The 47,005-nt window shown below is 44.4% G+C and carries 39 protein-coding genes, 1 rRNA gene and 1 pseudogene (1 of these 41 running past the window's edge); 18 read left to right on the forward strand and 23 right to left on the reverse strand.

Annotated elements, in window-relative coordinates:
* The 4 genes from MU515_RS15835 to MU515_RS15850 form a co-directional block, all read left to right on the forward strand.
* Nucleotides 1–353 carry the 3' portion of an ABC transporter substrate-binding protein gene (locus MU515_RS15835; protein ID WP_432816157.1) on the forward strand. 1,198 nt of this gene lie to the left of the window's left edge, so the window shows 353 of its 1,551 coding nt (coding positions 1,199–1,551); its start codon lies off the left edge, out of view; the stop codon is at nucleotides 351–353.
* Nucleotides 354–553: 200 nt separating this feature from the next.
* Entirely contained in the window at nucleotides 554–1,531 is a 978-nt protein-coding gene (locus MU515_RS15840) for an ABC transporter permease (RefSeq protein WP_260261368.1), read from the forward strand.
* A 2-nt stretch (nucleotides 1,532–1,533) separates the two neighbouring features.
* Nucleotides 1,534–2,484, forward strand: a complete 951-nt coding sequence (locus tag MU515_RS15845) for an ABC transporter permease (RefSeq protein WP_260261369.1) — start codon at nucleotides 1,534–1,536, stop codon at nucleotides 2,482–2,484.
* A 251-nt stretch (nucleotides 2,485–2,735) separates the two neighbouring features.
* Entirely contained in the window at nucleotides 2,736–3,659 is a 924-nt protein-coding gene (locus MU515_RS15850; RefSeq protein WP_260261370.1) for an SPOR domain-containing protein, read from the forward strand.
* A 111-nt stretch (nucleotides 3,660–3,770) separates the two neighbouring features.
* Here the strand turns inward: MU515_RS15850 and MU515_RS15855 are convergent, their stop codons facing one another.
* From MU515_RS15855 to MU515_RS15925, 15 genes are all read right to left on the reverse strand, one after another.
* Nucleotides 3,771–6,248 carry a hypothetical protein gene (locus MU515_RS15855; RefSeq protein WP_260261371.1) on the reverse strand — a complete coding sequence of 826 codons (2,478 nt, stop codon included), beginning with the start codon at nucleotides 6,246–6,248 and terminating at the stop codon, nucleotides 3,771–3,773.
* Between the two features lie 166 nt (nucleotides 6,249–6,414).
* The gene (locus MU515_RS15860; RefSeq protein WP_260261372.1) at nucleotides 6,415–7,974 is read right to left on the reverse strand and encodes a hypothetical protein; all 1,560 of its coding nucleotides are present in this window, start codon (nucleotides 7,972–7,974) and stop codon (nucleotides 6,415–6,417) included.
* Between the two features lie 7 nt (nucleotides 7,975–7,981).
* Nucleotides 7,982–8,551, reverse strand: coding sequence for an ECF-type sigma factor (locus MU515_RS15865; protein WP_260261373.1), 570 nt, complete (start codon nucleotides 8,549–8,551; stop codon nucleotides 7,982–7,984).
* A 1-nt stretch (nucleotide 8,552) separates the two neighbouring features.
* Complete coding sequence (locus MU515_RS15870; protein WP_260261374.1) at nucleotides 8,553–10,007, reverse strand: chromosome partitioning protein ParA; 1,455 nt, start codon at nucleotides 10,005–10,007, stop codon at nucleotides 8,553–8,555.
* Nucleotides 10,004–11,308, reverse strand: coding sequence for a serine/threonine protein kinase (locus MU515_RS15875; protein ID WP_260261400.1), 1,305 nt, complete (start codon nucleotides 11,306–11,308; stop codon nucleotides 10,004–10,006). The genes MU515_RS15870 and MU515_RS15875 overlap by 4 nt, the downstream gene beginning before the upstream one ends.
* Before the next feature lie 197 nt (nucleotides 11,309–11,505).
* Nucleotides 11,506–12,156, reverse strand: a complete 651-nt coding sequence (locus MU515_RS15880; RefSeq protein WP_260261375.1) for a hypothetical protein — start codon at nucleotides 12,154–12,156, stop codon at nucleotides 11,506–11,508.
* 319 nt (nucleotides 12,157–12,475) lie between these two features.
* Nucleotides 12,476–14,422 carry a methyl-accepting chemotaxis protein gene (locus tag MU515_RS15885; RefSeq protein ID WP_260261376.1) on the reverse strand — a complete coding sequence of 649 codons (1,947 nt, stop codon included), beginning with the start codon at nucleotides 14,420–14,422 and terminating at the stop codon, nucleotides 12,476–12,478.
* Between the two features lie 827 nt (nucleotides 14,423–15,249).
* Nucleotides 15,250–15,405 (reverse strand): hypothetical protein, encoded by a 156-nt coding sequence (locus MU515_RS15890; RefSeq protein ID WP_180954045.1) that lies wholly within the window; start codon nucleotides 15,403–15,405, stop codon nucleotides 15,250–15,252.
* Between the two features lie 203 nt (nucleotides 15,406–15,608).
* Complete coding sequence (locus MU515_RS15895) at nucleotides 15,609–15,818, reverse strand: cold-shock protein (RefSeq protein ID WP_005379008.1); 210 nt, start codon at nucleotides 15,816–15,818, stop codon at nucleotides 15,609–15,611.
* Between the two features lie 465 nt (nucleotides 15,819–16,283).
* Nucleotides 16,284–16,742 (reverse strand): hypothetical protein, encoded by a 459-nt coding sequence (locus MU515_RS15900; protein ID WP_041155711.1) that lies wholly within the window; start codon nucleotides 16,740–16,742, stop codon nucleotides 16,284–16,286.
* On the reverse strand, nucleotides 16,739–18,787 hold the full coding sequence (locus MU515_RS15905) for a hypothetical protein (RefSeq protein WP_159352656.1): 2,049 nt from the start codon (nucleotides 18,785–18,787) through the stop codon (nucleotides 16,739–16,741). Before MU515_RS15905 ends, MU515_RS15900 begins: the two co-directional genes overlap by 4 nt.
* Nucleotides 18,787–20,529: a hypothetical protein gene (locus tag MU515_RS15910; RefSeq protein WP_041155712.1), complete on the reverse strand. Its 1,743-nt coding sequence runs from the start codon at nucleotides 20,527–20,529 to the stop codon at nucleotides 18,787–18,789. Before MU515_RS15910 ends, MU515_RS15905 begins: the two co-directional genes overlap by 1 nt.
* A complete protein-coding gene (locus MU515_RS15915) occupies nucleotides 20,522–21,853 on the reverse strand; it encodes a tyrosine-type recombinase/integrase (RefSeq protein WP_159352658.1) in 1,332 nt (443 codons plus the stop codon). The genes MU515_RS15910 and MU515_RS15915 overlap by 8 nt, the downstream gene beginning before the upstream one ends.
* A 95-nt stretch (nucleotides 21,854–21,948) precedes the next feature.
* Nucleotides 21,949–23,307: a glutathione-disulfide reductase gene (gene gorA, locus MU515_RS15920; RefSeq protein WP_260261377.1), complete on the reverse strand. Its 1,359-nt coding sequence runs from the start codon at nucleotides 23,305–23,307 to the stop codon at nucleotides 21,949–21,951.
* Between the two features lie 205 nt (nucleotides 23,308–23,512).
* Nucleotides 23,513–24,352: a 23S rRNA (adenine(2030)-N(6))-methyltransferase RlmJ gene (locus tag MU515_RS15925; RefSeq protein WP_260261378.1), complete on the reverse strand. Its 840-nt coding sequence runs from the start codon at nucleotides 24,350–24,352 to the stop codon at nucleotides 23,513–23,515.
* A gap of 228 nt (nucleotides 24,353–24,580) precedes the next feature.
* Here MU515_RS15925 and prlC point away from each other — a divergent pair, with 228 nt between their 5' ends.
* Entirely contained in the window at nucleotides 24,581–26,623 is a 2,043-nt protein-coding gene (prlC, locus tag MU515_RS15930; RefSeq protein ID WP_260261379.1) for an oligopeptidase A, read from the forward strand.
* An 87-nt stretch (nucleotides 26,624–26,710) separates the two neighbouring features.
* Here the strand turns inward: prlC and MU515_RS15935 are convergent, their stop codons facing one another.
* The 4 genes from MU515_RS15935 to MU515_RS15950 form a co-directional block, all read right to left on the reverse strand.
* Nucleotides 26,711–27,169, reverse strand: coding sequence for a DoxX family protein (locus MU515_RS15935; protein ID WP_260261380.1), 459 nt, complete (start codon nucleotides 27,167–27,169; stop codon nucleotides 26,711–26,713).
* Nucleotides 27,170–27,179: 10 nt separating this feature from the next.
* Nucleotides 27,180–27,977, reverse strand: coding sequence for an HvfC/BufC N-terminal domain-containing protein (locus MU515_RS15940; protein ID WP_260261381.1), 798 nt, complete (start codon nucleotides 27,975–27,977; stop codon nucleotides 27,180–27,182).
* A complete protein-coding gene (bufB, locus tag MU515_RS15945) occupies nucleotides 27,974–28,816 on the reverse strand; it encodes an MNIO family bufferin maturase (protein ID WP_260261401.1) in 843 nt (280 codons plus the stop codon). Before bufB ends, MU515_RS15940 begins: the two co-directional genes overlap by 4 nt.
* Nucleotides 28,817–28,927: 111 nt before the next feature.
* On the reverse strand, nucleotides 28,928–29,188 hold the full coding sequence (locus tag MU515_RS15950; protein ID WP_260261382.1) for a BufA1 family periplasmic bufferin-type metallophore: 261 nt from the start codon (nucleotides 29,186–29,188) through the stop codon (nucleotides 28,928–28,930).
* 257 nt (nucleotides 29,189–29,445) lie between these two features.
* Here MU515_RS15950 and uvrD point away from each other — a divergent pair, with 257 nt between their 5' ends.
* Together uvrD and MU515_RS15960 are read left to right on the forward strand one after the other, a co-directional pair.
* Complete coding sequence (gene uvrD / locus MU515_RS15955; RefSeq protein WP_260261383.1) at nucleotides 29,446–31,620, forward strand: DNA helicase II; 2,175 nt, start codon at nucleotides 29,446–29,448, stop codon at nucleotides 31,618–31,620.
* A gap of 108 nt (nucleotides 31,621–31,728) precedes the next feature.
* Complete coding sequence (locus MU515_RS15960; RefSeq protein ID WP_260261384.1) at nucleotides 31,729–32,184, forward strand: GAF domain-containing protein; 456 nt, start codon at nucleotides 31,729–31,731, stop codon at nucleotides 32,182–32,184.
* Nucleotides 32,185–32,807: 623 nt separating this feature from the next.
* Here the strand turns inward: MU515_RS15960 and MU515_RS15965 are convergent.
* The gene (locus MU515_RS15965) at nucleotides 32,808–33,476 is read right to left on the reverse strand and encodes a LysE family translocator (protein WP_260261385.1); all 669 of its coding nucleotides are present in this window, start codon (nucleotides 33,474–33,476) and stop codon (nucleotides 32,808–32,810) included.
* 3 nt (nucleotides 33,477–33,479) lie between these two features.
* Complete coding sequence (gene rarD / locus MU515_RS15970; protein ID WP_260261386.1) at nucleotides 33,480–34,391, reverse strand: EamA family transporter RarD; 912 nt, start codon at nucleotides 34,389–34,391, stop codon at nucleotides 33,480–33,482.
* Nucleotides 34,392–34,547: 156 nt separating this feature from the next.
* Between rarD and recQ the strand changes: the two genes are divergently transcribed.
* The 3 genes from recQ to MU515_RS15985 all read left to right on the forward strand — a co-directional run bounded on the left by recQ (nucleotide 34,548) and on the right by MU515_RS15985 (nucleotide 37,587).
* Complete coding sequence (gene recQ, locus MU515_RS15975) at nucleotides 34,548–36,386, forward strand: ATP-dependent DNA helicase RecQ (protein ID WP_260261387.1); 1,839 nt, start codon at nucleotides 34,548–34,550, stop codon at nucleotides 36,384–36,386.
* A gap of 27 nt (nucleotides 36,387–36,413) precedes the next feature.
* A complete protein-coding gene (locus MU515_RS15980) occupies nucleotides 36,414–36,722 on the forward strand; it encodes a DUF3630 family protein (protein ID WP_260261388.1) in 309 nt (102 codons plus the stop codon).
* 193 nt (nucleotides 36,723–36,915) lie between these two features.
* Nucleotides 36,916–37,587 (forward strand): 7-cyano-7-deazaguanine/7-aminomethyl-7-deazaguanine transporter, encoded by a 672-nt coding sequence (locus tag MU515_RS15985; protein ID WP_260261389.1) that lies wholly within the window; start codon nucleotides 36,916–36,918, stop codon nucleotides 37,585–37,587.
* An 83-nt stretch (nucleotides 37,588–37,670) separates the two neighbouring features.
* Here the strand turns inward: MU515_RS15985 and gppA are convergent, their stop codons facing one another.
* Both gppA and rhlB read right to left on the reverse strand, forming a co-directional pair.
* Nucleotides 37,671–39,161: a guanosine-5'-triphosphate,3'-diphosphate diphosphatase gene (gppA, locus tag MU515_RS15990; RefSeq protein ID WP_260261390.1), complete on the reverse strand. Its 1,491-nt coding sequence runs from the start codon at nucleotides 39,159–39,161 to the stop codon at nucleotides 37,671–37,673.
* Nucleotides 39,162–39,168: 7 nt separating this feature from the next.
* Nucleotides 39,169–40,470, reverse strand: a complete 1,302-nt coding sequence (rhlB, locus tag MU515_RS15995; RefSeq protein WP_260261391.1) for an ATP-dependent RNA helicase RhlB — start codon at nucleotides 40,468–40,470, stop codon at nucleotides 39,169–39,171.
* Nucleotides 40,471–40,581: 111 nt separating this feature from the next.
* Between rhlB and trxA the strand changes: the two genes are divergently transcribed.
* The 8 genes and pseudogenes from trxA to MU515_RS16030 all read left to right on the forward strand — a co-directional run.
* A complete protein-coding gene (gene trxA, locus MU515_RS16000; protein ID WP_260261392.1) occupies nucleotides 40,582–40,908 on the forward strand; it encodes a thioredoxin TrxA in 327 nt (108 codons plus the stop codon).
* A gap of 203 nt (nucleotides 40,909–41,111) precedes the next feature.
* Nucleotides 41,112–42,371, forward strand: coding sequence for a transcription termination factor Rho (gene rho, locus MU515_RS16005; protein WP_005475035.1), 1,260 nt, complete (start codon nucleotides 41,112–41,114; stop codon nucleotides 42,369–42,371).
* A gap of 100 nt (nucleotides 42,372–42,471) precedes the next feature.
* The gene (locus tag MU515_RS16010) at nucleotides 42,472–43,467 is read left to right on the forward strand and encodes a hypothetical protein (protein WP_260261393.1); all 996 of its coding nucleotides are present in this window, start codon (nucleotides 42,472–42,474) and stop codon (nucleotides 43,465–43,467) included.
* A gap of 99 nt (nucleotides 43,468–43,566) precedes the next feature.
* Nucleotides 43,567–44,950 (forward strand): annotated as a pseudogene (gene ubiD, locus MU515_RS16015) (4-hydroxy-3-polyprenylbenzoate decarboxylase); the annotation flags it as partial.
* A gap of 59 nt (nucleotides 44,951–45,009) precedes the next feature.
* A complete protein-coding gene (locus tag MU515_RS20085) occupies nucleotides 45,010–45,423 on the forward strand; it encodes a UbiD family decarboxylase (protein WP_432816158.1) in 414 nt (137 codons plus the stop codon).
* On the forward strand, nucleotides 45,423–45,689 hold the full coding sequence (locus MU515_RS16020) for a 2Fe-2S iron-sulfur cluster-binding protein (protein WP_285892471.1): 267 nt from the start codon (nucleotides 45,423–45,425) through the stop codon (nucleotides 45,687–45,689). The genes MU515_RS20085 and MU515_RS16020 overlap by 1 nt, the downstream gene beginning before the upstream one ends.
* A 14-nt stretch (nucleotides 45,690–45,703) precedes the next feature.
* Nucleotides 45,704–46,417 (forward strand): NAD(P)H-flavin reductase, encoded by a 714-nt coding sequence (gene fre / locus MU515_RS16025; RefSeq protein WP_260261395.1) that lies wholly within the window; start codon nucleotides 45,704–45,706, stop codon nucleotides 46,415–46,417.
* Nucleotides 46,418–46,924: 507 nt separating this feature from the next.
* Nucleotides 46,925–47,005 (forward strand): 16S ribosomal RNA (locus MU515_RS16030); the annotation flags it as partial.

Here is a 47,005-nt window from a genome sequence, read left to right on the forward strand (position 1 = left end):
AATGTGCAGCAGACATGCTGATGATTGGTTGGCACTCAGATACAGAAGATTCAGCGAACTTCTCTGAATTCCTAACCATGACGCGTGACGAAGCAACAGGTAAAGGCCAATACAACTGTGGTTACTACTCAAACTCAGAAGTGGATAAGTTAGTTGAAGCATCAAACGTAGAAACGGACCCAGCTAAGCGTGCTGAAATGCTGAAAACGGTTGAAGCGACACTATACAACGACGCGGCATTTGTTCCTCTACACTGGCAAAACCTTGCTTGGGGTGCAAAAGCGAACGTTGAGATTGAGCCTATCGTGAACGCGATGAACTTCCCTTACTTTGGTGACCTAGTGGTTAAGTAAGAGAAGGGTTAACTACGAAGTGACTGCTTACTTTTTAAAGTAGGTAGTGACTTTGTTAAGTGATTAACTGTTTAGGTACTTAGCCTTGTTTCAGTCGGGTTAAGTACCTCTCTCAAGACTGATTTAGTGATTTGCCAATCAACTCGGTGTTCGCCAAGGATGTCGGCAAATGACTCTCTAAGGAAAGAAAGGGGCAAGGAATGTTTTCGTTTCTGGTCAAGCGCCTGTTTCAGGCACTGATAGTGATGTTTGTGATCAGTTTAGTGGCGTTTGCCATTCAGGATAATCTGGGTGACCCGCTACGTGAGCTTGTCGGTCAGTCGGTTTCAGAGTCAGAGCGCCAAGCGCTGCGTGATGAGCTCGGCTTAAATGATCCCTTCATTACAAAATACACTCGCTTTGTAGGCGCTGCTATACAGGGTGATCTTGGTACTTCTTACTTCTTCAAACGTCCTGCGGTTGAAGTGATTCTCGATAAATTGGTCGCGACTCTAGAGCTGGTCTTTGGCGCGTCAGTTATCATCGTCGTATTGTCGATTCCACTTGGCGTATATTCCGCAATCCATCCTAAAAGTTTCTTTACTAAAGTGGTGATGGCGCTAAGTAGTGTGGGTATTTCTATTCCGGTGTTCTTAACCGCGATCATGTTGATGTATGTCTTCTCCATCGAGCTAGGTTGGCTACCATCCTACGGGCGGGGAGAAACCGCCAATGTGCTGGGTTGGGAGTCGGGCTTCTTTACATTAGATGGCTTAGCGCACCTGATTTTGCCTTGTGTGGCGCTGGCCTCGATTATGTTGCCATTGTTTATTCGTTTGGTTCGCTCTGAGATGCTGGAAGTGCTCAGTTCGGAATACATTAAGTTCGGTAAGGCGAAAGGCCTAGCGCTGAACAAAATCTATTATCAGCATGCCTTGAAAAATACCATGCTGCCTGTTTTGACCGTTGGTGGTGTGCAGATCGGTACTATGGTGGCTTACACCATTTTGACTGAGACGGTGTTCCAATGGCCGGGTACTGGTTTCCTTTTCCTAGAAGCGATCAACCGAGTCGATACCCCATTGATTACGGCTTACGTGATTTTTGTTGGGCTTATCTTCGTGGTGACGAACACCATTGTCGACTTGTTGTATGGGCTAATTAACCCAACCGTGAATCTAACCGGTAAAGGAGCATAGTGATGGCGAACAATGTAGCAACTCAAAGCGCCGCTCCTTCTCGTTGGGAGCGATTTACACAATCGGATTTCTTGTACTACTTCAAGCGCGATAAAGTCGCGATGGCGAGCTTTACTGTGTTCATGATGTTCTTAGTCATGGCATTGGCTGCCCCTATTTTTGCGCCGACCGATCCCTACGATTTAAGCTCGATTGATATCTTAGATTCAGAGCTACCGCCTGCGTGGATGGAAGGCAGTGATGAGCGTTTTCTATTAGGTACTGATGAACAAGGGCGCGATATTCTTTCGACCATTTTGTATGGTTCACGCTTGTCTCTTACCATTGGCTTTTTAGCCGTTGGTCTACAGCTGGTTCTAGGTATTGTGATTGGTTTATCAGCCGGTTACTTCGGTGGTCGTATTGATAGCTTCTTGATGCGTTTTGCTGATGTGCAGCTGTCGTTCTCAACCATGATGGTGGCAATTATCGTATCCGCTATATTCAAAGCCAGTTTTGGTAGTGATTTTTATAGCCAATATGCGGTAGTGATGCTGGTGGTGATTATCGGTGTAGCTGAATGGCCTCAATATGCGCGAACCATTCGAGCCTCAGTACTCGCTGAGAAGAAGAAAGAGTATGTGGAAGCGGCTCGCGTGATGGGCTTTAAAGCGCCGCGCATTATGTTCCGCCATATTCTGCCTAACTGTTTATCACCGATTTTGGTTATCTCAACCGTACAGGTGGCAAATGCCATCATGTCAGAAGCGGCACTTTCCTTCCTAGGATTGGGCTTGCCCGTTGATCAGCCATCGCTAGGGGCGCTAATCAGTACTGGATTTAACTACATCTTCTCTGGCGCATGGTGGATTACCGCCTTCCCAGGTATTGTGTTGGTAACTTTAGTGTTGGTAATCAATCTATTAGGTGACTGGTTGCGAGATGTATTTAACCCGAAAATCTATAAAGGGTGATCCAATCTAGGGTTTATATCGAAAATTGACTTAAACTGAGAGCCGTAAGAAATTACGGCTCTTTTTTTGCATCGACATTTTGTATACGGCACGACGTCAATAATTACGCAATCGCGAATGAGTGGAGTTGCAATATGAAGTTTCAAAGGAACTCTGGTAGAGCCTTGTTATCTAATATAAATATATTTCGCAATGTGGCCCGTGATCAGGCAATGAATAAAATAGGTTTATTGGACAATATGGAAACAAACATGGCAATGATGCCATTCAAGCCTCTCGCTAAAGTTTTTTCAGCCTCTTTACTTTGTTTGGCTGCTTTCGCTGCGCCCGTTCATGCACAAGATTTTTTATGTGATGCGACTCAGGCATCAACTCAAGATTTACCGTTGTTAGATAAGTCCTGCCCAATTGGTAAAGGCTTATGGGGTAAGCAACAGCCAAAGGCGCAACAATCTAACTTCTGGATTCAATGTGGGGTATTTGCCAAGCCATTGACAGTGAAAGAAGCCAAAGTGATTTACCCGAAGATCTCAACCGACGTGTGGGCGAAAATTGAAGGCCGCAATGCGCGTTGTCTGATTGGTCCATACTCAGATTTTTCAGAGGCTAAGCAAGACCTAGCCAAGGTAAAAACCATCGCTCGCTACAAAGAAGCGTTTATACGTGAAGTTGCGAAAGGTGCGCCAACTAAACCTCGTCAAGCGGTAGCAAAAGCGCCAGTGGTTACTAAGCCGAAAGTCGCTGAGTCAAAGCAAGCGGCGACGGTTATTGTGCCACCAAAAGTGGTTAAGCCGGTCGCTCCTGTACCTGTTACTGCGCCAACTAAATCCACTCAAGCGGCAAGCGAAATTTCTGTGCGCCGTGAAGCTATCATTGGTGATGTGCAGTTCAAAGTGCCATACATCATGTTTAGCGATGATCAGTTCTATATGGAGTATGGCTTACCTTGGAATCGTTTCGATTATGATGGTGCTGCGCAAGTATGTCGCCAGCTAGGTATGGGCTTACCAACGGAAGAGCAATGGCAGCTATTGCTTGAAGCTAACATAATGAAGGCTAACCAATGGCCAATGCATTTACCTTACTGGGGTGATAAGCGCCGCGGCCTATTTACCAACGGTAAAGTGACTCAAATTAAAGGCTCATCACTTCTGAATATCATGTGTACTAAGTAGTGAATCAGAGCCTGAAACGAAAAGCAGACCAATGTGGTCTGCTTTTTTGTTCTGCTATAAAAAAGCCCCGCCAAAGCGGGGCTGGTTGTAATGAGGTTATCTCGCAGATGATTAGTCTTCGTTTGCAGTACCTGTCCACTCGATGTTGAACTTCACTGATTCGATATACTCACCTTGGTCTTTAGAGCTGTTTTCTGCTGTTTTAACGTAGCCAATTACGCTGTAAACATTACCGACAGTCAATTTTTGTGGGATATCGAAGTCGATATTTGAGTACCAAACACCGTTCTCTTCTGAGTTACTACACTCAAAGTTGTGACCACCAAAAGGAGTACTTCTTACAACACCAATATCGTCTCCAGTAATTGCAAAGCTGTGGAAAAATTCACTCAGGTATTCACATTTAATATCTTGGTTCGGGTCATCGAATGAGATATCGGCATCAGAAGTATTGATATCTTCACCATCAAAGTCACGCTCGTTTGATAAGGCAATAGACACTTGGCCTAGGTTCCACATGTTTACTTCTTCACCAGGGAAGTGGTAAGTAAATCCTCGACCGTAACCATCGTCATCAGACTTAACGTTTAGGCGAGCTTCTGCATCTGCTTTATCAGTAAAGTAAACATAACGCTCAGAGAAGATTTGATTGCTGTCATCTTCAACGCTGTCGTAGCTAGTTACGATTGTTAGTGCGCCCTTAGCGATATCATCTGAATCATCAGCGATTGTGATGGTATGTGTCTCAGACAGTTCTTGGCTTTCACCTTTAGGTGTCCATTTGAATGTAATCTCAGCATCGCCGTTGTCGTTAATAACGTAAGTTGATTGATCGACTTGAGTTGTCGGCTCTGAACACTGAGTGCGATTGTCTTGTGAACGTTCATTGAAGTAAACGATACCATCCTCTAGTTTTATTGAGTCACACCAAACGCGAGAGTAATCTTTGCCATCTGTGTCATCGCCATCATCGCTACCGTGCTCTAGTAGGTACCATGTTTTACCTTCTAGTGGGTTTGGCTCCGGTTCTGGTTCTTCTGCAATTGCTGGAACGTCCAGAGTCACAACCTGTTCTAAGCCTGTTTCTTTATCTCTAGCTGTAAACCAGATCTTGTAATCTAGACCGGTGTCTTCGCTTGATAATTTAGGTGTGCCAAACAGTTCGATAGTCTCGTTGCCAGGGTTCTGATGAAGTTCTAGTGCATTCGAGTGTAAGTTTGTCTTAACGTAGATATCAAGTTCGTTATCACTGTTGAATAGGCCTGAGTAGCTGACTGTGTAGATAGGGTTATTTGTATCAACTGCTTGGCCTTCAACTAATTCCCATTGCTCAATTGTGTCTTCGATTTGCTCTAGTACGTCAGTAACTTCTGGAGCCGTAGCTTGACCTTTATCTACTTCTAATTCGAAACGTGCAGAAACGACAAGCTTAGAATTCACATCGGAGCTTTCTCTTAGCTCAATTGTGATATCGAACTCTCCAGCTTTTTCGATCTTTTTAGATGGGCTAACGCCTAAGTAGAGCTTGCTTTTGTCGCCATCAGGGTTTCCTAGGCCAACATCAATATTTGAACCTGTTAGCGCAGAGGTAGATGCGTTAGAAATAAAGAAGTTGTCAGGGTTAATAACAATGCCTTGACCAGCATTTTCAAATAGCTTACTGATATCGAGTGCATTGATTAAGTAGTCGCTAGAACCGTTATCACCTAGCTCTAGGTCCAGATCATCAAATGATTTCTCTACGGTTTCATATACTTTGTGGTTTACTACTGTTTTGTAAGTTGGTACTTCTGGTGTGCCGCCTTGATCAGCAGGTACGCCATCGACAGGTACAACTAGGCTAGGATCATTAATGTCTAGGCTGTCATCAGCAGCGATGCTATCTGCTAGTTCTTTTGCGTCTTTGGCTACATCTGTTGCTTTATTTTCGTAGTCAACATTGGTATCAGCTTTGGTGGCGGTTAGAATTTGAGCCGTTTTGTGCAGTACAGCAGCGTCATTATCACCATTATCCGCATCTGCGACGAAATCTGAGTAAGGGTCAAGTTCTGTGACACCTAAGCTAGTTTCAACGCTAGTAATTGCTTCTGCTTCAGTTGCACCTTTACCCATTTCGATAGCAACTAGATCTGTAATTGGGGAGATTACATCAGAAGATTTAGGCGCTCGAAATACTACTTCGTGTTCCATGGCTTGACCGGGTAAGTCCATGTCAACAGTATAAATACCCGCATATTTTTGAGCATCGATCTCGATCAGCTTGTCTTGAGCAGAAAGCCCCGAGGATGGAACGAAGCCAGGAACTACGGTTTGAACAGCGATGGATTGACCGTCTTCAATAGTAACGTTGCTCAGAGGTACTTGACCCTTTGCATCAGTTAAGCCGATTAGTACGTCGCCACTATTGTGATCCCAAACGCCATTGTTGTTTTTATCGATGAATACCACTGCATTTTTAAAGTAACCATCAAATGCTGTGATCATTGAGCCGCTTGGAGATGTGCCATTATCATCTGAGCCACCATCGCTACCACCACAACCGGTTAGAGCAATAGCAACAGACGCTGCAAGTAAACTGATTTTTTTCATTCTGAATAGTCCCTTTGTATCTAACTAACTTATTTTTCAACCGGTTAGTTCTTTAGTTTATTTGGTTAAAAAAACGACCAATTTTTAGCGAACAAAGCAATAGAATTCAAGGGACGAAAAACAATTAAAAAACCGCAAAAAAAGTTCTATTTTTTTGCGGTTGTTGTTAAGGTTTTTTTTCAGAGTAAGTTAGGTTGATTTTTAACTCTTCGATTCGATCGGCAAATTGCGGCTTTGGTTTAAGAATGTAGCTATATACTTCACCGGGAACAAACTCATCGAAGGGGGAATATGTTAAGTCAAAAGCTAGTGAAGTTTGACCTGTGCTAGGGTTACTGACGTATTCTAGGCAGTCGATATTGAAGCTAGGATCACTAGGCGTTGTCGTAGAAATGATTTCAATGCCATATTTCCCTTGGCCGCCTAACACACCATTTTGATATAAATGGGCAATTTGGTGGCAGCGTAAGCTTTGGTTGCTAGTTTGAATATTTAAATCTGAATCTGTTGTCTCGCCATTCGGGCCTGCAATATCAGGCTTATGGTCGAAGATGTAATTTCCGACCTGGGTTAATAGATATTCATCGCTGTTTATAGGGATAAGGTAGTCTAGCCAATCATATTGATATGGGTATTGTCCCGTAATCCCATTAATCCTTCTTTCCATGCTCGCGCGATGCTTTTGTATGGTATAGCTTTCATAATGTTGCCCATCATGCACAGTGACAAAGTAATTTGTTACTCCTTGATGCTGAGCTGAATCGTAGCTTTTTTTTATTATCCAAGTTTGTTGGGCGTCAAACGCAGATCTTTGACTGGTAACTTTAAGGTTATCCCCTTGTACCTCATAGTGGCCAATGAGTTCTAATTCTTCTACTTCTGGGCATCGCGTTTTGTTGGTAGCGGCTGCAAAGTATACTTCATGGTTCGTAAACTTGAACGCCTCACAATAGACCACTTCATAATAAGTTGGGTGTCCTGCGAAGTTTTGAGTGGTTTCTAAACGATAGAGAATGTCCCCTTCAAGTGGGCTTATTGCCGCTATTGGTAACTCTGATGATGGCAAAAGAAATTGGGCGGTTACCCATTGATTGTCTTGAGCTTGGTTGTCGGTTGCGGAAATGCTTAATTGTTGCTGACGTGCAGATATGCTAGGAATCCCAGTAACAGAGAGTAAAGAGCCTGAGCCTGATAATTTTAAGTCTCCGTTGCTTATTATCGCTCTGGTTGATAGCAGATCGTTTTCTTTATCTTCAAACAAGTCGGCAATATTAATGGAGTACGAGATGGGACTACCTGCAGTCAGTGTCCACTTATCAATTTCGTTTTGGATTCGGTATTGGGCATCTGTGTTTATTGTCGGTTTTTGATTGCTTTGGATATCGATGGATAAGCTGGATGCGCTATTTATAGTTACAGTTTGGCTTTGCCAATCAGTTTGAACTAATGAATACAGTGTTGGGTCGTCTTGTCCGCGTAACAATTCTGTTGATGGTTGTTCGGAGTTATTCGCTTCTTTTTCGGCCTCAGAATTAGAAGCGTCATAGCTAGAGTTAGCCATGTTTTTTACGTGATTGGTGTTTCCCAAGCTCTTATTAGCCGTTGCTACTGGGCTCTCTGCAACATTGGTCAATGAATCAGAGCCAGTGTGGCTTTCAGCAGGAAATAAGCACCAACCTGCGACTGCTATGGCCGCAGTTGTTGCAATGAGGTAGTGCTTTTTCATTAGTTCGTTATGCCATCCGAGCTTGAAGCCAACTGCGAGAAAATTTGAGGTCTTTTTCCACTAAGCTAGAGCTGCACTCTAGCAGCTGTCCAATTTCATTGTTTTTTAAACCCATGAGATATTTAAGTTTGATAGCGTTGGATTGACGAGGGTAACGAACGCTAAAGTTATCTAGAGCTTGGTCGACTACAAACAGTTCTTCAAATGCTTGATGATGCTGATTTTGTAATTCTCCATCTTCTTCATTTTGTCTTTTTTTTGCGAGTTGAAATCGTGCGTTGTCTACTAATATTTGGCGCATAACTTTTGCAGCCATCAAGTAAAATTCTCGTTGTGAGCGAACTTCTTTTAGATCGAATTGTGCCAGTTTTAAGTAGGCGTCATGGATAAGTGCCGTTGTGCTATTGACGCTATCTAATAGCACTTTGTTTTCATCGCCATGTTTGCGTGCGCAGCGTTCTCTCTCTTGTTGAGCTATTTTCCGAAGTTGCAAGTAAGCAAATTGGTAGAGTTTATTTTCGGCTTGTTTGTCGCCAGCTTGCCACTGCTGAATGATGTTTGTTAATGATGACGCCATTTTAAATTTGTACTCCGCTTACTTTTACGAATTCAGATATGGTATGGGTATCGAGTTTATCTGAGCCATCTTGATTTTTAGATACAGTTTGCTGATAGCGATAAAGAATGCCTTGATCCCAGTGTTTTCCCGCGGGGAGGTATTCCCATGTAGTAAGCTTTGGAGCTGCACTGTTTGTGGGATACCAACGAACGGCGATATTGAGTTGCTCGATAGCGGCTTTACTTGAATTTTTAGTTACCCACCACATGTCCGAATAATTATGAGTAACCACCTGTTTGTAGTCAGAAATTTGTTGGGGGCACTCGGAGTTATCCGGTATAGCTGATTTTACTTCCCCTTGATGAATCAGCAAGCATGTTTCTTCCGCTTTAGTTTCTTTATAAGTCGTTTGTTTCCAGACACCTTCATAAGGAACTTGAGTATGATGTGTCAGAGGGTAAGTGAACCAGATTTGTTCAGATTTGTTTTGATGGTGAATATGCTCTGTTTTACCAAGTCCTTGGCTTTTCTCCATCAATAATTGAGTGGTTGGGTCAAAATTGATAGCCAATGAACGATATTTCCAATCACCATCGTCGTTAAAATCGTCAATGGCAAAGCCATTTAGGTCATTTCGTTTGCAGCCTTCGGCTGCACAGCCAACGATGCCATAATAATCATCTATTTCTTTGAGCGGCCAATGAAGAGTTTCTGTATTTGATGAAGGTTTTAAATTACAGCCATTGAAATGGTCACCAACACTTGGGTATTCGATAACCTCTTTACTAGTGACTTCGTAAAGAAGCTTGCCAATAGGAGGGTTGTATTTAGGGTGTTTGCGTAGCCTCAAATCATAAGCACATACTCGGCCCGCATAATCACGTTTCTTGATGATGATATTACTCATTTGTTTGTTTAACGGGGCAAAAATTATTTCATCAGACGCAAAGTGTTCTTCAATGTATTTTTGGCTTTGGTTTAAATGGTTTACAGCTTGTTTCGCAGATACCAAGTTAACATGGAGGCTTTTTGCATCTTCAAGACTCAGAGTGTTGAGGTCGATGTGCTGTAATTTACGTTGAAACTCAGGGCTGGAGAGTAGATCACTTACTAACAATATCTCTTGTTGATCTTGTGGTGTGCTATCTAATGACAACAGTAATCGCGTCATATTGATGCTGCGGCTAGGTTTGGTTGTTGCAAGCGTAGGGGTAATGATTTTTTGGCTAGATAACTGGCTTAGTAGATAACTGTTTTCATTAGAACCCAGGTAAAAGCTAATGACATCGCCTTGTTTGAAGTTAAAGGCTCCTTTGTTTGTAGTACCAGTTAAGTTTGAACTGGTTTTGTAGAATAAGCCTGTTACAGGAGCATCAATAAAGTAGCCAGTTTGTATTTCATCCCCAGCCAAAGCGGGTGTATTCGTAGCTATGGCCGAAAGTGCAAGTAGTGAGGTATAGGCTGTTTTTTTCATTTATTCTTATGACTAGCGTTTGGTTCGTGTTTTGCTGCTTTGCTTTCTATTGGCGTAATCATAGCTAACAGCATCTTCTGTTTTATATGTTTTGGAATATTAGGGTTCGACAAAATTCTTCTGCGAGTTAAATCTAACACCGCACTTAAAGGCATCTCTTGAGCTGCGGGGTTTTTTGAGTGAAACATCATGCTAGTTACTTCAAACATCATATTTTCAGCAATCAGCTTTTCTTGTCTCAGTTGTTGGTTTTTCGCAATCAAGACTGATGTGAAAGCCAGTCCAGACACCATCAGCAGTAATGCCAAGCTACAAGATATGGGGTGTCGTTGAAATAAACGCATTGCTCGGTAGAGCAGGTTGTTTGTTTTTAGAGAAATAGGTTTGCACGTTAGAACATTGTGTAAATCTTGTTTTATCTGTGAGACCGAATGATATCGTTCGCTTGATTGTAGGCGGCAAGCCTTATTAACAATCGCGTTGATATCTGATTTCACTTCATCATGGTTAAATAACCACTCAATTAACTTACCAAGTGAGTATATATCACTACGGGAAGACAAGTTTTCTCCGGCTTGTTGCTCTGGGCTTGCGTATTCTTTGCTGAAAGCCAGCAGGTGCCCGGGGTGCTGAGTTAGATTGAAGTCAATCAGCTTAGTGTGATGCGAGTCGTCAACCAATATGTTCTCTGGTTTGAGGTCTCCATGAATAAGCCCTTGGCCATGAGTGTGCTCTAAAGCGCTACAAATTTGGATAAGAAGCAGTAATTTTTCTTGGTGAGACAGTGGGTTTTGTTGGCGGAAAACCTCAAGATTATCACCATTAACTTGCTCCATAACGATGTAAACATGATCCTGATAAACGCCACCATCAAATACTTTTGCAATATGTGGGTGATTTAGCTTGGCTAGCATTTGTGCTTCAGTGAACAGAGAGCGTTTATCAAATATTCTGGCTAAGTCGCCATGCAAAAACTTTATTGCCAACTGTTGTTCAAAGCTTTTATCTGCACGGCTTGCTGCGTACACCACACCCATTCCACCGCGCCCTAGTTCATGGGTGATTAGGTATTTATCGACTTGTTGATTGGAGTAATCGTGCGAGTTTGATACAGAGTGTGTGAGGTGAAAGCCAATCAGCTCTGTTAAACCTGACTCAGATTCAGCCGCAACTAAAGGCATAACCTCGTTATAAAGCGTAAGGTTATCTTGTTGTAGTTGCTGCAAATAGGTTTGTTTTTGGGGAGTGTCTAAGTCTAAAAGTAAGTAATAGACATCGGTTTTACTATCGCCAAAGTTCACTGTACGTCGTTGAATAATTATATTTCGCACAGTGTATAGCAAATATTAATTGTTAGAATCATTAATATGTTTTTTTGTGCTACAGGTAGAAATGTGATCTTACTGCACAAAATAAAAGCCGCATAAAGCGGCTTTTCATGATTGATTTTAGAGGTTTATGCTGCTTCATTTTAGTTGCAGCCCCCTTGAAGGTAGAGTTACTTGTCGTTCTCTTTATTCTCTTCTGAACCCTGCTTTTCAGCGCGCTCTTGCTTAATTTCGTTCGCTTTCTCTTGAATTTGAGCCGCTTTTTCTGTGCTCGCTTGTTTCACTTGTGCTGTTTTCTCTTTTGCTACCTCAGAGGCTTTGTTGGAGTAGTCTTGTAAAACGACGTCTAGTGCTTCAAAGCGAGGGTGAAGTTTGTAGCTCTTAAACATAAGAATATTTAAGAAGATAAAACCAATCAGTAGTACAGGGAAACCGATATCGATTACGTTGAATACTTCCGGAGGAATGCCAATAAAATCACGGCTAGAGCTGCCGCCGAAACCGCTCATCATGTCTGCGAACTGAGAAAGCTCACGGTATGCTTGGTATAAGTTGTAGTAAAGGTAAGCCAAGCAAAGTCCACCCAGACCTTTAGCAACTATTTTTGGTAGACCCATCGCGCACGATACCGCGCCCGCTAACATCACCAATACGATGAAAAAGCCATAAAAATCAGCACCTGTTACTGATGAGGTTGAGCCCCACATCTTAATTGTTACTGCTGGCAAGAAAGAGCCAATAACAATCAATGCGTAAGTTAAAGTGCCAAATTTATTCATTATTGGTGGTGCAGATTTGATTTGATTTTTTACCGTATCCATGTACATAACCTTTATTTATAAAATGAGTTATTCAACTCAATGATTTGAAATGGATTTTATATTTAAGTTGGGAAAAGTAAACGGACGTAAACAGGAAAAAAATGCGCAATTTATCGCAAAGTGATGAAAACCACACAATGTAGGGCATTGAATATTATCAATAGCTACCCTTTTACGGGCTGTTGTCTTGTATGTTGGGGATATTGATGGTAGTGAGGTATGGACGAGATCGCTTTGAGTGAGCGTTCGCTTCGTAAAGTCATTTGATGGGTGTTTAAAAACAGGTGGACGTTTAAACGCACCACCTGTTTTGTTTGGTTTATGCAACCCCTTTGAAGTTATCGACCTCTTTACTTAGACCTTGCATCGCATCAACAATCTTATTGCTTGCTGATTTGCTCTCTGAAAGCAGGTTTTCACTCTGATGGCCTTGGGCAACAATATTATCGATGTCACCACTGATTGCGTTCAGGCTAGTACTGCATGTGCTGGTCTCTTCTGCAATTTTAGTGTTCATGTCGAATAACTTACTTAGATTGGCATGTAGCTCGCCCAAAGAGTCAGCGGCTTGCTGTTGCTCGGCTAAGCTGCTCTCACTGCTGTCATAAATCGCTTTCATCTGCTCGGTAACATTGGCGGCAGCTGCCATTAAGCTATTGATGATCTCTTGTATCTCCGTTGTCGAGGTATGGGTTCGTTGCGACAAGCTACGTACCTCATCGGCCACCACCGCGAATCCTCGGCCGTGTTCACCTGCGCGCGCCGCTTCAATCGCCGCATTGAGCGCCAGCAAGTTAGTCTGTTCTGAGATAGCGCTGATCACTTCCAACACTTTTAGGATGCGGTCGGTATGGATATTGAGTTCATGCAAATCATGCTGGCTCTTCTCCATATTGGCTTGCAGCTCTTGTGTGCTGCTTACACTGCTGTTCATTACCGACTGTGTGCTGATAAGAGATTGCTGACCACTTTGCGATACGGTTTTTATTTCAGAGCAGAAGTTGGCTAAACCATCTAACGCGACGTTAATTTGCTGGGTGGTGGCCGCGATATTATCGAGCGAACTTTGCTGCTGTTCAGCGGCATAATTGACTTGGTCTGAATTTGCTTTGAGCGTATCGGCGGAATGAGCCGAATGATTGGTAGCGACCTTCACTTGGCACAATGCTTGACGTAATGTGTCGAGCAATTGGTTGAATTGCTTTGCGACATCACCAATCTCGGCTTCGTCATCCACTTCAATGCGCTGACTGAGGTCCAGTTGTGAAGTGACCTTTTCGATCCCTTGGGCGAGCTGTTGTAATGGTTGTACTAAAGCGCGCACTAGCAAGAACATAATCGCCATTGCAACGCCGCCGACAATCAGAGCGACAAACAATGTTTTCCAAGCCATGGTTAACATCGGGGCCATCAATTGAGAGGTCGGGATTTCCAGTACCGCAAAGCGCTGAACAGTTTCAACCCAATGGGTAGCTACAAAATAACTTTTACCATCAATGGTGCGAGTTTCTATTTGATAACTTTGGCTTTTATCCAGTAGGCCTGCCAGTGCTTGCTCACTGTTGTCAGCATTGATAATACTTTGTTCTGGGCGAACATCGACGTGGCCAAATTCATCGACCAATAGAGCATTGCCATGTTGACCGACATTATGGGTTTGCACCAATGTCACCATGCCATTGACGTTAACCCCAAGGCCAGCCACGACAAGCGGCTCAGTTGAGTCACTTTTTAGCGCGTTACTGCGATAGTTGATGAACAAGAAGTTTTCGCCGTTAACTTCATCTAGTGTCAGCTCGTACTTCTTACCGGTATTGAGAAAGTCACCGTAGAAATTACCATTCACATAATCGGCTAATAGCTGGCGGTTAAAGCCACCAAACGCTTCACTGTAGTACTCTTGCCCGTAGTCGCTTTGTGCGGTTAGAAATAGGATGTCTGCATCGGACAGAGCTTTGATTTCATTAAAGCTGGTTTGAATGCTGCTGGTGTCAGCCACAAGTTCTGGTTTATTAAGCCACTCAGCTACTCGTAGTGATTCAGTAAGTACCATCGCGTAGTTAATGGATGGCAGTAACGAGTTGCTGATCTTCGCGCCTAAACTGTCGAGCTGCTTAGGAATGGTTTCTTCAACTAAAGTGCGTTTTTGCAAATCGTAATCATGAAAGCCGAGATAAAGTGCAACACTTGAAATACTCAATAACGTCAACAACGAAAAAGTGACGTAAATTCTGGTCCGAATAGATAAATGAGTCCATTTGCTCATCGAGGTTCTCCCTAAATAGATCAACCCCACCGCATCAGCCCTGCTGACTTATTATGTGGAGTTTAATGCATATCTATTTTAAGGCTCTGAGCTTGAACAGAATATTACAAACACGGTTAGATGAAGCGTTCGGGGAGTGTGGTCACACGAAAGTACTATTTTTGCAGCGTGTTACATGCAAGGCGTTTGTTTGATTAAAATATTGATTTGTTGTTGATAATTGTGAGGATAGAGCTATTGCTTTATTAACAAAAAACACGCTAGAACTAACGAAAGTTTTAGCGTGTTTTTTTGGTCGCTAGCTCAGCGCTATTGATGATCGATTGCAAAATTATTTCAATCAACAGCAGGCGATTTGAGTAGCCTATTTCGCATGTATTTATTAACGCATGGTATGAATCTACCGCGACAGGTCGATTCTGAAATAAATCTGGAAAGGTATGTGTGATAAGGCTTCTCAGCCTTTTCCAGAAAAACAGTAGTTTTTGACTATTTTTCCTAAAATTCGAGTTTTTAGAATACCAATTTCCAGATAATTTGTCACTTCCCAAAAAGCGAGGCTCAAGGTGGGTGGGCTGATGGATCGCGCCATCAAACTCATTTATGCCCCTAAGTTTGTTAGAGGCTTAGCTATAGGCGTCTATATTCATATTACTCTGATGGCAATAACGCTAATCTCTAGTTAAACAATTTGTCTAAAGCATAAAACGAGAAAGGGTTGCCAGATGGCAACCCTTTACAAACAGGATAATCATTTTAATTAGTTTTTTTAGTGTTTGATTCGAACTTTTTCAACTTAAACCAGATCTTCTTTCGACCATTATTTCTCAAAGTATTTCCTCCAAAACAACACCACTTTCACCATTGGCAATTCTTTGGAGAAGGCTATTAACTTGTGTTTTTTCATTGATTGAAGTTTCTGTATTTTGAATAGCATTGTTTTTATTGATTCTATTCTCATTGTTAACTATTTGATTAGACATATTATGCCCCTTAGAAATTTAAAATTAAGGTGCACTGAACATAGGTATTATTTTTAGGATAGAGAATTAAGGGAGATTACAGAGAGAAACTTGCTAGGGATGACGCTGGAAAACTTTCTTTATATTTTATCTTGAAACAACTCTTTGTCAGAGCAACGACCTTGCCACAAACATGACAAGGTCGTTAAAATTCAACTGTAAGACTAAATAGTCGTTACATTTTCAGCTTGAAGACCTTTTGGCCCTTTACCTACAGTAAAAGAAACCTTATCACCTTCAACAAGCTTCTTAAAACCATCGCCTAAAATACTTCGGAAATGAACAAATAAATCATCGCCATTTTGTTGAGAAATAAAACCGAAACCTTTAGTTTCGTTAAACCACTTTACGGTACCAATTACTTGATTAGACATATTATGCCCCTTATAAAATTAAAATTAAGGTGCACTGAACATAGGTATTATTTAAGGATAGCGAATTAAGGGTGATTACAGAGAGAAACTTGTTAGGAATGACGCTGGAAGACTTTCTTTATACTTTATCTTGAAACAACTCTTTGTCAGAGCAATGACCACTATACAGACTTATTTAATTAAAGATACCTTTATTTTCAATTTAGTTAATCCATGCGAGTTTAAAGTTGTTGTAACAATCTATCTAAGAATCCGTGGACGGAAGAGGAATGTCAAAATCCTGCTATCTAAAGAACTGCTGTAAGGTGAGCCTAATTGCGTTTTGCAATACTAAAAGTTATCTGAAAGTAAAAGCACTACTGAAACTCTAAACTCATTTATGTCCAAAAGTGAGCTAGGGAAGAAGTGGCAGTCGTGTGGAGTGTTTGGTAGCCCACATCAATATATCAGTGGGCTACTGGTGGATTACTTGATTGGCACGATCTGGCTTCTTTTCAGCCTAGAAAGCTCCTCCCGAAGCTCTGCATTTTCATGCTCCAACTCATCCACACGAGTTAATGCCTGAACCAGCTTATCATTCAAGTGATGCTGCGCAGCCGCAAATAAGGCTAACTTCTCTCGCTCCGTTTCATACTTAGCCTTGTAGTTATCCTTGATACGCTGTTGCTCTTTGAGCTTAGTGCGCACGGTCTGGATCTCTGGCCGGATTATTTCACCATTGCCTGCCGCGATTTCAGCTTTAGTCTGTCTAACCTTATCAACAAACTCGGGGTAGTAATAGCCACTGCCGTTGCCAAGGTTCGCTTCCTCCTCAACAGCGCGAACACTGAGCTTGCGATGGGCAGGGATACGCTTAGGTTTACCCTGTTTAATGCGTTCTAGAGCCGCTTCAAGCGCTAGCAATGTGTTTTCGCTCTTACTCATGAGTTCGCTACCTTTAAGTCAGGTTCGAAAGGGGTAAATGGCAGTTCAAAATCAGCCATGACTATCTCTGCGGCTCTTACTTGGGTGATGTAGTGGCTACGCTCACTCACCGAAATATCTTCGTCGGATTCCATGTAAGCAACCAAACTGTTGTGCTTTTTCTGCCACCACAGCGCTTGTTCCTCGTCAATGATGCTGCTGCCTGAGCCGCAATCGACACAGAATTGAGGCATGACAACACCATCCATATCGCAATTGTATCCATTTTTACAATAGCTGTGCAATGAGCCGTGCAGTGTTAACTTGCCGTCCTTAACCGCCCTATAGATGATCTCCCAAGAGCTATAGATACTCGGTATTTCGCCGCGCATTTTCATGATTGCTTTACCGTGAGTTCCCGCGAGTTTTTCGTCCGAATGCCACTGTTTAAAAATCTTGTTCGCCGTTGATTCTGCATTGATTTCAGTGAGCAGGTTTTTTACCTTTTCGTCTACCATTAAGTCCCGATAGCTCGCCAGCTTTCCGCCATTGGTGTACCACTCGGTCATGGCTAAATATAGGTGCTTAAATTGCTGTTTCAGTGCGACTAATGTACTAAAGCGGTTCTTAATGCAGTAAAACGCCAGTGTGCGCCTGAACTGGTGTGGAGTTAAGGGCCAAGGCTGACCAACCGTGACAGATTCTTTAATTCGCTCTAACGAGCGCGGGTTAGACTCAAGGCATTCCTGATAATCTTCTTCACTCACCACCATGCCGAATTGCCGACAAAAACGCTGTAAGCGGGAGGACCAGTCAGTAATTAATACTGGACTTTTAGAGCGATAGGTATGATTAAGCCAAATGGAGTCAGTATATTTGTCATTGGGGTAAACGACCTCTGAGCGCCAGCGCTCTGTGAGTGTTGACATCAGTTCGATAGCTGTTTTTGAAGACGCTGCTGTCACCCAGGTTTCGCGTTTTTCTCCCAGCTTAAAGGTGTGAGATTGCAGCATGTGGTAGTCGCGACCTTCAAAGGTGTCCTTGTAGTAGCTGTCAGGAGTGAGCTTGTCTAATTCGGAGTCCCGCATTCCGCTGAACCCGCCACATACGATGTAGCTACTGGTAATCAGTTGCCCAAGGTAACGTTTGAAATCAGTTCCGTTGCTCAACTTAACATTCGGCAGTTTTTCGGCTAATGGTGCAATGATATCGAGAACGGAGTTGGGCTTATTTTCTTGAAGGGCCGACGCAAATTTGTGGTTATCAATCCCTCCATCAGTTTTTAAAAACGTGAACATGGCTCCTTGCGCAATCTTTTCATCGAGGACACGCCTACCTTCTAGATAGTTGTCTTGCATGGCATTTTCGGTTTGGGCAATTAGCGCCCGAAATGGATGGGCTTCTTCGATAAGTTCAATCGCTTTACCGTAAATCTCATCACATAAGCGCTCAGGGATAACCAGAGTTTGCTGCTTGTGTAGGTCGCAAAGTTTTTTTGCCTCAACAGATGCCTTAATCGGCGCGGTAAAGCCTAGCGCTAATTGATGCCACGGTGCGAACTCGATAGCTTTGTTGATAGCAATAAAACATTGCTCGATAGTGCTTTGTGCGTACCCGTTGTTGATAAGATATGCCTCAAAAGATTTCCAGTGACTGGGTTTAGAGAGCGCTTGTAATGAACTGAGGCAGTTTTGTATTAGGAAGCGATAGGCGAGTTTTATGCTTGCTTGTCGAGTTTTAGTGCTAGAAAAGGAAGTTGCTTTTCGTTGTTTCGGGTTCTTGTTAAACAGCCAACCAAAAGTGAGCAGTTTTAGCTCCCGTTGCAGTGCCGGTGACCGTTCGAACTCTGCAAATGGTAAATTATTTTTGCTTTTTTTTCGGGAGAACGGCAGGCAGTTCCAGTCGCTATCGCCGAAGCTTGCCGTGACCGCACCTTCTTTATCCCTGCAGACGATAACCGCATCCAGTTCATCAAAGCGTTGTTCATGATACAGCCTGATCAAATCAGTATCTTGAATTTTGTGCGCTGTTGGAAAGCTGGCTTCATAAAGGTGGTCGGTTTGCATTATTTTGCCCCCTTAGCAACGCGAGGAATGAGGTTGAGAATGGAATCGGCTTCGCCCCACGCTGGGTGCAAGCCATCGTCATTCAGACGCGCTTCGGCTTGCTTAAGTACCTTGGCATGGAGGTTGGGTAGTATTTTCTGGTCGATGAAGGAAATAATCGCCTTGAAGTTGTTGCGATAATGACTGGCATCTAAATGCAGGTATAGCGACTCTTCGATGCAGGCTTTAAACGAGAGCAGGCACCAGATATCTGCCACCGACTGAACAATGACTTGCTCTGGACAGCCAAAACACGCTAACAGGTCGGCGCACGCTAATCGCTCCCCCTCTTTGGCTAATCCGTGGCGTCGGGCTTGTCTGGTATATTTCTCCGACTTTTCACCAAACGGGTTGTTACAGCTTGACCCGCTTGATGTTCGACTGAGGTTAGGCAGTTTGATGCTGTTTTCTTGTTCAATCACTAGCACATCAATTGCCAGATTCTGCCTCGCTTGCGAGGTGTTAACCTTACTTTTGGCCTGCTCCTCTCTTATCGCCATGGTATCTTGCATCATGCCATTATTGGTTGTTTTATTGCCTTCACTGTAATGCTTCTTGCGGGTGTTGGGCGTGTTGTTCAGCATGATGTCGTTCGCCATGTCGCCCTGATGAAATGCGGTTAACTGGGCACCGGTTTCGCGGAAGCGGCTTATCATCGGACGCAATCGACGACCCGTTTGGTCAGTAAATGAAAAGTGCGCTTCCATCCAGTCTGCAAAGCTACGGAGTGTTATAGCCTTTATTGGCTGTACCTTATTGGCAGTGACCGTTTGCAGCAAGAGGGGCTGTTCACCAGTATCAATTAGCATGGATGCTTCACGCAACTTATCGAAAAAGTCTAAGGCGTATTTTGGAATATCTAACTCATGGCCACACATTTCCACCTGAATCGTTTTAAACGCACGGCGTTTAAAGGCAGGCATGGTGTACCATACCTCGTCCAGTGTGGTTGAAGCATTGTCTGGTTGGCGCAGTTGCAACAAGTTTCCGGTATTGCTATGGGTGTAATAGGCCAGCAGGAACGCTCCTGCGCACATCATCTTGCTAATTCCACCATACAAGGGGTATTGCTTACCCTGCCAGTGAAAGGTCATGGTGGACACGTTTTTGTAGGCATCAAAATGCTTTTCTGGGAATGCAATAAATTGCTTTTGCGTCTGCTTAAAGACTTGTCGTAAAAAGGGAAGCAGTTGGTTTAAATCGCTGCGGGTGTAGGCTTCGTAAGGTTCTGTATCGCTGGAATCCCTGACCACCACGTTATCGAAGTAGTGATGCGACAGGTCAAGATATTTGATAAACAGGATACTCATTTCTCCGCGTATCCGCGCGTAGGTCGAGTCTTTCATCAAACCTAACATCACTCGGTCATTTTGGTGAGACATATAGCCTTCAATAGAGCATTTGGTGAATGCGTTGACGCTCTGTTTATCGCACCACCTGAGATACAAGGATGCGGTAGAAAAGACGTTGTACAGGGTGAAATGACTGCCACCTTCTTCAATCTCTTTATCGAAGCTTTGTTTTAACTGAAGAATAACGCCCTCTCGTTCAGCATCTTCAAATTGCCCGCCCTGTTGCAATAACTGCGTTGAGGGAAAGTGCTTGACCAGAAAACGGTTAAAGTCCGCTTTTTGAATACTATTTATGTCTAATTGGATACACAGCTCTGGCTGCCAACCGCTTAGATATTCCACCTTACTCATTGCTACCTCCCTGTTCGTTATGCAATACGCTGTGCATGATGCTATCGAGGATGCCAAACTTGACCTTGAAAGCCTTTTTCCGTCTTAGAAAGCGCAAATACTTCCAGGTGGTCGATTCATTTTTATGTCCCATCCAAGCCATCAGCAGTTCCATGCATTCAAGGTCAAGGAGTCCAGCTTCAAGCAGGTCACTGAGGCGGTAAGTGCCATAGGTCGAGCGAAAATCGTGGAAACGGTGCATAAAAGTGGGGTGCGACTTTTTGATTACGCTGCGCAACTCTGACCATCTGGCTTCAATGGACTTTGCGCTGACCGGATTACCTTGCTCACTGACAAAAACGGGTTCGTGACTCTCACAACGCTCTAGTGCATCAACTGCCTCCTGCTTCAGCCCCAATGCCACTTCAAATAAGTTATCCAGTTTATGATTTAGCTTTGTCACACGCTGTAGGCGCCGCTCAGAGGTGCGGTATTCATTTAACTGGGCTAGTAGCTCAGCTGATATTTCAATGGTTCTTTGCTTGGCATATTTGGTTTGAACACCATACAACTGCGGTGAAATCGTCAGTTCATAGCGGTGCTCACTTTCAGCAAGGGGGATCGCAGTCTTTAATGCATCCAGCGTGAGTGTGGCTACTTCATTGATCCGCATTCCGGTATCAATAGAAAGCAGCACCTGAAGGCGTAGTTCAATGGATGCTTGAGGCAGATACGAGGTCAATATGTCCAGCGAATCGTTACTCAGGGGAGTAAGCGGCCTGATGTTCTTGCTGCTGCTGTCCCTCGGCACTTTAATTCGTAGATCACTGGTCTGCACGGTAAACGTTGGCGATATGTGTGCCAGCATCCCAGTGCTTTGAACGGATACAAACTCCATCTTAAAAGGAGCCTCTTTCTCGTTCTTGATTTTCAAGCAACCATCATGCATTAACCACTTGTAGTAGTTAACAATTTGATTCATTCGGACGCTTGCTGTGCTGTGAGCTAATTCACCATTCTTGATTTGTTTTAACAGGTGAGAACGAAAAAGATAAGTTGGTTTTAGTCTTTTGACGGGAGGGAATTTATCCCATGCTAATTGTTTGTCTTCAAGGAATTGGTAGTAAGCATGTAACGCTTGAGCGCAGGGGGATAGGTCTTTAGCTGCTTTGATGGTTTTTTGGTAGAAGAGGTAACTATTTGCTTCGTGGTTGAACGAACCATCTTGATTAAACAGTGTAGGCAGTGAGCCAATATTCCCCTCAACAGGAGAACATTGACAGTTGTTATCACTGACCGATAACTCTGTCTGTTTGTAGACATTGTTTGATTGTATGAGATACATAAATTTACCTAGAAAACCACTGACCATACATACAGTATGGTCAGTCCGTAATTATTTTCCAGATTTATTTATGTGTGTAAGATGTTTTTCCTACACTAACCTGTCATGGTAACGAATTCTTCGCTGCCCGTTGGGTGAATGGCAACGACAGAGTCGAAATCTGCTTTAGTTGCGCCCATCTTCATTGCGACGCCGAAACCTTGGATCATTTCATCAACGGTAAAGCCGATGCCATGTAGGCCAACCACGGTTTCTTCTTCACCGGCACAAACAAGTTTCATCTTACATGGTTGACGGTGCTTGGTTACCGCTGTGTACATCGCCGTAAAGCCAGAGGTGTACACTTTCACGTTCTCTTTGCCGTACTTCTCTTCTGCTTCTTGAGTCGTTAGACCAATAGTACCAATTGGTGGGTGGCTAAATACTACGGTTGGAACTAGATCGTAGTCCATCTTCGCATTGGTTTTGCCATTAAATAGACGCTCAGAAAGCTGACGACCTGCTTTAACCGCGACAGGTGTTAGTTCGATACCGCCTTCCATGATGTCACCAACACAGTAGATGCCTTTCACATTAGTTTGTTGGTATTCATCGACTTTGATGTAGCCGCGATCGTTAGTTGCAACGCCTGTTGAAGCAAGGTTGATTGCATCGGTTGCTGGGTGACGACCGATCGCCCAAATTAGGGTATCAACGTTTTGGCTTTCACCGTTTTCTAGGTGAAGAGTCAGGCTACCATCGGCTTCTTTTACGACTTCTTTTGGTACAGAGTGAGTATGTAGTGTTGGGCCTTCAGCATTCATTACTTCGACTAGCGTTTCAATGATCATTGGGTCAAAGCTACGTAGTGGTGACTCTTTACGGCAGAATAGGTGCGTTTCTGTACCTAGTGCGTGAAGTACACCTGCGATCTCAACTGCGATATAACCTGCACCAATAACCGCGACGCGTTTTGGCTGTTCATTAAGATCAAAGAAGCCATTTGAATCGATGCCGTATTCAGCGCCTGGAATGTTTGGAATCGTCGGGCGGCCACCAACAGCAATTAGGATGTGATCGGCAGTGTAATGCTCGCCATTAACTTCAACGGTTTTTTCGTCAACGAATTTAGCAAAACCTTTGATTACGTTTACTTTGTTGTTGCCAAGTACGCGGTCATAAGATTGGTGGATACGGCCAATGTACGCTTGACGGCTTTCAACCAGTTTCGCCCAATCAAAACCTTTTACATCTACATCGAAGCCGTAGTCTTCTGCGTAAAGGTTCATCGCTTCTGCTACTTGGGCGCCATGCCACATTACTTTCTTAGGTACACAACCTACGTTTACACAGGTGCCGCCAAGGTCTTGAGCTTCAATGAGCGCTACTTTTGCGCCGTACATTGCCGCGCGGTTTGCTGATGCGATGCCGCCTGAGCCGCCACCGATACAGATGTAATCAAAATGAGTCGCCATTACTTTCTCCAATTATTGTTAGGGGAGGTGAAGAGCTTTGTTACTCTTTCCTCAAGCTCCCTGCTTAATTTGTTTGGTTAATATCCTATATGGAGGATGGAGAGGTTGAACACAATCCATCCTTACTAAATTTCTGGGTTAGCTCTCGCTTTATGATTGATCTATTCAGCTAACCCTAAAGGTCTGTTTTGGTCAGATCCGATTTTTACTCTGGAACAATCCACTCTACTTTGAAGTGACCGGTTGCTGGTGCAATCGCTTCTTTCAAGAACGGTAGAATTTCATTCATTTGGCTTTCTAGCTTCCACGGCGGGTTAATGACAATCATGCCTGATGCGGTCATACCACGCTCATTGGTATCAGCCGATACGCCAAGTTCAATTTGTAGAATCTTACGAATGCCAAGGCCCTCTAAGCCTTCAATCATATCTTCGATATCACAGCGGTTAACCACTGGGTACCAAATCGCGTAAATACCGGTTGCCCAACGCTTATGGCTTTGCCAAATCGCTTGTACAACATCACGGTACTCTTTAGCCAGCTCATACGGCGGGTCAATCAACACTAGGCCACGACGCTCTTGCGGCGGTAGGCTCGCTTTGAGTCGCTTAAAGCCGTCTTCTTGGTAGATGCTGACTTGGCGATCGCGGTGGAACTCTTGCTCCAGTAACGGATGGTCACTTGGGTGTAGCTCTGTCAGTACCATACGGTCTTGTTGACGGATTTGCGCACGCGCTACACGCGGTGAGCCTGGGTAGTAACGCAATTTTTCGCCATTGTTTAAAGTTTTGATCGCTTCAATGTAGCTGCTAATTTCTTCTGGCAAATCAGCGTGGTTCCAAATTCGCTCAATACCTTGTTTGTATTCGCCAGTTTTCTCAGACCATTCGTGAGTTAAATCGTAACGACCCACACCAGAGTGGGTATCGTGATAAACAAAAGGCTTATCTTTTTGCTTGAGTGAATCAAGGATAAGGCTTTGAACAATATGCTTTAATACATCGGCATGGTTGCCGGCGTGAAAACTGTGGCGGTAACTAAGCAAGGGAACTCTCTCGAAATGGCTTTATTAGCCATAATCAAATCAAAAACAGATAAGGGTGATTATATACCCAAACGGCTTTCGGTTGATGCCAATTTGTTATGGATAATTCATGTTTGATTACAAGCCTACTATTGAAAATCGCTTGGCTTACCTATATTTAGTAAAGACGTGACAAATAAATAAAAGACGAACTCGTCAGTTTGCTGACCTCAAAAAAAGGAATGCTTTATGTCTAATCCACTTCTTACCTTTACGGACTTACCACCGTTTTCGCAAATTAAACCAGAGCACATTAAGCCTGCAGTCGAGCAAGCGATTAACGAATGCCGTGACAAAATTGAGCAAGTGCTAGAAGGCAACACTCAACCAAGTTGGGATAATCTAGTCGCGCCAATTGAAGAGGTGGATGATCGCTTAAGCCGCATTTGGTCACCTATCGGCCATATGAACTCGGTAGTGAACAGTGATGAGTTGCGTGAAGCTTATGAAAGCTGTTTGCCTCTGCTTTCTGAGTACGGCACTTGGGTTGGTCAGCACAAAGGCTTATTTGATGCATACAAAGCAATTAAAGCCAGTGACGAGTTTGCACAGCTAAACCAAGCGCAGCAGAAAACCATCACAGATGCGCTGCGTGATTTTGAATTGTCAGGCATCGGCTTACCAGCTGAAGATCAGCGTCGTTATGGCGAAATCAGCAAGCGTATGTCAGAGCTAAGCTCGCAATTTTCAAACAATGTATTAGACGCCACTATGGGTTGGACGAAGCAAGTTACTGACGAAGCGCAGCTTGCGGGTATGCCTGAATCAGCACTAGCGGCGGCGAAAGCGGCTGCAGAAGCGAAAGAGCTTGATGGCTACCTACTCACGTTAGATATCCCATCTTACCTACCAGTAATGACTTACTGTGATAACCAAGAGCTGCGTAAAGAACTGTATGAAGCGTACGTTACGCGCGCGTCCGATCGTGGCCCAAATGCGGGCAAATGGGATAACTCAGAAATCATCGCAGAGAAGCTAAAACTGCGTCATGAAATCGCTCGTATGCTTGGTTTTAATACTTACAGCGAAAAGTCGCTTGCAACTAAGATGGCAGAAAACCCATCTCAAGTGCTTGGTTTCTTAAATGACTTAGCGACTAAAGCAAAACCACAAGGTGAGCGAGAAGTTGAAGAGCTACGCCAGTTTGCTAGCAAAGAGTTTGGTGTAGACGAACTCAACCTTTGGGACATCGCTTACTACAGCGAAAAGCAGAAACAGCATCTGTTCCAAATCTCGGATGAAGAGCTACGTCCTTACTTCCCTGAATCAAAAGCGGTCAGTGGCCTATTTGAAGTGCTAAACCGTGTCTTTGGTATGCGAGTTGAAGAGCGTCAAGGTATCGATACATGGCATGAGTCAGTACGTTTTTTCGATATTTTCGATGGTGATAACACACTACGCGGCAGCTTCTACTTAGATCTATACGCTCGTGAGCACAAACGTGGCGGCGCATGGATGGATGATTGTCGTGGTCGTCGAGTTACATTGTCTGGCGATCTGCAAACACCAGTGGCATACCTAACTTGTAACTTCAACAAGCCTGTGGGTGATAAGCCAGCACTGTTTACGCATGATGAAGTTGTGACACTATTCCACGAGTTTGGCCATGGTATCCACCACATGTTGACTCAAGTAGACGCAGGTGCGGTTGCGGGTATCAGTGGTGTGCCTTGGGATGCAGTTGAATTACCAAGTCAGTTCCTAGAAAACTGGTGTTGGGAAGAGCAAGCTCTGGCGTTTATTTCTGGTCACTATGAGACGGGTGAAGCGTTACCAAAAGAGATGCTAGATAAGATGCTAGCAGCGAAGAACTTCCAATCTGCGATGTTTATTCTGCGTCAGCTAGAGTTCGGTTTGTTTGATTTCACTCTACACACGGAATACGACCCAGAAGTTGGCCCTCGTGTGTTAGAGACACTAGCGGAAGTAAAATCAAAAGTGGCCGTGCTGCCAAGCCTTGAGTGGAACCGTTTCTCTCACAGCTTTAGCCATATCTTTGCAGGTGGTTACAGCGCAGGTTATTACAGCTACCTATGGGCAGAAGTGCTTTCGGCTGATGCTTACTCTCGCTTTGAAGAAGAAGGCATCTTCAACAAAGAGACTGGCCTAAGTTTCCTTAATAACATCCTTGAGATGGGTGGCAGTGAAGAGCCGATGGAGCTATTTAAGCGCTTCCGTGGTCGAGAGCCACAAATTGATGCGTTGCTGCGTCATGCCGGCATTAGTGCTTAATTGATTGAAAATGAATAAATAAAGCCTTCCAGTGGAAGGCTTTATTTTTATGTTTCTTTTGAATATGAATCTGTTTATAGCAACGACTTAAGACAGCTTAGAACGAATCAACTTATCGATTGAGATAGGCCCAGCGCCCCAAACAACCACAATCAAGATCATTAATCCCCATAGCTGGTGGTCGTAGAAACCTTGCTCCCAAAGCACAGGGTAAGAGACCACGGCAATAATATTGAATACAAATAAGATCGCGGCCATCGGGCGAGTTAGTAACCCAAGCGCTAAGAACACTGGCAGAATCAGCTCTGCAGTTGTGCCCATGTAAGCAGCAAGTTCCCAGGGTAATAGCGGCACTTGGTATTCCAGTTCAAACAGATAAAGTGTGCTATCCCATGAAGCAATCTTCACTAGCCCTGAGTTAAAGAACACCCAGGCGACCCATAAGCGGCAAAATAGCAGTAATAAAGGGACGAATCCGCATTGCAGTTTTCCCACTAAGGCGTCATAGCTTTGAACCAGTGGATGTGATGTGTGAGATTCAGACATAGCGCTCTCCTTAGTGGTGATGTTCATTCATGGTGAGTCCCGCGACAATACCCAGCTCAATCACTTGATTGAGTTCAGAGAGTAAGTCAGGTGGGATTTCCCCAAGTGTTTTCTGTTGTTGTAATTGTTCGATGAGTTGAAAAGCCTCTTTTGAAAGTTCGAGGCTCCATGGACTGCCATCGATATGGCATGCCACTAATCCTTGTTCAGGCTGATGGATGTCGAGGCCATCAAATTCACCACTAGATATCGCCGCTTGTAGTGAATAGACCGCGAAGTGACTGCTAAATAGCTGCACATCGGGGCGTAAATGGAAGCGTATTTCCCCATGATGAGAGGAATCAATGTTGGCTAAGTGTGCTAACGGAATCAGTCCATCAGCGCTGTGTACTGAAAATCGTTGTTGGCTGACATCGCACGCCCATTCAAACTTGGCCACTTCAACGCAATAGGGCGCCGCTTCAATCACCGCCTCAAACTGCTGTAAAGTTTGTTCAAAATGTTCACCGTAATAAGTGACATTGCCTTCAGTGAGAGGATGGCTTAACACATGTTGACGCGCGACTTGGTTAAAGCACTCTTCACCAACCAAGGCATGTAGCATTGGGTAGGTGGCTTCTAACACTTCACTCAAGCTAATGATGAAGTTGTTGCGATAAATCTGCATGCGCTCATCCGCGCTAAATTGGTCACTGATAATGTGGCAATCTTCTCCCTTCGCTTGATAGTGCAACGCCTTGGCAAATTGATTTTGTAGTTGGCGCAGGGAGATAGAACCATCAGCGTTATTCACATCAGAACGACTCATAGCGCCACCTTTAAGCCTGATTGGGTCTGCTCTAAATCAAACAAGCGTTGACTGGCTTTACTGGCTTCTGCGAGCAGTACATCCGGTTGTGGGATGTCTAAATCCCATTCGATTAAAGTGTGTCTTACGCCATTTTCTGATACCCATTTCTCATAAAGTTGCCAAACGTCGTCACTGACTGGGCGGCTGTGGGTATCAATCCAGATTTCACCTTTATCGAGATGTTTGATAGTAAAACCTGCCAAATGAATTTCATCGACAGCAGCGGCAGGTACACCCGCTAAAAAGGTTTCGCTACTGAATCCATGATTGAAAGCGGATACATGCACGTTATTAAAATCGAGCAGTAAGCGGCATTCAGTGCGTTGATGTACTTCGGCTAAAAAATCCCACTCAGAAATGGTTGAGTGTTGGTATTTCACGTAGCTGGATGGGTTCTCAATCAGCAGTGGTCGCTTGAGCGCGTCTTGTACCTGAACCACGTTACGACAAAATACATCCAATGCTTCTTCGGTATAGGGCAATGGTAGTAAGTCATTAAAGTGATGGCCGCCATTTTCACTCCAACTGAGATGATCCGAGACCAAAATAGGTTCTACTTCATCAACCAACTGCTTGAGCTGTTGAATATGGGCTGGATTGATAGGGTCAACACTACCCAGTGATAAACCAATCCCGTGACAGCTGAGCTGATAGTCTTCGCGAATCTTATGCAGTTGTTGTCGAGAGGGTGCGTTGGGTTGGAAGTAGTTTTCGCTGTGAATTTCTAACCAAGTTAATTGCGCAGGCTCAGTCAAAAAGAAGTCCATATGCGGGGAGCGTAAACCTACTCCAACCATTGAGTGTTGGGCAGCTGACGTCACGATAAAATCCTTGTTGTAGTTTTAGAAATTAAGGTGTGCTAGTTGAGCGTTAGCACACCTCTCTTTATCGATTGGTTGTGGTGTAGATTAAGAAGAGCTCGTGCTACCACCAGTAAGCTTGCCACATAGTCCTTTAGGAACGACTACGAAAGCATCTGATTGGTTATCTTCTTTTGAAGTACCGGCACAAGAGCTGGTTTTAGTCGCACAGTCATTTTTGCCGGCTTTTGCTACGCCATAGCATTTTTCTTTTTCCGCAGCGACAGCTGGAGCTGCTGTGAGCATGGTGCCACCTAGAGCAACAAGACCTGTAATAGCAGCAGTAACGGCAAGATTAGACTTTTTCATAGTAATTTCCTCTGGCTGATTTCCTTTGTTTTAAATTCGCAAGCTAATCATCAACTTGCTTACATAAAAGGATAGGAAAGCCGCAGAAAAACTTTCAGGAAATTTCTGAAATGTACAAAAATGATAATAAATTGTTATCTAATTGATTGATCTTTAAGCGCTAAAAAAGTTAGAAATTTTTCTATTTTTTCTTCTGATTTCGGTTGGTTGTTTAGGTTATAATCACCTTTTATGTATAAATAACCAGTAGCTTAGTCATGATGGATCCTTCCTTACTTCTTGACGGTTTGAACGATAAACAGCGTGAAGCCGTAGCAGCACCACTTGAAAACTTACTTGTACTCGCCGGTGCGGGTAGTGGTAAAACCCGAGTGTTGGTTCATCGTATTGCATGGCTAATGTCGGTTGAGCAAGCATCACCGTTCTCAATCATGTCAGTGACCTTTACCAATAAGGCCGCAGCTGAGATGCGTGGGCGTATTGAAGAGTTAATGATGGGCAGTGCGTCAGGGATGTGGAATGGTACTTTCCACGGCATTTGCCATCGTATTCTGCGCGCACATTATCTCGACGCTAAGCTACCGGAAGATTTTCAAATCATCGATTCAGATGACCAACAGCGCTTGTTGAAGCGCCTGATTAAAGCGCAAAACCTAGATGAAAAGCAGTGGCCTGCACGTCAGGTTTGCTGGTGGATTAACGGTAAAAAGGATGAAGGCTTACGCCCGAATCATATCGATGCGTACCACGATCCAGTGACTAAGACTTACCTACAGCTATACAGTGCCTATCAAGAAGCATGTGACCGTGCGGGCTTGGTCGACTTTGCGGAAATCTTACTGCGTGCTCATGAATTACTGCGTGACAAAGCAGCCATTCGAGAGCACTACCAAGCGCGTTTTAAGCATATTTTGGTCGACGAATTCCAAGATACCAACAACATCCAATATGCATGGTTGCGTATGATGGCTGGCCCACAATCCAATGTGATGATCGTCGGTGATGATGACCAATCGATCTATGGCTGGCGTGGCGCGAAAATCGAGAACATTGAGAAATTCACTCAAGAGTTCCCGAGCGTAAACACCATTCGTTTGGAGCAAAATTACCGCTCGACCAAAACCATCCTTGAAGCGTCTAACACATTAATCGCTAATAACACTGAGCGTATGGGTAAAGAGCTTTGGACAGATGGCGCAGAAGGTGAGCCGATTTCAATTTACTCCGCTTATAACGAGTTAGATGAAGCGCGCTTTGCGGTTGGTAAAATTAAAGAGTGGCAAGAAAAAGGCGGCGCATTGAATGACGCGGCCATGCTTTATCGTAACAACGCCCAATCCCGTGTATTAGAAGAAGCGTTATTACAAGCGGGTTTACCCTACCGAATATACGGCGGTATGCGATTCTTCGAACGCCAAGAAATCCGTGATGCGCTTGGTTATCTGCGTTTGATGAACAACCGAGATAACGATGCTGCATTTGAACGAGTGGTGAATACCCCTACGCGTGGCCTTGGTGACAAAACATTAGAAACGGTACGTTTTGCTGCTCGTGATCGTGGTTGCACCCTATGGGAAGCCAGTGTGTCATTGATTGATGAAAAAGTACTGACTGGCCGAGCGGCTGGCGCATTAAGTCGCTTTATCGAACTAATTAATGCGCTGGAAGACGACACCTGTGAAATGTCTTTGCATGAGCAAACTGACCATACGATTAAGTATTCTGGTCTGTTTGCTATGTATGAACAAGAGAAAGGCGAAAAGTCTAAGGCTCGTATTGAGAACTTGGAAGAACTGGTTACCGCGACGCGCCAATTTGAAAAGCCAGAAGAAGCTGAAGAGCTGACTGAGCTGACTGCATTCTTAACCCACGCGGCATTAGAAGCGGGTGAAGGCCAAGCGGATGAGTTTGAAGATGCGGTGCAACTTATGACGCTGCATAGTGCGAAAGGTTTGGAGTTCCCACTGGTATTCATGGTAGGCGTTGAAGAAGGCATGTTCCCAAGCCAGATGTCTGCGGAAGAAGCTGGACGCTTAGAAGAAGAGCGTCGCCTTTGCTACGTGGGCATGACTCGTGCGATGGAAAAGCTCTACATCACGTATGCGGAAATGCGCCGTTTGTATGGTCAAGATAAGTATCACAAGCCATCGCGCTTTATTCGTGAATTGCCAGAAGGCTGCTTGGATGAAGTGCGCATGAAAGCGCAAGTGAGCCGCCCTGCAAGCAGTGGTCGCTTTAGCCAAACGGTCGTGAAAGAGAGCTTCAATGAAACTGGCTTTAGTTTAGGTGCGCGTGTTACACACCCTAAATTTGGCGAAGGTACCATTATTAACTTTGAAGGCAGTGGCCCGCAAAGCCGTGTGCAAGTGGCGTTTAATGGTGAAGGTATCAAGTGGCTTGTCACAGCTTACGCTAAGTTAGAGAAGATTTAATGACACTTTTTCGTGCGGTGCTCACGCTCTGAATAAAATGCACTTGTATGCATAGTGTTTGATTACCAAGATTGGGGATGTGAATTGTTTGAACAAGGAGCATCCCCAATGCCATTTAAGCAGTTAGAGCAATACCAATCATCCCTTATCGCTGAGCTTGAAGAGATCGCTCAGCAGTACCATCTTCACTCTTTATTGATTATGCAGTCGACGCCAGACAGCATGATTGTATTCGCCGCTAACCAACAACCGATTTACTCTGCGGGTGATTCAGGGCCTAAAAGTGTTCAGCAAGGTTGCCATGAGTTGTATTGCGAACGTGTAGTCAATACCGAGAAAGCTTTGTTAGTTGCAGATGCGGCAGTCGATGATGAGTGGCGCGGCAACGAAGATTTAGTGAAATTTGGCTTGGGCGTCTATTACGGATTACCGATTGTTCACCGTGGTAAACCGATAGGCACAGTATGTGCGCTTAATGACAAGCCGTTTGATTTTGCTAACGGTGAGCCGAGTGCGATTGAAAGAATTGATGAGCTTAGACAGACCATAGAACAGTACTTGTAAGCCAATAAAGAAAAACCCCGAGGGCTTGCGCCCATCGGGGTTATAGTCTTACTCGCAGCAATCCGGCTACTAAAAGTGCTCCATGCATCAAATCCATGATAGTGTGCTGTAGTCCTTCAGCGTATTCCTTTCGTCGCCGTCCTAGCGGTGTCCTTGACCTTATCCTGGTCTGCTAACAATCCTCGTTAGCTCTCATCACTTGTTCCCTGAGCGGTGTCCATTGCATCTTCCTGATGCTAAGTCCTTGCCTCGTCCAGAGGTGTCCATTTCCCATCCTTAGTAGCAACCATCCTAGTCACTATTGCGTCCGTTCAATGTCCAATTTGCTATCCGTGCCGATCATTCATCCTGAATAACCGTATCTTCATCCTGAAGATTACCTAATCCGTGGTAATTTCCTGTTCCGTGTCAGTATCCTTCCGACAAGGTTTATATTACGGTTTTCTCGGCGCAGAACAATGAAGGTAAACGATTTCTTTTAGCTAAAAAGTGACTAAAAATCCACCTGGTCATTTAAAATCAATGACTTAAATTGTTTGCCTTGCTTTAGTCTGATCAAGAATGCGATATATCCTTAGCCTCTTGTAAGAGATCTCTCACAAGAGGTTGGGGCGATCAGCGATCTATGCAGCCAATAGCATTAAATAGATTGCGGATATAGATTGCCAGAGAATGATGCTGCCGATAGAGATAAACATCACTCCACATAGCCCATCTATATAAATGGCGGCTTGTTGCAACTTTCGTTGTAAGCGTTGGCTAGACAATAGCCACGCCAATAAGGCGAACCAAACAAAAGAGAGAAACCACAAAATAAACAGTGCCGCGCCTTTACCTGCAAGGGACATGGTCGAAGGTACAAGGCTCGACATCAAGCTAACGAAAAACACCAACGCCTTTGGATTAAGAATGTTGGTAGCGAATCCGCGTGAGAAAGCTTGCCTTTTATTGGTCAGTAATAAATTGGCTTTTTTACCATCGACCGAGCCGCCTTTGCGGCTACGCCAAACGCCGATTAGTGCCATCGCGCCTAAATAAAACAGATAGCTACCGCCAAGTAATTGCAGTGCAGAGTACAGCTCTGGTTGCTGATGAACCAAATAGCTGACTCCAGTCAGGCTGAGTATCGAGTGCAGCAAAATCCCACAAGATAAGCCCAGTGCGATGTAAAGGCCAGTTTGTCTGCCGTAGCGAGTGGCATTTTGTACCACTAGAGCAAAATCAGGCCCCGGGCTCATGAGAGCAACCCAATGCACGGTCGCTAAAGTCAGTAATATGGTTAGTTCATTCATGGCTTATGACTGCGTTTTTAACTTCTTATTTTTACGATTGTTGTTGAGGCCATCGATGCTGAATACCATCAAAGCGCCCCAGATAAAGGCGAAGGTAATCGCTTTATCAACCGTGAAGGCTTCGCCGTAAACCAGCACCGCGAGTAAGAACATCAAACTTGGGCCAATGTATTGGAAGAAGCCTAAAGTAGACAGTTTCAAGCGAGTAGCGGCTCCAGTAAAGCAAAGCAGTGGCAAAGTGGTAATTACGCCAGCGGCAATCAACAACAGATTTAAAGTCATTGGATTTTGGCTCATGTTCGCCGTTGGCGAATCCGCAATCCACAATAAGTAAATGGCAGCTGCTGGTAACAAGGTAAGTGTTTCTACAAATAAGCCGGTTTGTGCATCGACACTGACCTTTTTACGCATCAGGCCATAGATACCAAAGGTAGATGCAAGCGCTATAGCAACAATAGGCACAGAGCCAAACGCAATTAACTGCACCAATACCCCGCCTGCGGCCAACGTTACCGCTAGCCACTGCATTTTTCTTAATCTTTCCCCTAAGAAAATCATCCCGAGTAAGACGTTAACTAAAGGGTTGATGTAGTAACCTAAACTGGCATCTAACATATGATCAGAGTTAACCGCCCAGATAAAGGTTAACCAGTTGGAACCAACCAATACCGAGGTAGTAAGCAGAAAGGCTAGCTTGCGTTTATCGAGCAGCACATCACGCACGTTTCGCCAATGGCGACCGACATGAATTAAAAGCGCTAACAGAAAGAATGACCAGACAACCCTATGGCTTAGGATTTCGAGAGCTGGAACGGCACCAAGCGATTTGAAATATATAGGGGCAATGCCCCACATGGTGTATGCACCAATTGCAAACAGCACACCTTGGCGCGATCTTTGTTGTTCATCAGACATACAAGACCACTGTGTTTATAATTTTATTCGGATTGGTCAGTATACGAGCGGGCTGAGAATTCACCTAGTAATTTGCAGTTTTATTCACCACCATTCCCCTCTACAATGTGCCTCTCTAAGGTGAACCACCGCTAGCATTGAGTAATTGAGCCCTACATGACATCGACACTTTTAGCCCAGACCGAATCGCAGCCAACAAACACGCCACAAAGTGTGTTGGAGCAGGTTTTCGGCTACCAAACATTCCGTAGTGGGCAACAAGAAGTGATTGATGCAGCGATTGAAGGCCAAGATAGCTTAGTCATCATGCCAACCGGTGGGGGCAAATCGCTTTGTTATCAGATCCCTGCTCTGGTTTTAGATGGCTTAACCTTGGTGATCTCACCGTTGATTTCTTTGATGAAAGACCAAGTCGATCAGCTAAAAGCCAATGGTGTAGCGGCGGAATGCATTAACTCAACCATGTCGCGTGAAGAGCTTATCTCGGTTTATAACCGTATGAACTCAGGTGTGCTTAAGTTGGTGTATGTCTCGCCAGAACGAGTATTGATGCGAGATTTCATCGAGCGTCTGCATAGTTTGCCATTAAGTATGATCGCAGTAGATGAAGCGCACTGTATTTCTCAGTGGGGACACGATTTCCGTCCAGAATATGCGGCGTTAGGCCAACTGAAACAGCAATTCTCTCATGTGCCTTTTATGGCGCTGACGGCCACCGCCGATGATGCAACGCGTAAAGACATTACCAGTCGTCTGCAATTGGTCGAACCGCATATCTATTTAGGCAGTTTTGACCGTCCGAATATTCGCTATACCTTGCTAGAAAAGCATAAGCCAGTGTCGCAAATCATCCGTTACCTTGATACGCAGAAAGGTAACTGCGGCATTATCTACTGTGGTAGCCGTAAGAAAGTCGAAATGCTGACGGAAAAACTGTGCAACAACCACATTCGAGCGGCTGGCTATCACGCGGGTATGGATGCCGATGAACGAGCCTATGTGCAAGAAGCTTTTCAACGTGATGATCTGCAAATCGTCGTAGCGACTGTGGCGTTTGGTATGGGGATTAACAAACCTAACGTGCGGTTTGTGGTGCACTTTGATATCCCGCGTAACATCGAATCATACTACCAAGAAACGGGCAGAGCAGGGCGAGATGGCTTACCAGCCGAAGCCGTAATGCTTTATGACCCAGCCGATATTAGTTGGCTACGTCGTATGTTGGATGAAAAAGACGATGGCCCACAAAAGCAAGTGGAAAGCCATAAGCTCAATGCGATGAGTGCATTTGCTGAGGCACAAACTTGTCGTCGCCAGGTATTACTGAATTACTTTGGTGAATACCGTGAAGAGAAGTGTGGCAACTGCGATATTTGTTTAGATCCGCCCAAGCACTTTGATGCCACCGAAGAAGCGCAAAAAGCCCTTTCATGTGTGTATCGAGTTAACCAAGGTTTTGGTATTGGTTATGTAGTGGAAGTGATGCGTGGCATGCAAAACATTCGCGTGCGAGAGAATGGCCACGATAAACTCTCTACTTATGGTATTGGCCGCGATCATAGCCACGATTACTGGGTGAGCATCTTCCGTCAATTGATTCACAAGGGCATGTTATTCCAAAACATCACGCGTAACTCAACGCTTCAGCTTACTGAAGAAGCAAGGCCATTGCTGCGTGGCGAAATGTCACTAGAGCTTGCTGTGCCACGTTTAGACACCGCAGCTCGCGCTGCGAAATCAGATAAGCTATCGAGTAAAAACTACGATAAGAAGCTGTTTGCTAAGCTACGTAAATTGCGTAAATCCATCGCCGATGAAGATGGTTTACCGCCTTATGTTGTGTTCAGTGATGCTACCTTGATTGATATGGCGGAAATTCTACCAACCTCTTATGGTGAGATGCTCGCCGTGAGTGGTGTTGGCCAACGTAAGCTAGAGAAATACGCGGATCCATTCTTAGATTTGATTCAAGAGCACATTACCCATCACGGCTAAAGTACCCAGCATACAAAGGTGAAGTAAATGGAATTTGGTTTAATTGAGTATCAAGCCGAGCAAGGTCGACTTATCATTCGCACCCCGCAATGTGATTTTGATGACTTCCCGCAATTAGGCCTACGTTTGGTACAAGCTTTACCGGCTAAGATTATTGAGAAGCAGTGTGATGCCGATATTCACTCGTGGTTGATTGACTTTGAAGAGTGTCAGTTGTTTCTCAAAGCGGAGCACTACAGCGAAAGTGTTTGGTTTGAATCGCTTGCCGGAATGGATAGCCAACAAGAATTAGATTATCTCGCCAGCGTGTTCGAAAAAGGCTTCGATTTGCCATAAAGACCTTTCAAGTTTTCCTTTTATAGAACTACTTGCGGCGGTAATTGGTTAATGTATAATCGCCCACTTCTTTTATAGAGCGTAAATTCTATTTTTTAACATTGTTGGTAAGAGTTCACTTCATTGGCTTAGTGCTATTGAGTTGATTCGATTTGGGTTCCCTCACCCCCAAACCAAACTAAAAAGGTATCGCATGAGTAACTTTACCCCTGCGCAGCAGCGCAACGCCCTTTTCTATTTGGTGCTTTTCCACCTTATTATTATTGCTTCAAGCAACTACTTGGTACAACTTCCCTTTACCATCATGGGTTTGCACACCACTTGGGGCGCATTCACTTTTCCATTTATCTTCCTAGCGACTGATTTAACGGTACGTATTTTTGGTGCTCAATTAGCACGTAAGATCATCTTCTTGGTGATGTTGCCAGCATTGGCTGTGTCGTACTTACTGTCGGTGATTTTCTTCGAAGGCCAATACCAAGGCTTGGCACATTTAGGCGAGTTCAACTTGTTCGTCGCACGTATTGCGATTGCGAGCTTCATGGCTTACTTGCTTGGTCAGATTCTGGATGTGCAAGTGTTTAACCGTCTACGTCAAATGAAACAGTGGTGGGTAGCACCAACCTGTTCGACGTTGTTTGGTAATGCATTAGATACACTGGCATTCTTTGCTATCGCGTTCTACCAAAGCCCAGATCCATTCATGGCTGAGCACTGGACGGAAATCGCATTGGTTGATTACGGTTTCAAATTGGTGATCAGCTTAGGCCTGTTTGTGCCTATGTACGGTGTGCTTCTTAACTACATCATTAAGAAAATCACAGCCGTTAATCCAGACTTTAAAGCTGTTGGCGCAGCAAACTAATCGGTTTGTCTAAACTAGACGCACAAAAGAAAGCCCGCTCAGATTTGAGCGGGCTTTTTGTTTCTTGCTAACCAAGAGAGGCGTTAGTTTGCTTCAATTGTTAACGGCCAACCAATATCACTTTGGCGGTTAGCTTCGATTTCTAGCTCGGCCGCGGTAAGCGGGTTGTTAGCCAGCCACTTTGCTGAGATGGCTAATGTCAGTTTGTCACCATTCGAGCTTAAACTGATCTCAGGTTCTAACTCTGGGTTACGACGGTGGGTTAGTAATACCGCTAAACGTAGCAGGCGAAGTACTCGTTTGCCGCTTGTACCTGATAGAGCGTGTTGCTCTGGTAATGAGCTTAGTTGCTCTCGGTAGCGACGTGCTATCTCACCTAAGAAGTGTTTTTGCGCTCGTGTGAAGCCCGGTAAATCCAGATGCTGAAGCAGGTAAGCGCTGTGCTCCCCCCCTTTTTTGAAATCGATAGTTAGGCCGATTTCATGTAGCTTGGCTGCGCTATCGAGCATCACTGCACCTTGCGCTTCCGTAATCCAGTCTTGTTCACATTGAGACAGCAGACGCTGGGCAAGGGTTGCAACTTGATTAGCGTAAGCCACATCGAGTTGGTAACGGTTTTGCACGCTAGTGATAGTGCGAGCGCGAATGTCGCTTTGCTTTAAGTCATCGACCATGTCGTACACCAAGCCTTCACGTAGTGCGCCGCCAGCTAAGGTCATAGAGTCGATTTCTAGCAGTTCAAAAATAGCAATCAGAATAGACAAACCACTTGGGAACACTAATGCGCGCTCAAGGGTTAGGCCTTCAATTTCTAGTTCTTCAAGATGATCCGCTAGCATCGCCTGTTTTTGCAAACGCTTTAGTTTGGCATGGGTAATCACTTCATCCATACCTTGCGCGAGCATGATTTCTTGCAGCGCTTGAACGGTGCCCGAAGCGCCCACACACACATCCCAACCAATATCGGTGTATTGCTTAAGAATGGGTTGCAGCGTTTGCTTGGCTGCTTCAATCGCGTTGTTGAAGTTGGTGATGGTCAATTGGCGATCTTTAAAGTGGCGTTCAAGCCAAGTAACACAACCCATCTTAAGGCTGGTCAGTGCTTTAGGCTCAAAACCTTCGCCAATAATGAGCTCTGTACTGGCGCCGCCAATATCAACCACTAAACGACGGCCACTGCCACCGGAAGTGTGAGCAACACCTTTATAGATAGTGGCAGCTTCTTCTTCACCAGAAATGACTTCAATCTCATGGCCAAGAATTTGATTCGCCTTATTTAGGAAAACATCCACATTGATCGCAGTACGCAGCGTTGCAGTACCAACGATGCGAATGTTTTCCTTCGGGATATCTTGCAGTCGCTCTGCAAATAGACTCAAGCAGTCCCAGCCCCGTTGCATGGCTTCTTGGCTCAACGCGTTGTTTTCGTCTAAACCAGCGGCAAGACGAACCTTGCGTTTGATTTTCGCCATGGTTTGAACGCTGCCATCAATGTGACGCACAACGAGCATGTGAAAACTGTTCGACCCGAGGTCGATAGCAGCGTAAAGCGGAGATGAAACGGCTTGACTCATAGACGACTTAAGAATCCTTTTGTTGACGTTGACGAGAACGGTTGTGTGGTCTGCGGTTGTTATTGCGAGAACCACCAGTGTTCGTGCGACGTTGTTGGTTATTACGTGAACGTAGACGAACAGGTGCAGGCAGATCTTGGATCAGAGCTGACGAATCGTAGTCTGATACAGGGATTGCGTGCTCAATGTACTCTTCAATACCAGGCAAGTTAATCGCGTATTGCTCACAAGCGAAACTGATCGAGTGACCACTTGCACCAGCACGGCCAGTACGACCAATACGGTGTACATAGTCTTCGCAGTCGTCAGGTAAGTCGTAGTTAAATACGTGCGTTACTTGTGGGATGTGTAAGCCACGCGCTGCAACGTCAGTTGCCACTAGGATGTCTACTTCACCACGAGTGAATTGGTCAAGAATACGCTCACGTTTCTTCTGTGGAACATCACCTGTTAATAGACCAACGCGGTGTTTGTCTGCAGCTAGGTGACCCCAAATCGACTCACACATATGTTTTGTGTTAGCAAAAATGATGGCGCGATCTGGCCAATCTTCTTCGATAAGCGTCTGTAGCAGCGCCATTTTGTCATCGTTAGAAGGGTAGAACAGTTCTTCCTGAATACGGTGACCTGTCTTTTGCTCTGGCTCAACAACAACTGGCTCTGGCTCGTTCATGTGTTCGAAAGCCAACTCTTGTACACGGTACGAAAGCGTTGCAGAGAACAACATGTTCAAACGCTCGTTTGGTGCTGGCATGCGACGGAACAAGAAACGGATGTCTTTAATAAAGCCAAGATCAAACATACGGTCAGCTTCATCCAGAACCACAACTTGAATGTGGTTAAGGTTGAAAACCTTCTGTTTGTGGAAGTCGATAATACGGCCAGTAGTACCAATTAAGATATCTACGCCTTTTTCCAACTTCGCTACCTGCTTATCGTAGCTCTCGCCACCGTAAGCTAAAGCGGCTTTCAGACCTGTGCTGGCAATCAAAGGTTCAGCATCATTGTAAATCTGAATCGCTAACTCACGCGTAGGTGCCATAATAATAGCGCGCGGTTGAGTTGGCTTACGACCTTCGTGTTCAGGAGTGGTCAATAAGTGGTTAAAAGTAGCAGTAAGGAACGCTAATGTCTTACCTGTACCCGTTTGGGCCTGGCCTGCAATGTCTCGGCCGGTGAGCATAACCGGCAGCGCCTTGGCTTGGATCGGGGTACAATATTCGAACCCTTTTTGCTCCAAACCCTTTGTAACTTGGGGGTGTAACCCCAAATCGGCGAACTTTTGCTCTGTGATGTGCGTCTTTTTCATTGCTATAGAATATCAGCTTAGGCTTGCAATACGAAAGTAAATACATTCCAATAGAGCATCTTAATACTGGTTATCATCCAACCAGTTCTGAAAAACACAGTGGAGTGGAAGATGAGTGATAAGATTTTGCAGCTAACTGATGACGGTTTTGAAAACGATGTAATCAACGCTGCAGGCCCGGTTCTTGTTGATTTTTGGGCAGAGTGGTGTGGTCCTTGTAAGATGATTGCTCCTATTCTTGACGAAATCGCAGAAGAATACGAAGGCAAGCTCACTATCGGTAAACTGAATATCGACCAAAACGCAGGTACACCACCTAAGTTTGGCATCCGTGGTATTCCAACGCTGCTTCTATTTAAAGATGGTAGCGTAGCAGCAACTAAAGTTGGTGCGTTGTCTAAAACTCAACTAAAAGAGTTTTTGGACGCCAACCTGTAAAACTCGCTGTCAGATAAAGCCGTGCATTTTAACCAATGCACGGTTTTGTTTTTGAACGGCAACAAAAGATAGACTAGGCTACTATTTAGTGCTAATTTATCGCACGTTAATTAAACAGTATTCTCTTCTTGGTCGATCCTGTGACCAAATCCATCTTAACTAAAAAAACAGATCCTATTTTGACTAAACAAGTATCTACTACCATGAATCTTACAGAATTGAAGAACAGACCTGTGTCTGATCTTGTTAAACTTGGCGAAAGCTTGGGCCTTGAAAACCTAGCTCGTCTAAGAAAGCAAGACATCATCTTCGCCATCCTTAAAGCTCACGCGAAAAGCGGTGAAGACATCTTTGGTGACGGTGTTCTAGAAATTCTTCAAGACGGCTTCGGTTTCTTACGTAGTGCAGACAGCTCTTACCTTGCTGGCCCAGACGATATTTATGTATCTCCAAGTCAAATCCGTCGTTTTAACCTACGTACGGGTGACTCAATTGCCGGTAAAATTCGTCCGCCTAAAGATGGCGAACGTTACTTTGCTCTACTTAAAGTCAATACAGTTAATGATGACAAGCCAGATAACGCGCGTAACAAGATTTTATTTGAGAACTTGACGCCACTGCACGCAAACGAGCGTATGGTGATGGAGCGTGGTAACGGTTCGACTGAAGATATTACAGCGCGTGTACTAGACCTTGCTTCACCAATTGGTAAAGGTCAACGTGGTCTGATTGTTGCTCCGCCAAAAGCGGGTAAGACAATGCTGCTGCAAAACATCGCGCAAAGCATCGCTTATAACCACCCTGAATGTGAACTAATGGTACTTCTAATCGACGAACGTCCAGAAGAAGTAACTGAGATGCAACGCCTAGTTAAAGGTGAAGTAGTGGCATCAACGTTTGATGAGCCAGCATCTCGCCACGTTCAAGTAGCAGAAATGGTTATCGAAAAAGCGAAGCGCCTAGTAGAACACAAGAAAGACGTAGTTATCCTGCTTGACTCGATCACTCGTCTAGCGCGTGCATACAACACCGTAGTACCTTCATCAGGTAAAGTACTAACTGGTGGTGTAGATGCAAACGCACTACATCGTCCGAAGCGTTTCTTCGGTGCGGCTCGTAACGTAGAAGAGGGCGGTAGCCTAACTATCCTAGCAACAGCACTGGTTGATACTGGTTCTAAGATGGATGAAGTTATCTACGAAGAGTTTAAAGGTACAGGTAACATGGAAATCCACCTGAACCGTAAGATCGCAGAGAAACGTGTATTCCCAGCTATCGACTTCAACCGCAGCGGTACTCGCCGTGAAGAGCTTCTTACTAAGAACGATGAGTTACAGAAGATGTGGATTCTACGTAAGATTGTTCACCCAATGGGCGAAATCGATGCGATGGAATTCCTAATCGATAAATTGGCAATGACCAAGACTAACGATGAATTCTTTGATGCAATGCGTCGTCAGTAATTGAATTAGCTTAAAAGCGCCACCGACTTCGGTGGCGTTTTTATTTGCATTCTAAAAGTGATCGCTTCACAATGGATGCAAATGTTACAAGGAGGTTAACATGCAACAAGGAATGTTGTCGTCGGTTCTCCTATCTGCGTTTTTGATATTAGGAGCACCAAGCGTCTCTGCAACAGAGATGCAGCCCGAGCGCGCTGAGCAATGGTTACAGAGTGAATCAATGCACAGCAAAGTTGCCGAGCTTCTAGAGTATGTCGTAGAAGACAATATCGATTCTCTTAACTTTTCTTTAGAGCGCCTCGCGCTGCCACAACAAGAAGTTGTGCGCTTTCTATTGCTGCAAAAGCTTGAACAACAAAATGTCATCCTTACCCCTAAGATGGCGATGTTTGTTGAAGAGCAACGCGCTAAAGTTCCTACCTATCAAGTTTTAGAACGTGGTGATGGCTACGAATTCAGTGTGCCTGCGTTTGATTACCCTGCTATTGCCAGTCGATTACTGAAACGCTGGAAGCAAGACCAAGCCACACTAGATTTTGTTATGCAAGCGGAGCGCAAAGAGCTGCTACTGAAAGATTGGCTTAAGGGCACAGATTACCAAGTTCAGGCCAGAGAAAAGCTGTTAGTCAGAGAGCTAGATAGTTTATCCCCAGAGGCTTTGCAGTTTTTGACCGGACAATTTACCAAGCAAGGCGTGGTGAGTTGGTTACCAAGTAAGGCGGTTGTGGTGCGGCTTGCTCAAGTCAGTGAAGACCCAGAGATGTACCATTTGTTGTGGCGCATGAAAGCCGATCAACACAGCAAGCGTGAGCTGAATCGTTTGGCTAGTGTCGGCGACGAGTTTGCTGCTCAGCAATTGATGGATGCGGTCGCGAATCCCAACTTAAAGCAGACTGCGCTGAAAGAGCTAACGCGTATTAAGCCAATGAGTGCCGAAGTGCGTGAATTTTTGGTTGCGCGAATGTCTAGCAGTGATGAAGTTGATTTCATCGCACGTCAGTTAGCGGATCAGGGATATTCCTCTTGGTTACGAGAGCTCGCTAACACTGATAAAAGTGTTAAACGTCAGGCCATTCTTTCTGTGGTCGGTAACTAAAAGAGTCAAGCTTGCCTGAATATCCTCACATAAAACAGGGATCGGAGATCCCTGTTTGTTTGATATACTGCCTGTAGATTAATCAACGACCAGAGTGCTATGAGTTTTAAGGATCTGCGCGATTTTATCGGCCAGCTAGAGCAGCAAGGCAAGTTGAAACGCATTACTCACCCTATTGACCCTCATTATGAAATGACAGAGATCAGCGACCGGACACTGCGTGCTGGCGGGCCTGCTTTGTTGTTTGAAAATCCAATTGGTTATGACTATCCAGTTCTGACTAACTTGTTTGGTACACCAGAGCGTGTAGCGATGGGGATGGGAAGGCAGCAAGTCAAAGAACTGAGAGAAGTAGGTAAGTTACTGGCTTACTTAAAAGAGCCAGAGCCACCAAAAGGTTTCAAAGACGCTCTAGATAAGTTGCCTGTATTTAAGCAAGTGCTCAACATGCCAGCTAAGCGACTTCGCAAAGCGCCCTGTCAGGAAATTATCTGGCAAGGTGATCAAGTTGACCTTGATAAAATACCAGTGATGAGTTGTTGGCAAGATGATATCGCACCTTTGCTTACTTGGGGTTTGACGGTAACCAAAGGGCCAAACAAGAAACGCCAAAACCTTGGTATTTACCGCCAGCAAAAGATAGCGAAAAATAAAATCATAATGCGCTGGCTCGCTCACCGCGGCGGCGCGCTCGATTTAAGAGATTGGATGGAAACCCACCCAGGTGAACCATTCCCAGTATCTGTTGCATTTGGTGCTGATCCGGCGACCATATTAGGAGCGGTGACGCCTGTACCAGATACTCTATCTGAATATGCATTTGCTGGTTTGCTGCGTGGTAGTAAAACTCAAGTGGTGAAATCGGTTAGCAATGATCTCGAAGTGCCAGCCAGCGCTGAAATAGTTATGGAAGGCTTTATCGATCCGAATGAGTTCGCTGATGAAGGGCCATATGGCGATCACACTGGTTACTACAACGAGAAAGAAAAGCACCACGTCTTTACCATCACTCACATTACTATGCGTAAAGACCCAATTTATCACAGTACTTATACCGGTCGTCCACCAGATGAACCCGCTGTGTTGGGTGTCGCGCTAAATGAAGTGTTCGTGCCTATTTTGCAAAAGCAATTCCCAGAGATTGAAGATTTCTACTTACCGCCAGAAGGTTGTTCATACCGAATGGCGGTAGTCACGCTGAAGAAGCAATACCCAGGTCATGCCAAACGAGTAATGATGGGGGTATGGTCTTTCTTGCGACAATTCATGTACACCAAGTTTGTTGTAGTGTGTGATGAGTCCGTCAATGCAAGAGATTGGGGCGAAGTGGTTGGTGCAATGACGCGTCATATGGATCCGGTTAAAGATACTTTGATGATTGAGAGTACGCCAATTGACTCTTTGGACTTTGCCTCTCCAGTGGCTGGGTTAGGCTCGAAAATGGGACTGGATGCGACCAAAAAGTGGGATGCAGAGCTCCAACTCGCAGGCACTAAGCCATCTAAATCGCCACTACTTAATCTTGAAGAGTACGCATACGCTATTCAGCAGCGTCACCCAGAAATCAAGCAACTGCATTTCCCAGCAGGTGCCGTAGCAGGACAAATGGCCATTGTTAATATCGATAAGCAGCAAGCCGGTCAAGGTGAGCAAATCATGCACTCAATTTGGTCCTATTTGTCAGAACAATCGGATCTCAAGTTCATCATAGTTTGTGATGATGATGTCGATGTCACCGATTGGAATGATGTAATCTGGGCAATTACTACTCGTATGGATCCTAGCCGAGATACCGTTATGCTCAAGGCCACCCAACAGCAGAGCAGCCGAATTGGTTTAGATGCAACGAATAAGTTACCAGAAGAAATCACACGGGAGTGGGGTACTCCTATTAAGAAAGATCCTGAGTTAGTAGCCAAAATTGACGACTTATGGTCAAAACTTGGAATTGAATAATGCCCAAGGTAAGGTTACTGCCAAGTAACATAGAGTTTGAAGTCCTATCAGGACAAACCGTGCTGCAAGCTGCGCTCAACAATAATATAGGCTTGCCGCATCGGTGTCAGGTAGGTGCATGTGCCATGTGTATGTGTAAAAAAGTATCGGGCGAAGTCATCTACGACTTAGAACCAATGCTTACAGAGAAAGAACAACAACAAGGCTGGATGTTTCCATGCCTAGCTTATATAGAAAGTAATTTAGTGCTTACTTTGGACGAGTAAGCGAGAGGAACACTATGAGTATCCAATGTAAAGTAAAGTCGATAGAGCCTTTAGCTTGTAATACATTCCGCATTCTACTTCACCCTGAATCGCCAGTAGCCTTTAAAGCAGGCCAATATTTGATGGTAGTAATGGGAGAGAAAGATAAACGACCTTTTTCCATCGCAAGTAGCCCTTGTCGCCATGAAGGTGAGTTAGAACTACACATTGGTGCAGCTGAGCATAACGCTTACGCATTAGAAGTCGTTGAAACAATGAAAGCGGCACTGGAAACAGGTGGTGATGTTACGATTGACGCACCTCACGGCGATGCGTGGATTCAAGAAGAGAGTGAACGACCTCTATTACTTATCGCTGGCGGTACAGGTTTTAGTTACGTGCGTTCAATCTTGGATCATTGTGTCGCGCAACAAAAACAAAACCCTATCTATCTATACTGGGGTGCGCGTGATAACTGTCAGCTGTATGCGAAGGATGAACTAGAGCAAATTGCTGCGAAATACCATAACGTACAGTTTGTACCTGTAGTAGAAGAAGCGCCAGAAGATTGGGCTGGTAAAACGGGTAATGTATTAGAAGCCGTATCAGGAGACTTCGAATCACTAGAGCAATATGACATCTATATAGCAGGTCGTTTTGAAATGGCCGGTGCTGCTCGTGAACAATTTACTCAAAATAAACAGGCAAGAAGTGACAGAATGTTCGCTGATGCCTATGCTTTTATCTAGTAATAGCGAAGTTCAATGGTAAAGAAGAGGGCAAAATGCCCTCTTTTTCGCCTCTTTGATGGTAATTTCAACGAAAGGGCAGTTTTTTCAATTTTTTTTGCAAAAAGGCTTGCCAATGAAATCCAACTCCCTATAATGCGCTTCCACTGACACGGCAGACGCCACAAGGCTTCAGCGATGAGTCAGTAAGACGTAAGCAACAATTTGGCATTGAGTTTCGAATTAAAAAGAAATTCAAAAAAACTTCAAAAAAGTGTTTGACACTGAAGTCTGAATCGCTAAAATGCACGTCCGCTTTGAGAGAAAGCTTCTCGAAAAGCAAAGCTCTTTAACAATATAAACCTATCAATCTGTGTGGGCACTCGTTGATGATAATCCAATTAGATAGCTTAGCTATCAAATTAGGTTTCAATGAAACGAAGTGACCATTGAATCGAAAGATTCAGCACAGTCAATTCAAACATTACTTATGTAATGTTCAGTATTCATTGAGCCGAACAAAATCTTAAATTGAAGAGTTTGATCATGGCTCAGATTGAACGCTGGCGGCAGGCCTAACACATGCAAGTCGAGCGGAAACGAGTTAAC

The organism is Vibrio intestinalis, assembly GCF_025195085.2.
GTDB lineage: Bacteria > Pseudomonadota > Gammaproteobacteria > Enterobacterales > Vibrionaceae > Vibrio > Vibrio intestinalis.

Coding starts and splice junctions, on each gene's coding strand:
- MU515_RS15935 (WP_260261380.1), bottom strand. CDS start 27,169: ATGTCTGAATCTCACACATCACATCCACTGGTTCAAAGCTATGACGCC.
- MU515_RS15870 (WP_260261374.1), bottom strand. CDS start 10,007: ATGAAAAAAACAGCCTATACCTCACTACTTGCACTTTCGGCCATAGCT.
- MU515_RS15890 (WP_180954045.1), bottom strand. CDS start 15,405: ATGTCTAATCAAATAGTTAACAATGAGAATAGAATCAATAAAAACAAT.
- MU515_RS15915 (WP_159352658.1), bottom strand. CDS start 21,853: ATGTATCTCATACAATCAAACAATGTCTACAAACAGACAGAGTTATCG.
- MU515_RS15900 (WP_041155711.1), bottom strand. CDS start 16,742: ATGAGTAAGAGCGAAAACACATTGCTAGCGCTTGAAGCGGCTCTAGAA.
- MU515_RS15960 (WP_260261384.1), top strand. CDS start 31,729: ATGCCATTTAAGCAGTTAGAGCAATACCAATCATCCCTTATCGCTGAG.
- prlC (WP_260261379.1), top strand. CDS start 24,581: ATGTCTAATCCACTTCTTACCTTTACGGACTTACCACCGTTTTCGCAA.
- MU515_RS15845 (WP_260261369.1), top strand. CDS start 1,534: ATGGCGAACAATGTAGCAACTCAAAGCGCCGCTCCTTCTCGTTGGGAG.
- MU515_RS15865 (WP_260261373.1), bottom strand. CDS start 8,551: ATGGCGTCATCATTAACAAACATCATTCAGCAGTGGCAAGCTGGCGAC.
- fre (WP_260261395.1), top strand. CDS start 45,704: ATGAGTATCCAATGTAAAGTAAAGTCGATAGAGCCTTTAGCTTGTAAT.
- rho (WP_005475035.1), top strand. CDS start 41,112: ATGAATCTTACAGAATTGAAGAACAGACCTGTGTCTGATCTTGTTAAA.
- MU515_RS15860 (WP_260261372.1), bottom strand. CDS start 7,974: ATGAAAAAGCACTACCTCATTGCAACAACTGCGGCCATAGCAGTCGCA.
- MU515_RS15905 (WP_159352656.1), bottom strand. CDS start 18,787: ATGCAAACCGACCACCTTTATGAAGCCAGCTTTCCAACAGCGCACAAA.
- MU515_RS16010 (WP_260261393.1), top strand. CDS start 42,472: ATGCAACAAGGAATGTTGTCGTCGGTTCTCCTATCTGCGTTTTTGATA.
- MU515_RS15880 (WP_260261375.1), bottom strand. CDS start 12,156: ATGGATACGGTAAAAAATCAAATCAAATCTGCACCACCAATAATGAAT.
- gorA (WP_260261377.1), bottom strand. CDS start 23,307: ATGGCGACTCATTTTGATTACATCTGTATCGGTGGCGGCTCAGGCGGC.
- rhlB (WP_260261391.1), bottom strand. CDS start 40,470: ATGAAAAAGACGCACATCACAGAGCAAAAGTTCGCCGATTTGGGGTTA.
- recQ (WP_260261387.1), top strand. CDS start 34,548: ATGACATCGACACTTTTAGCCCAGACCGAATCGCAGCCAACAAACACG.
- MU515_RS15965 (WP_260261385.1), bottom strand. CDS start 33,476: ATGAATGAACTAACCATATTACTGACTTTAGCGACCGTGCATTGGGTT.
- MU515_RS15980 (WP_260261388.1), top strand. CDS start 36,414: ATGGAATTTGGTTTAATTGAGTATCAAGCCGAGCAAGGTCGACTTATC.
- uvrD (WP_260261383.1), top strand. CDS start 29,446: ATGATGGATCCTTCCTTACTTCTTGACGGTTTGAACGATAAACAGCGT.
- MU515_RS15850 (WP_260261370.1), top strand. CDS start 2,736: ATGGCAATGATGCCATTCAAGCCTCTCGCTAAAGTTTTTTCAGCCTCT.
- MU515_RS15855 (WP_260261371.1), bottom strand. CDS start 6,248: ATGAAAAAAATCAGTTTACTTGCAGCGTCTGTTGCTATTGCTCTAACC.
- MU515_RS15840 (WP_260261368.1), top strand. CDS start 554: ATGTTTTCGTTTCTGGTCAAGCGCCTGTTTCAGGCACTGATAGTGATG.
- rarD (WP_260261386.1), bottom strand. CDS start 34,391: ATGTCTGATGAACAACAAAGATCGCGCCAAGGTGTGCTGTTTGCAATT.
- gppA (WP_260261390.1), bottom strand. CDS start 39,161: ATGAGTCAAGCCGTTTCATCTCCGCTTTACGCTGCTATCGACCTCGGG.
- MU515_RS15985 (WP_260261389.1), top strand. CDS start 36,916: ATGAGTAACTTTACCCCTGCGCAGCAGCGCAACGCCCTTTTCTATTTG.
- MU515_RS16020 (WP_285892471.1), top strand. CDS start 45,423: ATGCCCAAGGTAAGGTTACTGCCAAGTAACATAGAGTTTGAAGTCCTA.
- MU515_RS15910 (WP_041155712.1), bottom strand. CDS start 20,529: ATGAGTAAGGTGGAATATCTAAGCGGTTGGCAGCCAGAGCTGTGTATC.
- MU515_RS15895 (WP_005379008.1), bottom strand. CDS start 15,818: ATGTCTAATCAAGTAATTGGTACCGTAAAGTGGTTTAACGAAACTAAA.
- bufB (WP_260261401.1), bottom strand. CDS start 28,816: ATGGTTGGAGTAGGTTTACGCTCCCCGCATATGGACTTCTTTTTGACT.
- MU515_RS15950 (WP_260261382.1), bottom strand. CDS start 29,188: ATGAAAAAGTCTAATCTTGCCGTTACTGCTGCTATTACAGGTCTTGTT.
- trxA (WP_260261392.1), top strand. CDS start 40,582: ATGAGTGATAAGATTTTGCAGCTAACTGATGACGGTTTTGAAAACGAT.
- MU515_RS15885 (WP_260261376.1), bottom strand. CDS start 14,422: ATGAGCAAATGGACTCATTTATCTATTCGGACCAGAATTTACGTCACT.
- MU515_RS15940 (WP_260261381.1), bottom strand. CDS start 27,977: ATGAGTCGTTCTGATGTGAATAACGCTGATGGTTCTATCTCCCTGCGC.